30 protein-coding genes and 1 pseudogene (1 of these 31 cut by a window edge) are annotated in these 43697 nt (G+C 59.5%); 19 read left to right on the top strand and 12 right to left on the bottom strand.

All coding sequences use genetic code 11. The features are described from left to right. Positions 1–550: 550 nt before the first annotated feature. Complete coding sequence (glnE, locus tag ACQ4MY_RS09565) at positions 551–3490, bottom strand: bifunctional [glutamate--ammonia ligase]-adenylyl-L-tyrosine phosphorylase/[glutamate--ammonia-ligase] adenylyltransferase (protein WP_440094876.1); 2940 nt, start codon at positions 3488–3490, stop codon at positions 551–553. 384 nt (positions 3491–3874) lie between these two features. Here glnE and aceE point away from each other — a divergent pair, with 384 nt between their 5' ends. The 5 genes from aceE (at position 3875) to msrA (ending at position 13969) form a co-directional block, all read left to right on the top strand. Then, on the top strand, positions 3875–6520 hold the full coding sequence (aceE, locus tag ACQ4MY_RS09560; RefSeq protein ID WP_008081364.1) for a pyruvate dehydrogenase (acetyl-transferring), homodimeric type: 2646 nt from the start codon (positions 3875–3877) through the stop codon (positions 6518–6520). Between the two features lie 11 nt (positions 6521–6531). Then, complete coding sequence (gene aceF, locus ACQ4MY_RS09555; RefSeq protein WP_440094875.1) at positions 6532–8493, top strand: dihydrolipoyllysine-residue acetyltransferase; 1962 nt, start codon at positions 6532–6534, stop codon at positions 8491–8493. 280 nt (positions 8494–8773) lie between these two features. Continuing rightward, positions 8774–10171 carry an alkaline phosphatase D family protein gene (locus tag ACQ4MY_RS09550; RefSeq protein ID WP_440094874.1) on the top strand — a complete coding sequence of 466 codons (1398 nt, stop codon included), beginning with the start codon at positions 8774–8776 and terminating at the stop codon, positions 10169–10171. Positions 10172–10423: 252 nt separating this feature from the next. Next, positions 10424–13120 (top strand): putative bifunctional diguanylate cyclase/phosphodiesterase, encoded by a 2697-nt coding sequence (locus ACQ4MY_RS09545; RefSeq protein WP_008081374.1) that lies wholly within the window; start codon positions 10424–10426, stop codon positions 13118–13120. Positions 13121–13303: 183 nt separating this feature from the next. Beyond that, complete coding sequence (msrA, locus tag ACQ4MY_RS09540; protein ID WP_008081377.1) at positions 13304–13969, top strand: peptide-methionine (S)-S-oxide reductase MsrA; 666 nt, start codon at positions 13304–13306, stop codon at positions 13967–13969. A gap of 130 nt (positions 13970–14099) precedes the next feature. Here msrA and ACQ4MY_RS09535 read toward each other — a convergent pair whose 3' ends face one another. Continuing rightward, the gene (locus tag ACQ4MY_RS09535; protein ID WP_008081379.1) at positions 14100–14939 is read right to left on the bottom strand and encodes a 23S rRNA (adenine(2030)-N(6))-methyltransferase RlmJ; all 840 of its coding nucleotides are present in this window, start codon (positions 14937–14939) and stop codon (positions 14100–14102) included. Here ACQ4MY_RS09535 and ACQ4MY_RS09530 point away from each other — a divergent pair. Continuing rightward, a complete protein-coding gene (locus tag ACQ4MY_RS09530) occupies positions 14916–15512 on the top strand; it encodes a hypothetical protein (RefSeq protein ID WP_440094873.1) in 597 nt (198 codons plus the stop codon). The genes ACQ4MY_RS09535 and ACQ4MY_RS09530 overlap by 24 nt on opposite strands. A 97-nt stretch (positions 15513–15609) precedes the next feature. On the opposite strand, the gene ACQ4MY_RS09525 is transcribed toward ACQ4MY_RS09530, so the two are convergent. The 4 genes from ACQ4MY_RS09525 to putP form a co-directional block, all read right to left on the bottom strand. Further along, positions 15610–15930, bottom strand: a complete 321-nt coding sequence (locus ACQ4MY_RS09525) for a hypothetical protein (protein ID WP_400752094.1) — start codon at positions 15928–15930, stop codon at positions 15610–15612. A 336-nt stretch (positions 15931–16266) separates the two neighbouring features. Continuing rightward, complete coding sequence (locus tag ACQ4MY_RS09520; protein WP_440094872.1) at positions 16267–16980, bottom strand: DUF4123 domain-containing protein; 714 nt, start codon at positions 16978–16980, stop codon at positions 16267–16269. Continuing rightward, the gene (locus ACQ4MY_RS09515; protein ID WP_440094871.1) at positions 16970–18985 is read right to left on the bottom strand and encodes a type VI secretion system Vgr family protein; all 2016 of its coding nucleotides are present in this window, start codon (positions 18983–18985) and stop codon (positions 16970–16972) included. Before ACQ4MY_RS09515 ends, ACQ4MY_RS09520 begins: the two co-directional genes overlap by 11 nt. A gap of 352 nt (positions 18986–19337) precedes the next feature. Further along, entirely contained in the window at positions 19338–20822 is a 1485-nt protein-coding gene (putP, locus tag ACQ4MY_RS09510; RefSeq protein WP_008077579.1) for a sodium/proline symporter PutP, read from the bottom strand. A 456-nt stretch (positions 20823–21278) separates the two neighbouring features. Between putP and putA the strand changes: the two genes are divergently transcribed. Together putA and ACQ4MY_RS09500 are read left to right on the top strand one after the other, a co-directional pair. Beyond that, entirely contained in the window at positions 21279–25232 is a 3954-nt protein-coding gene (gene putA / locus ACQ4MY_RS09505; RefSeq protein WP_440094870.1) for a trifunctional transcriptional regulator/proline dehydrogenase/L-glutamate gamma-semialdehyde dehydrogenase, read from the top strand. A 258-nt stretch (positions 25233–25490) separates the two neighbouring features. Next, positions 25491–27293, top strand: a complete 1803-nt coding sequence (locus ACQ4MY_RS09500) for an acyl-CoA dehydrogenase (RefSeq protein WP_440094869.1) — start codon at positions 25491–25493, stop codon at positions 27291–27293. A gap of 119 nt (positions 27294–27412) precedes the next feature. Here ACQ4MY_RS09500 and ACQ4MY_RS09495 read toward each other — a convergent pair whose 3' ends face one another. Beyond that, positions 27413–29350: a methyl-accepting chemotaxis protein gene (locus ACQ4MY_RS09495; RefSeq protein ID WP_008077583.1), complete on the bottom strand. Its 1938-nt coding sequence runs from the start codon at positions 29348–29350 to the stop codon at positions 27413–27415. Positions 29351–29570: 220 nt separating this feature from the next. Between ACQ4MY_RS09495 and ACQ4MY_RS09490 the strand changes: the two genes are divergently transcribed. Then, a complete protein-coding gene (locus tag ACQ4MY_RS09490; protein ID WP_440094868.1) occupies positions 29571–29915 on the top strand; it encodes a hypothetical protein in 345 nt (114 codons plus the stop codon). 59 nt (positions 29916–29974) lie between these two features. Here ACQ4MY_RS09490 and ACQ4MY_RS09485 read toward each other — a convergent pair whose 3' ends face one another. Further along, positions 29975–30280, bottom strand: a complete 306-nt coding sequence (locus ACQ4MY_RS09485) for a cell division protein ZapA (protein ID WP_008077585.1) — start codon at positions 30278–30280, stop codon at positions 29975–29977. Continuing rightward, positions 30277–30507, bottom strand: coding sequence for a hypothetical protein (locus tag ACQ4MY_RS09480; protein ID WP_008077586.1), 231 nt, complete (start codon positions 30505–30507; stop codon positions 30277–30279). The genes ACQ4MY_RS09485 and ACQ4MY_RS09480 overlap by 4 nt, the downstream gene beginning before the upstream one ends. Before the next feature lie 276 nt (positions 30508–30783). On the opposite strand from ACQ4MY_RS09480, the pseudogene ACQ4MY_RS09475 reads away from it, so the two are divergent. The 5 genes and pseudogenes from ACQ4MY_RS09475 to selO all read left to right on the top strand — a co-directional run. Further along, positions 30784–31506, top strand: a pseudogene (locus ACQ4MY_RS09475) (MCP four helix bundle domain-containing protein); the annotation flags it as partial. A 30-nt stretch (positions 31507–31536) separates the two neighbouring features. Further along, positions 31537–32409 (top strand): methyl-accepting chemotaxis protein, encoded by an 873-nt coding sequence (locus ACQ4MY_RS09470; RefSeq protein ID WP_371042268.1) that lies wholly within the window; start codon positions 31537–31539, stop codon positions 32407–32409. Between the two features lie 290 nt (positions 32410–32699). Continuing rightward, on the top strand, positions 32700–34442 hold the full coding sequence (locus tag ACQ4MY_RS09465; protein WP_158829947.1) for a potassium/proton antiporter: 1743 nt from the start codon (positions 32700–32702) through the stop codon (positions 34440–34442). A gap of 34 nt (positions 34443–34476) precedes the next feature. Continuing rightward, the gene (gene mscK / locus ACQ4MY_RS09460; RefSeq protein ID WP_440094867.1) at positions 34477–37830 is read left to right on the top strand and encodes a mechanosensitive channel MscK; all 3354 of its coding nucleotides are present in this window, start codon (positions 34477–34479) and stop codon (positions 37828–37830) included. Positions 37831–37878: 48 nt separating this feature from the next. After that, the gene (selO, locus tag ACQ4MY_RS09455) at positions 37879–39342 is read left to right on the top strand and encodes a protein adenylyltransferase SelO (RefSeq protein ID WP_440094866.1); all 1464 of its coding nucleotides are present in this window, start codon (positions 37879–37881) and stop codon (positions 39340–39342) included. 5 nt (positions 39343–39347) lie between these two features. On the opposite strand, the gene ACQ4MY_RS09450 is transcribed toward selO, so the two are convergent. Further along, on the bottom strand, positions 39348–39710 hold the full coding sequence (locus ACQ4MY_RS09450) for a type II toxin-antitoxin system PemK/MazF family toxin (protein WP_041477600.1): 363 nt from the start codon (positions 39708–39710) through the stop codon (positions 39348–39350). Next, positions 39710–39979: an AbrB/MazE/SpoVT family DNA-binding domain-containing protein gene (locus ACQ4MY_RS09445; protein ID WP_008077592.1), complete on the bottom strand. Its 270-nt coding sequence runs from the start codon at positions 39977–39979 to the stop codon at positions 39710–39712. The genes ACQ4MY_RS09450 and ACQ4MY_RS09445 overlap by 1 nt, the downstream gene beginning before the upstream one ends. 236 nt (positions 39980–40215) lie before the next feature. On the opposite strand from ACQ4MY_RS09445, the gene trxC reads away from it, so the two are divergent. Next, positions 40216–40650: a thioredoxin TrxC gene (gene trxC / locus ACQ4MY_RS09440; protein ID WP_440094865.1), complete on the top strand. Its 435-nt coding sequence runs from the start codon at positions 40216–40218 to the stop codon at positions 40648–40650. A gap of 129 nt (positions 40651–40779) precedes the next feature. Here the strand turns inward: trxC and ACQ4MY_RS09435 are convergent, their stop codons facing one another. Continuing rightward, positions 40780–41550, bottom strand: coding sequence for a ParA family protein (locus tag ACQ4MY_RS09435; RefSeq protein WP_008077595.1), 771 nt, complete (start codon positions 41548–41550; stop codon positions 40780–40782). Positions 41551–41906: 356 nt separating this feature from the next. On the opposite strand from ACQ4MY_RS09435, the gene ACQ4MY_RS09430 reads away from it, so the two are divergent. The 4 genes in view from ACQ4MY_RS09430 to ACQ4MY_RS09415 are tightly spaced (at most 9 nt apart) and all read left to right on the top strand, a layout consistent with a single transcriptional unit that may run on beyond the window. Beyond that, positions 41907–42632, top strand: a complete 726-nt coding sequence (locus ACQ4MY_RS09430) for a beta-ketoacyl synthase chain length factor (protein WP_008077597.1) — start codon at positions 41907–41909, stop codon at positions 42630–42632. After that, a complete protein-coding gene (locus ACQ4MY_RS09425; protein WP_008077599.1) occupies positions 42608–43417 on the top strand; it encodes a lysophospholipid acyltransferase family protein in 810 nt (269 codons plus the stop codon). The genes ACQ4MY_RS09430 and ACQ4MY_RS09425 overlap by 25 nt, the downstream gene beginning before the upstream one ends. Then, a complete protein-coding gene (locus ACQ4MY_RS09420; protein ID WP_008077600.1) occupies positions 43398–43658 on the top strand; it encodes a phosphopantetheine-binding protein in 261 nt (86 codons plus the stop codon). Before ACQ4MY_RS09425 ends, ACQ4MY_RS09420 begins: the two co-directional genes overlap by 20 nt. Before the next feature lie 9 nt (positions 43659–43667). After that, positions 43668–43697, top strand: partial view of an acyl carrier protein gene (locus ACQ4MY_RS09415; protein ID WP_007909503.1) — the 5' portion only. The gene runs 225 nt beyond the window's last position; only the first 30 of its 255 coding nucleotides appear in the window; the start codon lies at positions 43668–43670; its stop codon lies off the right edge, out of view.

The following is a 43697-nucleotide window of genomic DNA, read 5'->3' as shown; positions in this document are numbered from 1 at the left end:
CAACATCTACGTTTCAACGCAGATCACTGTGGGAGCGGGCTTGCCCGCGATGGGGCCGGCACATCCAAAATCAATGTCGCCTGACACTCCGCTATCGCTGGCAAGCCAGCTCCCACAGGGTTTTGCGTCCAGTCACACATCTGCATTTCAGCGCAGATCTATTGTAGGAGCGAGCCTGCTCGCGATGGGGTCGTTCACTCAACATTGATGTTGTCTGACACTCCGCTATCGCGAGCAGGCTCACTCCTACAGGGTTTTGCATACGTTCCAACATCTACGTTTCAACGCAGATCACTGTGGGAGCGGGCTTGCCCGCGATGGGGCCGGCACATCCAAAATCAATGTTGCCTGACACGCCGCTATCGCCGGCAAGCCAGCTCCCACAGGGTTTTGCGTCCAGTCACACATCTGCGTTTCAGCGCAGATCTATTGTAGGAGTGAGCCTGCTCGCGATGGGGTCGTTACATTCAACATTGATGTTGTCTGACACTCCGCTATCGCGAGCAGGCTCGCTCCTACAGGGTTTTGCATTCGTCCACACATCCGTGTTTCAGCTTAGCCCCATCTCTTTCCAGATCCGCAACACCTGTCGCCGTTCTTCGACAAACTGGTCGCCTGCAATCACCCCCGGGTCCTTCTGCAAGGCCTGCCGGTGGGCGGCGGAGCGATAGGCTTTGTAGGCCTCGCGCAACAGGCTGGCGTCTTCGGCAGGCATCAGCCCTTCGTGCTCCAGCTCTTCCGAGATGCGGATGTTATCCGTCCAGCGCAGCAACGGGGGATGGCTGTGCGACCACGCCAGGGCCGCGTATTGCACCATAAATTCAATATCGACGATACCTCCGGCGTCCTGCTTGAGGTCGAACGGCGCCGTGGCGTCGAAGGCATTCGCCGCGGTGCCGGCCGCGGTGCTCTTGGTGCCGAGGTTGTCGCGCATCTTCGCGCGCATCTCGCTGACTTCCTGTTGCAACTTGGCCAGATCCCGCGCTTTGCCCAAAACTTGCGCGCGAACCTTCTCGAACGCCTGACCGACATCCTGACTGCCGACCAGCACCCGCGCCCGCACCAAGGCCTGATGCTCCCACGTCCACGCTTCATTTTCCTGATAGCGGGCAAACGCGCCGAGCGAACTCACCAGCAGCCCCGAAGCACCGGACGGCCGCAGACGCATGTCCACTTCATAGAGCTGCCCCGAGTTGGTCTGCGCCGTCAGCAAGTGAATGATCCGCTGCCCCAGTCGGGTAAAGAATTGCGCGCCATCAATCGGCTTGGCGCCGTCGGTTTCCGCCTGTGGATCGCCGTCGTGGATAAACACCAGATCCAGATCGGAACCATGCCCCAGTTCCAGACCGCCGACTTTCCCATAACCGACAATGATGAAACCGGGATCGCACAAGGTGCCGTCGGTGCGCAGCGGCGTACCGTGTTTGGCCACGGTCTGGCGCCAGGCCAACGCCAGCACTTGCTCAAGAATTGCCTCAGCGAGCCAGGTCAGGTAATCGCTGACTTTCATCAACGGCAGGCTGCCGGCGATTTCCGAGGCGGCAACGCGCAAGCGGTGCGCCAGTTTGAAATGGCGCAGGGCTTCCATTTGTTGTTCGAGGTCGTCTTCGGGGATTCGTGTCAGACGCTCACGCAACTCGGCGGCCAATTCCGGCGCCAACGGCGGTTTGAACAAACGCCCTTCGTTGAGCAATTCATCCATCAGCAGCGGGAAGCGAGTGATCTGCTCAGCGATCCACGGGCTCGCCGCACACAGCGTCAGCAAGCGTCGCAGCGCTCCGGGGTTTTCCGTCAGCAAGACTAAATAAGCCGAACGCCGAGCGACCGCTTCCACCAGCGGCAACACCCGTTCAAGCACCAGATCGGGGTTGGCATGCTCAACCGCTTGCGCCAGCAAACGCGGAATAAATGCATCGAGGCGCTCACGGCCCAAACGCTGCATCGCGCGCAATTGCGGGCTGCCACGCAAACCGGCCAGTGCCTTCAGGGCTTTGCTGGCATCAGCGAAACCGCCCTCTTCCAACTGTCGGCAAGCGGCCTCTTCGTCCTGCTCTTCTTCCCACAATGGCAACCATTCACCGCCGACCACCACTTCGCTTTCGGTGCCTTCTTCCTCATCGGGATCGGCAATCACCTGCGCAAAGTGCCAAGCGACGCGGCCGCGCCAGAACATCAGTTTTTCGTGGAAAGCCTCCCAATCGGCAAACCCGAGCATAAAGGCAATGCGCGCCTGATCCTGCGCGCCATCCGGCAGCATTTGCGTTTGACGGTCAGCGATTGCCTGAATCGCATGCTCGGTGTAACGCAGAAATTCGTAGGCTTCACGCAATTCGCTGATCACCGCTGGAGGCAAATAGCCCTGCCCCTCCAGCGTACTCAACACCTTTAATAGAGGACGCTGTTGCAGGCTCAAGTCGCGGCCACCGTGGATCAACTGAAAGGCCTGAGCAATAAACTCGACCTCACGAATCCCGCCGGAGCCGAGCTTGATATTGTCGGCCATGCCCTTGCGCCGCACTTCCTGCTGGATCAGCTGTTTCATGGTGCGCAGCGCTTCGATCGCCGAGAAGTCGAGGTAACGTCGATAAACGAACGGGCGCAGCATGTCGAGCAACTGCGCACCGGCGACCTGATCACCAGCCACTACCCGCGCCTTGATCATCGCGTAGCGTTCCCAGTCGCGGCCCTGATCCTGGTAATACTGCTCCAGCGCGTTGAAGCTCAATACCAGCGCGCCGGACGAACCGTACGGGCGCAGGCGCATGTCGACGCGGAACACAAAGCCGTCGACGGTCATCGGGTCCAGTGCCTTGATCAAGCGCTGGCCGAGACGAATAAAGAACTCCTGATTATCCAGCGAGCGCTTCACACCCACCGTTTCGCCGCCCTCGGGGTAGGCAAAAATCAAATCGATGTCGGAAGACAGGTTCAACTCGACGGCGCCGAGCTTGCCCATGCCGAGGATGACCATCGGCTGCGGCTCACCGCTGCGGCGGCCGGTCGGCGTGCCGAATTGTTCGCAATGGCGGCTGTACAACCATTGATAGGCTTGATCGATGGTGGCGTCGGCCATGTCCGAGAGGTCGCGGCAGGTCTGCACCAGATCGGCCTGACGGTTGAGATCACGCCAGATGATCCGCACTTGATGGCGCGCACGCTGGCGACGCAGGGCACGACCGAGTTCGTCTTCGGTCTGTGCCGCGTTCACCGCAGCGGAAATCTGCGCGCACAATTCACCCGGTGCATACGGCCGGTCGAGTTCGCCGGACTGCACCAGCGCAAGCAACATCAAAGGGTCACGAACGCTCTGTTCAATGACAAACTCACTGGCGGCGGTGACGCGGGCGAACTGTGCCCAGCGCTCTGGCGTCCAGTTGGCGAAGCCGTGATCGTCTTCCAGCTCGGCGACGGCCGTACGGAACGACTGCTCGGATCGAGTGACCAACGGCAGGAGAATGGCAGGCAGTTCGGCAAGCACGGGCAGGGTCATGGTCTATCCTTGATCGGCGTGTAAATGGCCGCTTGTAGTGAATGTTGAAAACCCGCTACGTGAAGGACTGTCGAACAAAAGTTAGAAATAGCTGAAATTTCTTCTTCTTTAGCATCCAGCATCAAAGTTTCACCTTTTACGGATGGTAATCGACCAACCTTAACGATTATTCTCACAACGCAGTCGGAGGCCACAAGCCTTTCATCTGTAGTTTTACTACTCGTCTATACATCCGAAAGGCTGAAATGCCGGAAGATTTGTAGTAAAACTACACGCCGCCGGAACAACCTGTCGGCAATCCAAGAATTTTAAATCGTCTGCCCACAAGGCCAGTCGCAAACTCAGGCAACCGATTCTGGAAGCCTTTCCGCCCTGGAGCAAGCCATGCAAGACCTCGATCCCGTCGAAACCCAGGAATGGCTGGACGCCCTGGAATCGGTTCTCGACAAAGAAGGCGAAGACCGTGCTCACTATCTGATGACCCGTATGGGTGAACTCGCAACCCGTAGCGGTTCGCAGCTCCCTTACGCCATCACCACGCCTTACCGCAACACCATCCCGGTAACCCACGAAGCACGCATGCCTGGCGACCTGTTCATGGAACGCCGCATTCGCTCGCTGGTGCGCTGGAACGCGATGGCCATGGTAATGCGTACGAACCTGAAAGATTCCGACCTCGGTGGTCACATCTCCAGCTTCGCTTCCAGTGCGACCCTGTATGACATCGGCTTCAACTACTTCTTCCAGGCCCCGACCGACGAACACGGCGGCGACCTGATCTACTTCCAGGGCCACACCTCGCCAGGCGTTTACGCCCGTGCGTTCATGGAAGGCCGCATCACCGAAGACCAGATGAACAACTTCCGCCAGGAAGTCGACGGTCAGGGCCTGTCGTCCTACCCGCACCCTTGGCTGATGCCTGACTTCTGGCAGTTCCCGACCGTATCGATGGGTCTGGGTCCAATCCAGGCGATCTACCAGGCACGCTTCATGAAGTACCTGGAACACCGCGGTTTCATCCAGCCGGGCAAACAGAAAGTCTGGTGCTTCCTGGGCGACGGCGAGTGCGACGAGCCGGAATCCCTGGGCGCGATCTCCCTGGCCGGCCGCGAGAAGCTGGACAACCTGATCTTCGTCATCAACTGTAACCTGCAGCGCCTCGACGGCCCGGTTCGCGGCAACGGCAAGATCATCCAGGAACTCGAAGGCGTGTTCCGCGGTGCTCAGTGGAACGTGACCAAAGTCATCTGGGGCCGTTTCTGGGACCCACTGCTGGCCAAAGACGTCGACGGCATCCTGCAACGTCGCATGGACGAAGTCATCGACGGCGAGTACCAGAACTACAAAGCCAAAGACGGCGCGTTCGTCCGTGAGCACTTCTTCAACACGCCAGAACTCAAGGCGATGGTTGCTGATCTGTCCGACGACGAGATCTGGAAACTCAACCGTGGCGGCCACGACCCGTACAAGGTCTATGCGGCGTACCACGAAGCGGTCAACCACAAAGAACAACCAACCGTCATCCTCGCCAAGACCATCAAAGGTTATGGCACCGGTGCCGGCGAAGCGAAAAACACTGCGCACAACACCAAGAAAGTCGACGTCGACAGCCTGAAGTTGTTCCGCGATCGTTTCGACATCCCGGTCAAGGACGAAGAGCTGGAGAACCTGCCGTTCTTCAAGCCAGAGCCAAACAGCGCCGAAGCCCGCTACCTCAGCGAGCGTCGCACTGCACTGGGCGGTTTCGTGCCTCAGCGCCGCGCACAAAGCTTCAGCGTACCGACCCCGGACCTGGACACCCTCAAGGCCATCCTTGACGGTTCCGGCGACCGTGAAATTTCCACCACCATGGCCTTCGTGCGAATCCTCGCGCAACTGGTCAAGGACAAGGAAATCGGCCCGCGCATCGTTCCGATCATCCCGGACGAAGCCCGTACCTTCGGTATGGAAGGCATGTTCCGTCAGCTCGGCATCTACTCGTCCGTCGGCCAGCTCTACGAGCCAGTCGATAAAGACCAGGTGATGTTCTACAAGGAAGACCAGAAAGGTCAGATCCTTGAAGAAGGCATCAACGAAGCAGGCGCCATGAGCTCGTTCATCGCTGCCGGTACTTCGTACTCCAGCCACAACCAGCCGATGCTGCCGTTCTACATCTTCTACTCGATGTTCGGCTTCCAGCGTATCGGTGACCTGGCCTGGGCTGCCGGCGACAGCCGTACCCGTGGCTTCCTGATCGGCGGCACCGCCGGCCGGACCACCCTGAACGGTGAAGGTCTGCAACACGAAGACGGTCACAGCCACCTGCTGGCCGCGACCATCCCGAACTGCCGCACCTACGATCCAACCTACGGCTACGAGCTGGCGGTGATCATTCAGGACGGCATGAAGAAGATGACCGAAGAGCAACAGGACATCTTCTATTACATCACCGTGATGAACGAGTCGTACCAGCAGCCAGCCATGCCGGCCGGTGCCGAAGAAGGCATCAAGAAAGGCATGTATCTGCTCGAAGAAGACACCCGCGATGCGGCGCACCACGTACAGCTGATGGGCTCCGGCACCATCCTGCGTGAAGTCCGTGAAGCGGCGAAGATCCTGCGTGAAGAGTTCAACGTTGGCGCTGACGTCTGGAGCGTTACCAGCTTCAACGAACTGCGTCGCGACGGCCTCGCTGTAGAGCGCAGCAACCGTCTGAAGCCGGGCCAGAAGCCTAAGCTGAGCTACGTCGAAGAGTGCCTGAACGGCCGCAAAGGTCCGGTCATCGCCTCTACCGACTACATGAAGCTGTTCGCCGAGCAGATCCGTCAGTGGGTACCGTCGAAGGAATTCAAAGTCCTCGGCACCGACGGTTTCGGCCGCAGCGACAGCCGCAAGAAACTGCGTCATTTCTTCGAAGTTGACCGTCATTTCGTGGTGTTGGCAGCCCTGGAAGCACTGGCTGACCGTGGTGATATCGAACCTAAGGTTGTGGCTGAAGCCATCACCAAGTTCGGCATCGACCCGGAAAAACGCAACCCACTGGACTGCTGAGGAGACATTTTGTGAGCGAACTCATTCGCGTACCTGACATCGGCAGCGGTGAAGGTGAAGTAATTGAACTGTTTGTGAAGGTCGGCGACCGTATCGAAGCCGACCAGAGCATCCTGACCCTGGAGTCGGACAAGGCCAGCATGGAAGTGCCGGCCCCGAAAGCCGGCGTCATCAAGAGCCTGAAAGTGAAGCTGGGCGACCGTCTGAAAGAAGGCGACGAACTGCTTGAGCTGGAAGTCGAGGGCGCCGCTGAAGCGGCCCCTGCTCCTGCCGCTGCGCCGGCTGCAAAAGCTGAAGCCAAACCGGCTGCCGCTCCTGCTGCTGCCGCGCCTGCCGCTGCCCCTGCTGCCGCTTCGGTTCAGCAAGTGCACGTGCCGGACATCGGCTCGTCGGGCAAAGCGCAGATCATCGAGATCCAGGTCAAGGTCGGCGACACCGTCGAAGCTGATCAATCGCTGATCACTCTGGAGTCCGACAAGGCGAGCATGGAAATCCCGTCGCCTGCCGCTGGCGTGGTCAAGGCCATCAGCGTCAAGCTCAACGACGAAGTTGGCACCGGCGACCTGATTCTGGATCTGGAAGTGGCGGGTGCTGCGGCCCCTGCTGCGGCCGCTCCGGCTCAGGCTACTGCACCGGCCGCTGCCGCTGCGCCTGCTCCGGCAGCCGCGCCAGCAGCACCGGTGGCTGACAGCGTTCAGGACATCCACGTTCCGGACATCGGTTCGGCCGGCAAAGCCAAGATCATCGAAGTGTTGGTCAAGGCTGGCGATACCGTTGAAGCCGACCAGTCGCTGATCACCCTGGAATCCGACAAGGCGAGCATGGAAATTCCATCGCCTGCCGCTGGCGTGGTGGAAAGCGTTTCCATCAAGCTGGATGACGAAGTCGGTACCGGCGACCTGATTCTGAAGCTGAAAGTCAAAGGCGCGGCCCCTGCTGCTGCCCCGGCTCCGGCTGCCGCCGCCGCTCCAAGTGCTCCTGCCGCTGCTGCTCAGGCTGCCGCTGCGCCTGCACCTGCTGCCGCTCCAGCCGCCGCCCCGGCCAAGCCGGGCGCCAAAGTTCACGCCGGCCCTGCCGTGCGTCAACTGGCCCGTGAGTTCGGCGTCGAGCTGAACGCTGTCGGCGCCAGCGGCCCGCACGGTCGTATCCTGAAAGAAGACGTGCAGGTTTACGTCAAAGCGATGATGCAGAAGGCCAAGGAAGCACCGGCCGCTGCTGCTGGCGCAACCGGTGGCGCGGGCATCCCGCCGATTCCGGTCGTCGACTTCAGCCGTTTCGGCGAAATCGAAGAAGTGCCAATGACTCGCCTGATGCAAATCGGCGCGTCGAGCCTGCACCGCAGCTGGCTGAACATCCCGCACGTGACTCAGTTCGATTCGGCTGATATCACCGAGCTGGAAGCGTTCCGCGTGGCGCAGAAAGCCGTTGCAGAGAAGGCTGGCGTCAAGCTGACCATCCTGCCGCTGCTGCTCAAGTCGTGCGCGCACATGCTCAAGGAGCTGCCGGACTTCAACAGTTCGCTGGCACCAAGCGGCAAAGCGATCATCCGCAAGAAGTACATCAACATCGGCTTCGCCGTCGACACTCCGGATGGCCTGCTGGTACCGGTCATCAAGAACGTCGACCAGAAGAGCCTGCTGCAACTGGCAGCCGAAGCCGCTGCGCTGGCCGCCAAAGCCCGCGACAAGAAGCTCACCGCTGACGACATGCAAGGCGCCTGCTTCACCATTTCCAGCCTCGGCCACATTGGCGGCACCGGCTTCACGCCGATCGTCAACGCGCCGGAAGTGGCGATCCTCGGTGTTTCCAAGGCAACCATCCAGCCAGTCTGGGACGGCAAAGCCTTCCAGCCGAAACTGATGCTGCCGCTGTCGTTGTCCTACGATCACCGTGTGATCAACGGCGCCGCTGCCGCACGCTTCACCCAGCGTCTGGGCAGCCTGCTGGCGGACATCCGCACCATCCTGCTGTAATCCCAGGCGGCCCTCCGGTAACGGCGGGCCGCTTGCGTTTCACGTTTTCGAGCGCCACACGCTCGTACCTCAACCCCGTCAGTTTGGCGGGGCTTTTTTTTGCCTGAAGTTTACTGACGGGGGCTTTTCCCACATAAAGCGCTGACATCGGCTACAGCTCCAGTCAACTTCGCGCCATTCTTTTTATCCCGCCGACAACTAGTCTTGCCAGCACCAGAACAACTTACTTACTTTTCTGCCACTTATATATTATTTGTCACTCATTCGAATGGATTCGAACATGTTAAAACCCACTGTCGGCCCGATAATCGGCCACACGACAACTAACCACGCGCGCATATTTATCCGTGGCGAACTGCAAAAAAACTTGCAAGTCTTTGCCGGCCTGCGTTATCGGGCCAGTAATACAGCGCAATGGTCAAACGCCCTGTTTATCAAACTTGATGAATCACGCGATCTATCCGACGTGTTCATCTTGAATGATTTGCAGGAGGACACCGAGTATGAGTTTCAAACCGGCTGGTTCTGCCCGATGAGCCCGGTACACACCGTCGACAGCGTTGCAGAACTGCCGCTGCAATGGCCACGGGAGCTCTATCGCTTGCGCACCCGATGCAGCAAGCCCTTGCAGGCACGGGCTTATATTCTCGGCTCGTGCCGCTATCTGCGACTGACGGCAGGCGTACCAATCCTGCCATTGCTGGGAGACCGGATCTTCACCTCGATCAATCAATTGATCGAGGGTGCCCAACCACCGATCAGCGCAACGGTCATGAGCGGTGACCAGATTTATGCCGATGACTTGAACCTGATCGCCCCCGACCGAAGTTATAAAGACATTCTGTGCAAGTACCGTGCAGCGTTTTCGCAACCAGGCATACAACGACTGATGTCCGGCACATCAACTTACATGATCCTCGACGATCACGAAATCGAAGACAACTGGCCGGCGAATGCAGACGCTGCAGACGATGAGTTATATCGCAACGCCATGACCGCTTATGAGTTATATCAAGTCAGCCACAGCCCGGCGTACGCACTGACAACTAACGGGCAACTTGATCATGCTTCGCTTGAGCACTACTGGTATCAATTCAGCGAGGGCGATATCGAATGGTTTGTGACCGACACGCGCACCCGACGCGACCTGTCGAGCGATGAACCCCGCATCCTCGATGAAGCCCAGGAACAGGCCTTGTGCGATTGGCTGATCAATAGCACGGCGCGGGTCAAATTCGTCGTGACCAGCGTGATGTTCTTCCCGGATCGCCAACTGAATGGCGACGATGCCTGGCAAGGCTTTGCCCAGCAGCGCCTGCGCCTGCTGGAAACGGTGCGCACGCACAGCATCAAAAATGTCGTGGTGGTTTCTGGTGATGTGCACGGTTCGCTGACGTCGCGGCTGAGTCATAGCGAAGATGCTGATTTCGAAATTCACACCGTGGTGTCTTCGCCGCTGTGCAACAGCAAACTGTTGCCGTACGCCAAGGCGTCGACGTTTGTCCTCGATCAACCGCTGGTACGCACGGCTGCAGGCAACTATTCACATGAATTGACCAGCGAAGTGATCAGTGAGGATAACTTTGCACACATGGTGGTTGAGGCTGATCATATTTTGATCAATTACCATGATCGTGATGGCAAACAATTGCAGTCAATTGCCATAAAGCTTCGCTAAGCCATAAAAATCGCAGCCTTCGGCAGCTCCCATATGGGGTCCGTTGCCCTGGAGGAGCTGCCGCAGGCTGCGATCTTTTGCTCTTTTCACCCCCACGCTGGAGAAATGTTCAGCGCAGCCGACACATTCTTATAGCACTTGGCCTTCATGTCTCTTGTCAGTCAGTGCCGCAATGATGCAACCTTGCCGCAGGCAACGTTTAAGAGGGCGAGAGCCCGGCGCGTTCAGCATATTTCCAAGCGAGTTCCCTTCATGAAGAGCCAACCCGATGCCGCCAGCCGTATGGCGGCCGAGGTAGTGACGCAGTTGCCTGTGCCCTCGCGGCTCGGCATGCTGCGTTTCGAGCGCTTGAATGAAGCCAGTTGGGCAATGCTGTTCCTCGACCCCAACTGCGAACGCCAATTCGGGCAACCGGCTGTCGAGCTGTGCGCTCTGGTCGGTGCCCCCTACGCCAGCCTGATGGAGCCGGAAGCGCGCTATCAGCTGCACGACACCATCCAGCAACAACTCGGCGCCAGCCCGCATTATCTGGTGCGCTACACCCTGCACACCCCGGCCGGCGCACTGAGCATCCTTGAACTCGGCGAAGCCTATAAACAACACAACCGCCATTTGCTGCGCGGCTACTTGTTGGCCGTCGGTGAAGCGCTGGATGAAGCATCGCCACTGCCTTCCGTCGACCTTGAAACCCAGAATTCACGTCTGCAAATCGCCCTGGAGCTGAACCAGCGCGCCCAGCAAGAGCAACTGCAACATCTGGAACGCGTGCGCGCCCAGCAGGACTTGATTCTGCTGCTCGCCCGTCAGCGCTACAGCACTCACAATTCTCTGCAAGAAGCCGCCGAACTGATCACCCGCTGCGCCTGCGATATCTATGAAATCGACTGCGCCAGCCTGTGGAATCTCGAAGGCCAGCAACTGGTGCCGATCTCGGCGTACCACCGCGCGACGCAGGAATACCTGCTGCCGGACGTGATCGACATCAGCAGTTTCCCCGACTACATGGAAGCGTTGCACAGCAGCCGTGCGATCGACGCGCACAACGCGATGCGCGACCCGCGCACTCGCGAGATGGCCGAGGCGCTGCGCCCGCGCGACGTCAACGCGATGCTCGACGCCAGTATCCGTGTCGACGGCCAAGTGGTCGGCGTGTTGTGCCTGGAGCAGACTGGCGTCACCCGCGCCTGGCAGTCCGATGAAATCGCCTTTGCCGGCGAGCTGGCCGACCAGTTCGCGCAAGTCATCAACAATCACAACCGCCGCACCGCCACCAGCGCCCTGCACCTGTTCCAGCGTGCGGTCGAGCAAAGCGCCAACGCGTTTTTGCTGGTCAATTGCGACGGCGTGGTCGAGTACGTCAACCCGAGCTTCACCGCGATCACCCAGTACACCACCGAGGAAGTCCACGGTCAGCGCCTGTCCGAGCTGCCGGCCCTGGAGAACCTCAGCGAACTGTTGTTCGACGCGCCCTCGGCGCTGGCCAAGAGCAACAGTTGGCAGGGCGAATTCAAGAGCCGCCGGAAGAACCTCGAACCGTACTGGGGCCAGTTGTCGATCTCCAAGGTGTATGGCGATAACCGTGAACTGACGCATTACATCGGCATCTACGAAGACATCACCCAGACCAAGCTCGCGCAACAGCGCATCGAGCGCCTGGCCTACACCGACAACCTGACCAACCTCGGTAACCGCCCGGCGTTTATCCGCAATCTGGACGAACGCTTCGCCCGCGATAGCGATACCCCGATCAGCCTGCTGTTGGTCGACATCGACAACTTCAAGCGGATCAACGACAGCCTCGGCCACCAGACCGGCGACAAGCTGCTGATCAGCCTGGCCCGACGTCTGCGCAACAGCCTTAGCCCGAGCGGCAGCCTCGCGCGTTTCGCCAGTAACGAATTTGCCGTGCTGCTCGACGACACCGATCTGGCGACCGGTCAGCAGATCGCCAACCAACTGTTGGCGACGCTGGATAAACCGATGTTCGTCGACAACCAGTTGATCAGCGTCACCGGCTCGGTCGGTCTGGCTTGCGCGCCGCTGCACGGCCGCGACCCGCAAACCCTGATGCGCAACGCCGGTCTGGCGCTGCACAAGGCCAAGGCCAACGGCAAACATCAGGTGCAAGTCTTCACCGAGGCGCTGAATGCCGAGGCCAGTTACAAACTGTTCGTCGAGAACAACCTGCGCCGCGCCCTGACCCAGAATGAGCTGGACGTGTTCTACCAGCCCAAACTGTGCCTGCGCAGCGGTCGTCTGCTGGGCATGGAAGCGCTGTTGCGCTGGAACCACCCGGAACGCGGCATGATTCGCCCGGATCAGTTCATCAGCGTCGCCGAAGAGACCGGCCTGATCATTCCGATCGGCAAGTGGATTGCGCGTCAGGCTTGCCGCATGAGCAAAGCGCTGACCGCTGCCGGCATGGGCAATCTGCAAGTGGCGATCAACCTCTCGCCGAAGCAGTTCTCCGACCCGGACCTGGTCGCCTCCATCGCCAACATCCTCAAGGAAGAAGCGCTGCCGGCCAATCTGCTCGAACTGGAACTGACCGAAGGCCTGCTGCTGGAAGCCACCGAAGACACGCACTTGCAGCTCGATCAGCTCAAGCGCCTGGGCCTGACCCTGGCCATGGATGACTTCGGCACCGGTTATTCGTCGCTGAGCTATTTGAAGAAATTCCCGATCGACATTATCAAGATCGATCGCAGCTTCATCCACGAAATCCCCGACAACCAGGACGACATGGAAATCACCTCTGCGGTGATCGCCATGGCACACAACCTGAAGCTCAAGGTCGTGGCCGAAGGCATCGAGACCGCCGAGCAATTGGCGTTCCTGCGCCGGCACCGCTGCGACGTCGGCCAAGGCTACCTGTTCGACCGCCCAATCCCCGGCGCCGAACTGATCCAGGCCCTCAAGCGCTACCCACGCGGCCCACTCTGCCTCTAACCCCCGCCACCCCCTCATGTAGGAGCTGCCGAAGGCTGCGATCTTTTGATCCTGTTTTTTAAAGACAAGATCAACAGATCGCAGCCTTCGGCCGCTCCTACATTGGGTAGTGCGAAGTCGGGCATCATTGGGCACACTGGCGGTCTGACTTTTTACATCCCATCCTGACTGAGAGGAACGATCATGGTTCTGCGCTCGGAAATTCTGGTGAACAAAAACGTGCTCCCGACTAAAGAACAAGCTCTGCCTGGCCGCGAAACCGCGATGACCCTGCCTGAAAAGCACTTCGTCTTCGAAGAAACCCCGCTGCTTGGCCCGTTTTTCCAGGACGTCGACTTTGCGATTTTCGGTCTGGGTTGCTTCTGGGGCGCCGAGCGCCGCTTCTGGCAGCGTGAAGGCGTGGTCAGCACGGTGGTCGGTTATGCCGGTGGTTTCACGCCGAACCCGACGTATGAAGAAGTCTGCTCGGGCCTGACTGGCCACGCCGAAGTGGTGCTGGTGGTGTATGACAAGGATAAAGTCAGCTACGAAGAGTTGCTGGCGATGTTCTGGGAACTGCACAACCCGACGCAGGGCATGCGTCAGGGCAACGACATCGGCACGCAGTACCGCTCGGTGATCTATGCGACTTCGCCTGCGCATCTGGATGCGGCGCTGAAGAGCAAGGCGACCTATCAGGCTGAACTGTCGAAGGCCGGTCTGGGTGAAATCAGCACCGAAATCGAACAGGCGCCGACCGTGTACTTCGCCGAGGCGTATCACCAGCAGTATCTGGCGAAGAATCCTGAGGGTTACTGCGGGATTGGCGGCACCGGCGTGTGCATGCCAGCGAGTCTGTCGGGCAATTAAGTAAGGCCTGAAAGCAAAAGATCGCAGCCTGCGGCAGCTCCTACATGTCCGTGATCGTCCGCACATTGGTGGACGACACTAACCACTGTAGGAGCTGCCGCAGGCTGCGATCTTTTGATCTTGCCGTTAATCAGCTCTCGGCAATCAACCAGTCCATCTGCCACCCGCCCTGGGTCTGCCCCAACTTCTTGGACAACCACGGCAGCAGCTCGCGCAATTCTTCCTCAAGCCCCCACGGCGGATTGGCAATTGCCATGCCCGAGCCGTTCAGGCTGTTCGGCGTGTCCAGCGGATGCACCAGCAACTCAACCCGCAGCAACTTCGGCGCACCGGTCCCGGCCAGATCCTGATAGAAACGACGCAGCGCGCGCTGGTCCTTGACCGGGTACCAGATTGCCGCCACGGTTTGGCGCATCCGGCCAATCGCCTCTTTCAACGACGCCGCGCAACGTTGCATCTCGTCGAGTTGCTCGAACGGCGGATCAATCAACATCACCGCCCGCTTTTCCTGCACCGGCAACATCGCCCGCGGCACGTGCCAGCCCTCCCCCAGATGCACCTTGACCCGACGATCACCGGCCATGTTGTCCTTGAGCAGCACGCCGTCTTCCGGGTGCTTCTCGTTGAGCATCACCCGATCCTGCGGCCGCGTCAGGCGTCGCGCCAGCTCCGGCGAACCCGGGTAATAGCGCAACTGGCCATCCGGGTTCATCTCGTGCAGCACCTTCATGTAGTCGGCGGTCAGCGCCGGCAGATCCGGCTGCTCCCACAAACGCGCGATGCCTTCCAGGTACTCGCCGGTGCGATTGGCCTGATCGCCCTGCAAGTCATACAGACCGATGCCGGCGTGTGTGTCGAGATAGGCAAACGGCTGCTCCTTGCGCGACATCAGGGCGATGAGGCGGGTCAAGGTCAGGTGTTTGAACACATCGGCGTGATTGCCGGCATGGAAGGCGTGACGATAATTCATGGCTGCTCCTGCGAAGGGCGCAAAGTTTACCTTTTACCGGGCGGCAAGTCAGGGCCTCACAGCCGAGCGGGCAATCACAGACAACAAGATCCTCTCGCCAAAGGGTCAGTTACTCGCTTAACTGACGCGTATTTCCCGACAGGACGTCAGAACTTCATGCGGCATCCGATCATTTTCTCTCTGTGCCTACTGTGCTCATCCCAAGCCCTGGCGGACGAGAACCACACCGATCAAGCCCGGCAAACCCTCAAGAATTACGGCTTGAGCCACTGCCTCCTGGCGCCATTCAATGAGCAATCCGCCTTGAGAAAAGACATCGCATTGGCCGCCGGTGCCTACTCGTTCATGGGCAAGGGCATGCACACCGTCCTGCAAAATGAAGACACGCTGCAGGTACTGCACGATCCCTATGAAGAGACGAGGAACCATGTGTCTGCGGCGTATGACCTGACCTCCGCCAACAGCAAATACTCCGATGAAAAAATGGTCTTCCATGCTTGCCTGCAGGTTTACAACTCAGAGGCGTTCGAGCGTTTCATTCGGGCTCAGGATGCTTACATCGTTGTTGATTGAGCCTTTTTGAGAGTCAAAAGATCGCAGCCTTCGGCAGCTCCTACACGGCGATTCATGTAGGAGCTGCCGCAGGCTGCGATCTTTTGATCTTGAGCCGTCAGGACGGCATGCCGCCCAACCTGCGCCCAATAACATCCAGCACATCACAGCCATCGCGCAGCGGGATCGCACAGAGCATGGCGAAGTCGCTGAGGATGATCGAGTCGCACTCGACCGAGCCGCGCATGCACAGGTTCTCCAGCACTTGAACCACGGCGCGGAGGCGGTAGTTGGCGGCGTCCAGGAGGATGTCGAGGGGCGCGTGGGTGTCGACGAACAGGGTGGGCATATCGCTGCAATTGCTGGTCAGGGCCATGAAGCGGTTGGCGGGATGGGGAGTGATCTTTTCGTAGGGTGGATCGGGTTTAAGCCTAGCCATATCAGTTGCACCTCAATAGGTTAAATGAGCCTGCCAATGACCTTCCTACAGGTTTGGGTGGCAGCCGTACGCGAGAGTAGGAAACTGAGAAACCCACCAAACTCAGCTACGCCGAAGCGTTCCCGCGCACAGCCGCCGTGAAAGATATTACGGGCACGAATTTAAGTGCCGTAATGAAACGTCGACGCTGATGCACGGTGAATTTGTCAGGGCTCCTACACCCTGCCACCACTCTCGCAGTGACAACGAAAAGACTATCCCTGCAACCCACCGCCCACCAGTTCATGAAAACCGCCGCAACTCGAAGGAAACGTCCGAAGCCTTCGCCCGGAAAACTCACACCGACTCTGCCAGCAAAAACGCCAATAACGCCGATTGCGACGAATCTTCCGACGCCGAAACCTGAAAAAACTGCCTGACCTTGCAGCGCAAAACCGCGTCGGGAAACGCCTCGAACAGCGCCGGATGCTCTTCACTGAGCCACTGCACAGCATTACCGACCTGAACATTAGCTCCGCCCGCCGCCAATACCGAATCAGGCACTGTCCACCATGGAAACACCCGCCCGCCAACCGGCGCCGCTCCTCCAATATCAATGGCCTGACCGTTAATCAGCCCACGCGAAATCACCGGCAACAACTGCGCCGCGCTGACCGCCTCGGACTGCAGGATCGGCGACAAAAACCGCCCATCCCAAAACCGGAAAAACACTGCTTTGCCGTCCGGCATCAGCACCTGAGTCAGACTGCGAAAATGCTCAACCACCGCTTCAAGGCTCGCCGAGGAAACCGCCAGCCACCCCCAATCAACAGACTCGGTAGCCGCCACCCAATCGAGAAACTCACTGTCCACAGCGACAATTCCCACGAAGGGCATCACCGCATCCCACTCGGCGTAAATAGTGTCCGCCCAGATTGGGCTCGACGCCCCTTGCCAAGCCCTGGATGGATTGGCGTCGCTGGTTTTGCTGAAAATCGCGAACAATTGCTCCGACGGTTTCAGCGGTACGTTCGCCAGCCACGCCGACGGCGCTAGACATTCAGACGGCACAAACACCCTCCTTACACCGCGCGCACTCTTCGCAGAACGGTGCATCGCCTTTCAGGCTCATGATCTGTGCCGGCGTGAGCATGGCGGCGGGCGCTGCCGCCAGTTTCTCCGGCAACCCCGGCATAACGGGCGCGGCACTCATGGGCACCATCGGTGCGCCACCGACCATGATCGGCACGCTGCTGAAAATCCCCCCAGGGCCGATGTTGATCCACTGCCCACCGGCCTGAATGGTTGCGCTCGCACCACCATCGATGACCACTTGCTGGCCAGCGCTGACATGAAATTGCCCGCTGGCACTGAGCGCCTGACTGCTGACGCGAATATGCCGGTCGCCGGTCACGGTCAGGTGATCGTCCTGCCGCACTTCGGTTTGCCGCTGGCCGTGGGTGATGCGTTGTTCATCGGCCTTCAATTCATGCCGCGCGGTGCCGGTGACGACAATGCTGCGCTGGTTATCGACCTGCACCTGTTGATCGTGCAACACGTGCTGCGTCCAGTTGCGCTGGGCGCGCAGGTAGATTTCTTCGGCGCCTTTGCGATCCTCGATGCGCAGTTCGTTGTAGCCACCGCCGCCGGGGCTGCTTTGGCTGCGGAAGATGCTGCGGGTCTTGTCGGCCGGAAGATCGAGCGGCACCGGCGTCGCGGCGTTGGGCAGACAGCCCATCACCAGCGGTTTGTCGGCATCGGCGTCGATGAAGCCGACCAGCACTTCCATGCCGACCCGTGGAATCAGCACGCTGCCATAACGATCATGGGCCCAGCCGGTGGCAACGCGCAGCCAGCAACTGGAATGCTCGTTCAGCTCGCCATCACGATCCCAGGTCAATTGCACTTTGACCCGGCCGTACTCATCACAGTGGATCTCGGTGTCTTTCGGGCCGGTGACAACCGCCGGTTGATAACCGAGCATTCGCGGTTTTTCCGGGCCCAGCGGCGGGCGAAAGAACACTGCCCACGGCGTGGCGAGAAAGGTATTACGGTAACCCTGGAATTCTTCCCCATCACTGGTGACCGATTCCTCCAGCACTTGCGGCTGACGGCCATGGTGCTCGACGGCGGTGAGTAGCCACAGATCATTCCAGTCGTGGCGCGGATGGTCAGTGAGCTGTAGGAAATGTCCGCACACCAGTGAGGATTCGTCGCTGATGCCTTCGGCCTGACGGTAATCGGCGACATGCCTTTCGAGTGCGCGCTGGGCGAGGTGCTTGCCGGTTTCACGGTCGTTGAATTGGCCGGGAAAGTGGTAATCCTCCAGTACCGGGCGTTGCTCGCCGTCAACGCGACTTTCCAGTTGCAGGCGCGGCTTGATGAAGTTGTAGTCGCGCCGCGTGACCACGCTGCTGCGGGTTTCCACGCGCACGTTGAAACGCTTGATCGCCGGGGCGCCACCGGCCATGCCGCTGCCGGGCAGATACAGCGTCGGCTCGGCGAGTCGCGGAAACACGGTCTGGTCATCGCCGAACACCAACAAGTGGCCTTCCGGGCTGTGCTGAAAGTGGTAATGAATGCCCACTTCGGCGCACAAGCGCTGGATGAACGCCAGATCACTCTCGGCGTACTGCACACAATAATCACGCGGCGGGTAGTCGCTGCCGAGTTGGAACTGGAAGGCATCGCGCAGGATCGCGTGATCCTTGAGGATCCGCTCAATGATTTGCGGAACGCTGAGGTGCTGAAAAATACGCTGATTGATCCGATGCCCAAGGTACGTCAGACGCGGTACCAGGCTCACGTGATAACGCGTCAGACGTTTCCCGGAATCGCCCTGCCCGACCTGATAAATCTGACCGTGGACGCCGGAACCGTCGGCATCAAAACTCAGAAACGCCTGACAGTGCAGCAGGCTTTCAAGGTCCAGATCGGGTCGCTCACTGACCAGCTCCAGCTCGAAACGAAAGGGTTGGCTGATGGCTTCCTTACCCGTGAACTCAAGGACCTTGAGGTCATGTTGGGCGCCTTCGAGGGTCAACGTGAAGCGCGGTTGATTGGCAGGCGCGAACATCCGATGTTTCTCTGCAGAGTGAGGGCGGGCGATTCTGCATGAGGGGCAAGGGGTATTGAGTGGGTGACGGGGAAATCAGATTTGCCCTACTTCCATTTACGAAAGCCCCTGCAAAAACCGGCGCCTTCGACTACAGACAAATCCCCCAACTTCACCACCAAACCCTGTGGGAGCTGGCTTGCCAGCGATGGCGGTGTGTAAGTCACCCAATGTGTTGGATGTGTCGACCTCATCGCTGGCAAGCCAGCTCCCACAGGTTTCTCCAGTGTCCGCAAGAAATTGCAGGCAATAAAAAACGGCCCGTCTCCTGTAGGAAACGGGCCGTTTTCAGGTGAGCGTCAGCTCAGAACAATTACTTGTTCAGGTGGAAATCTTTTTCCGCCGCTTCGAAGCGCTGCACCATGCCAGTGGTCGGCGAGCCGAGCTTGCTGACGATGAAGATGGCCAGGCTGGCGAAGATGAAGCCCGGGATGATTTCGTACAGACCCATCACCTCGAAATGCTTCCACACCACAACAGTGATTGCGCCGACCAGGATACCGGCCAGTGCACCGTCGCGGGTCATGCCTTTCCAGATTACCGAGATCAGCACCACCGGACCGAACGCGGCACCGAAACCAGCCCAGGCGTAGGACACCAGGCCCAGTACGCGGTTTTCCGGGTTGGCCGCCAAGGCGATCGCGATCAGTGCAACCAACAGCACCATGGCGCGGCCGACCCAGACCAGCTCCAGTTGCGAAGCGGATTTACGCAGGAAGGTTTTGTAGAAGTCTTCGGTCAGGGCGCTCGAGCACACCAGCAACTGGCAGCTCAGGGTGCTCATCACAGCGGCCAGAATCGCCGACAGCAACACACCGGCAATCCATGGGTTGAAGAGGATTTTCGCCAGTTCGATGAACACACGCTCGTGGTTCTCGGTGACGGGACCGGCCACTTCCGGGTGCGCCGAAAAGTACGCGATACCGAAGAAGCCCACCGCCACGGTGCCGCCCAGGCACAGGATCATCCAGGTCATGGAGATGCGACGCGCCTTGGCGATCGATTTCACCGAATCCGCCGCCATGAAACGCGCGAGGATGTGCGGCTGACCGAAGTAGCCCAGACCCCAGCCCATCAGCGAGATGATGCCGATGAAGGTGGTGCCTTTAAGCATGTCGAAGTTGCTTGGGTCCTGTGCTTCGATCGCCAGGAACGTGGTGTCGACGCCACCGGTGGCCAGCAGCACGATGATCGGCGTGAGGATCAGCGCGAAAATCATCAGCGTGGCTTGTACGGTGTCAGTCCAGCTTACCGCGAGGAAACCGCCGACGAAGGTGTAGGCAATTGTCGCTGCAGCACCGGCCCACAGCGCGGTCTCGTAGGACATGCCGAAGGTGCTTTCGAACAGACGGGCGCCAGCGACGATGCCGGATGCGCAGTAAATGGTGAAGAACACCAGAATCACGATCGCTGAAATAATGCGCAGCAGGCCGCTTTTATCTTCGAAACGGCTGGAAAAGTAGTCCGGCAGGGTCAGGGCATCACCGTTGTGCTCGGTCTGCACGCGCAGACGGCCGGCGACGAACAACCAGTTCAGGTAGGCACCGACGATCAGGCCGATGGCGATCCAGCTTTCGGACAGACCGGACATGTAGATGGCGCCCGGCAGGCCCATCAGCAACCAGCCGCTCATGTCGGAAGCACCGGCAGACAGTGCAGTAACAACGCTGCCCAGGCTACGGCCGCCAAGAATATAGTCAGAAAGGTTGTTGGTGGAGCGATAGGCCATGAAGCCGATCAGCACCATTGCTGCGATGTAGATCACGAACGTGATCAGTGTTGGATTGCTTACGCTCATTAGTTACGCCCTGGCTTTGTTTTTATGTAGCAGCGGTGATCAACCGCACGCAAACGACGACGTTTGGCAGACGATTTCAGATCCCGCGCATTTAGGACTGATGTTTCCCCAGGAAAGCCACCAGCCGATGCACCGGTTTATACCGGTTGCACCTTGGGCGCGAATGCTATGCAACAAAGTAAAAAAGGTGCAACCAGTTTCGTGAGAATTAGTTGCACCTAGTCGGATATACCGAGAAATAAGCGGTTTTTGCTCCCTTTTAGCGCAGTCCGAGCGCTTTGCTAGAAGCAAAAGCACCAAGCAAGTGCGGCACTTCAGTACCAGAAAATAATTCCTGACGAAGCGTTTATTTTTCCGACAAAAAAAGGGTTGCACCCGGTTGCACCTCTTTCAGCGCGCGGCTAATCTTGCGGCCAGCTGATGCCACGCAACTGTGGCAACCATGAGGATAAAAATATGGCTACCACCACCCTTGGGGTCAAACTCGATGACCCAACCCGCGAGCGCCTGAAGGCGGCCGCGACCTCGATTGATCGCACACCGCACTGGCTGATCAAGCAGGCAATTTTCAATTACCTGGAGAAACTCGAGGGTGGTGCAACCCTGACCGAGCTGAACGGTTTGACCGCCAAGGACGCCGATGAGGCAGGCGAAGTCCACACCGATCACGCCCACCAATGCTTCCTCGAATTTGCCGAGAGCATCCTGCCGCAGTCCGTTCTGCGCGCTTCGATCACCGCTGCTTACCGTCGCCCTGAACCGGAAGTGGTGCCGATGCTGATCGAACAGGCTCGCCTGCCGGTCGCCATGGCTGAAGCCACCAACAAGCTCGCCGCTTCCATCGCGGAAAAACTGCGTAACCAGAAAAGTGCCGGCGGTCGTGCAGGCATTGTTCAGGGTCTGCTGCAGGAATTTTCCCTGTCGTCCCAGGAAGGCGTGGCGCTGATGTGCCTCGCCGAAGCGCTGTTGCGTATCCCGGACAAGGGCACTCGCGACGCACTGATCCGCGACAAGATCAGCACTGGCAACTGGCACCCGCACTTGGGCAACAGCCCGTCGCTGTTCGTCAACGCCGCCACCTGGGGCCTGCTGCTGACCGGCAAACTGGTCTCGACGCACAACGAAGCCGGCCTGACCTCGTCGCTGAGCCGCATCATCGGCAAGAGCGGCGAGCCGATGATCCGCAAGGGCGTCGACATGGCCATGCGCCTGATGGGCGAGCAGTTCGTCACCGGCGAAACCATCGCCGAAGCGCTGGCCAATGCGAGCAAGTTCGAAGCCAAGGGCTTCCGTTATTCCTACGACATGCTCGGTGAAGCGGCGCTGACCGAACACGACGCGCAGAAGTACCTGGCGTCGTACGAACAAGCCATTCACTCGATCGGCAAAGCCTCCCACGGTCGTGGGATTTATGAAGGCCCGGGTATTTCCATCAAGCTGTCGGCACTGCACCCGCGTTACAGCCGTGCGCAGTACGAGCGCGTGATGGACGAGTTGTACCCGCGCCTGCTGTCGCTGACCCTGCTGGCCAAGCAATACGATATCGGCCTGAACATCGACGCCGAAGAAGCCGACCGTCTCGAACTGTCGCTGGATCTGCTTGAGCGCCTGTGCTTCGAGCCGCAACTGACCGGCTGGAACGGCATCGGTTTCGTCATCCAGGCTTACCAGAAGCGTTGCCCGTACGTGATCGACTACGTGATCGATCTGGCCCGTCGCAGCCGTCATCGCCTGATGATCCGTCTGGTGAAAGGCGCGTACTGGGACAGCGAAATCAAACGCGCCCAGGTCGAAGGCCTGGAAGGCTATCCGGTGTACACCCGCAAGGTGTACACCGACGTTTCCTACATCGCGTGCGCACGCAAACTGCTGTCGGTACCGGAAGTCATTTACCCGCAGTTCGCCACGCACAACGCCCACACCCTGTCGGCCATTTACCACATTGCCGGTCAGAACTATTACCCCGGCCAGTACGAATTCCAGTGCCTGCACGGCATGGGCGAACCGCTTTACGAACAAGTTGTAGGCAAAGTTTCCGAAGGCAAGCTGAACCGTCCGTGCCGCGTGTACGCGCCGGTCGGTACTCACGAGACCCTGCTCGCCTACCTCGTACGTCGCTTGCTGGAAAACGGCGCGAACACTTCGTTCGTCAACCGTATTGCCGATCAGTCGATTTCGATTCAGGAGCTGGTGGCCGATCCAGTGGCGCAGATCGAGCAGATGGCGACCGTGGAAGGTGGTTTCGGCCTGCCGCACCCGCGCATTCCGCTGCCGCGTGATCTGTACGGTGCTGAGCGCGCCAACTCCAGCGGCATCGACATGGCCAATGAACATCGTCTGGCTTCGCTGTCCTGCGCCCTGCTCGCCACTGCCCACACCGACTGGAAAGCTGCGCCGATGCTCGGTTGCGCTTCCAGCACTGAAACCCCTGCGCCAGTGCTGAACCCGGCCGATCACCGTGATGTGGTCGGTCATGTTCAGGAAGCCACTGTCGAAGACGTCGACAACGCCATTCAATGCGCGCTGAACGCAGCACCGATCTGGCAGGCCACCCCGCCCGCCGAGCGTGCAGCGATTCTGGAACGTGCCGCTGACTTGATGGAAGGCGAGATCCAGCCACTGATGGGCCTGCTGGCTCGCGAAGCCGGCAAGACCTTCGCCAACGCCATCGCCGAAGTCCGCGAAGCCGTCGATTTCCTGCGTTACTACGCGGTGCAGGCGCGCAACGATTTCAGCAACGACGCCCACCGTCCATTGGGCCCAGTCGTATGCATCAGCCCGTGGAACTTCCCACTGGCAATCTTCAGCGGCCAAGTCGCTGCGGCACTGGCTGCCGGCAATCCGGTATTGGCCAAACCGGCTGAGCAAACCCCATTGGTCGCGGCTCAAGCCGTGCGCTTGCTGCTTGAAGCCGGCATTCCGGAAGGCGTGCTGCAATTGCTGCCGGGGCGCGGTGAAACTGTCGGCGCCGGCCTGGTCGGTGATGAACGCGTCAAAGGCGTGATGTTCACCGGTTCCACCGAAGTCGCGCGTCTGCTGCAACGCAACATCGCTGGCCGTCTCGACAGCCAGGGCCGCCCGATTCCGCTGATCGCCGAAACCGGTGGCCAGAACGCGATGATCGTCGACTCCTCGGCACTGACCGAGCAAGTCGTGATCGACGTGGTGTCCTCGGCCTTCGACAGCGCCGGTCAGCGTTGCTCGGCGCTGCGGGTACTGTGCTTGCAGGAAGATTCTGCGGATCGTGTCATCGAAATGCTCAAAGGTGCCATGGCAGAAAGCCGTCTCGGCAACCCGGAGCGCCTGTCCGTGGACATCGGCCCGGTGATCGACGCCGAAGCCAAGGCTGGCATCGACAAGCACATCCAGGGCATGCGCGACAAAGGTCGCAACGTCTACCAAGTGGCGATTGCCGACACCGAAGAGGTCCGACGCGGCACCTTCGTCATGCCGACCCTGATCGAACTGGAAAGCTTCGACGAGCTGCAACGCGAGATCTTCGGTCCGGTGCTGCACGTGGTGCGCTACAAGCGCAAAGAGATCGATCAACTGATCGGCCAGATCAACGCGTCCGGTTATGGCCTGACCTTGGGCGTACACACGCGCATCGACGAGACCATCGCCAAGGTGATCGACAACGTCAATGCCGGTAACGTCTACGTCAACCGCAACATCGTTGGCGCTGTGGTCGGCGTGCAGCCATTCGGCGGCGAAGGTTTGTCCGGTACTGGCCCGAAAGCCGGTGGCCCGCTGTACCTGTACCGTTTGCTGGCGACACGTCCTACCGACGCCATCGAACAATCCTTCGCTCGCGGTGATGCTGTTGTCGCCCCGGACGTTCGTTTGCGCGACGCCATGAGTAAACCGCTGAACGCCCTGAAAGCCTGGGCTGAAAGCAACAAGTACGCCGACTTGAGCACGCTGTGCGTGCAGTACGCGGCGCAATCGCAGAGCGGCATCACCCGCGTACTGGCCGGCCCGACCGGTGAGAAAAACAGCTACGCCATCCTGCCGCGCGAGCACGTGCTGTGCCTGGCCGAGGTTGAAGGCGATCTGCTGACGCAACTGGCAGCAGTGCTGGCGGTAGGAGGTTCGGCGGTATGGCCGGAGTCCGACATCAGCAAGGCATTGTTCGCACGCCTGCCGAAGGACATTCAGGAGCGGATCAAGCTGGTTGCTGACTGGAACAAGGATGAGGTGGTGTTCGACGCGGTTCTGCATCACGGCCATTCCGACCAGTTGCGCGGCGTTTGCCAGCAGATTGCCAAGCGTGCCGGCGCGATCGTTGGGGTTCAGGGCTTGTCCCAGGGCGAGACCAACATTGCGCTGGAGCGTCTGGTGATCGAGCGGGCGTTGAGCGTTAACACTGCGGCAGCGGGTGGTAATGCGAGCTTGATGACGATCGGCTAATACCGAAAAGCCGGGCACCTGCATTGGTGCCCGGCATAGCAATAATCCCTGTGGGAGCTGGCTTGCCAGCGATAGCGATGTGTCAGTCACCGTTAATGTTGACTGAACTGCCGCCATCGCTGGCAAGCCAGCTCCCACAGTGTTTTGGGGTGTTTGTTAAGTCGGCGCGCGGCTCCAACATCACGCCCATCAATCATCCTGTTCAGCCTTTATCAGCGCGCCTAGACTCGGCCCAACCCCAATTTCAGGTAGGCCGCCATGTCCGAGACGCTGCTCAGTTCCCGCAATCTGGCTTTCGAGCTGTATGAAGTCCTTGATGCCGAGGGCCTGACCCGGCGTGAGCGCTTTGCCGAGCACAACCGCGAGACCTTTGACGCCGCCATCGGCACCGCGCGCAACATCGCCGAGAAGTACTTCGCGCCGCACAACCGCAAGGGTGACGAGAACGAGCCGCGCTATGAAGACGGCAAGGCGATTCTGATTCCTGAAGTGAAACCGGCGGTGGATGCCTTCCTTGAGGCTGGATTCCTCAACGCCGCGAGAAGTTTCGACGCCGGCGGCATGCAACTTCCTACATTGCTGTCGCAAGCCTGCTTCGCGCATTTCCAGTCGGCCAACGCCGCTTCGACGTCTTACCCGTTCCTGACCATGGGCGCGGCAAATCTGATTGAAAGCTTTGGCACCGACGAGCAGAAACAACGCTTCCTGCAACCGATGATCGACGGGCGCTTCTTCGGCACCATGGCCCTGACCGAACCCCACGCCGGTTCGTCGCTGTCGGATATTCGTACACGCGCCGAGCCGGCGTCTGACGGCAGCTATCGCCTCAAGGGCAACAAGATCTTCATTTCCGGCGGCGATCACCCGCTCTCGGAAAACATCGTGCACATGGTCCTGGCCAAACTGCCGGACGCGCCTGCGGGCGTTAAAGGCATTTCGTTGTTCATCGTGCCGAAGTTTCTGGTCAACGATGACGGCAGCCTCGGCCAACGCAATGACGTGCTGCTGGCCGGGTTGTTCCACAAGATGGGTTGGCGCGGCACCACTTCCACAGCGCTGAACTTCGGCGATAACGGTGAGTGTGTCGGTTATCTGGTCGGCGAGCCGCATCGTGGTTTGAGCTACATGTTCCAGATGATGAACGAGGCTCGGATTGGCGTCGGCATGGGTGCGGTGATGCTCGGTTACGCCGGTTACCTGTACTCGCTGGAGTACGCCCGCGAGCGTCCGCAGGGTCGCGTGCCGGATAGCAAGGACCCGACCACTGCGCCGGTAGCGATCATTCAGCACGCGGACGTCAGACGCATGCTGCTAACGCAAAAATCCTACGTCGAAGGTGCCTTTGACCTCGGTTTGTATGCCGCCCGTTTGTTCGATGACACCACCACGCTGGAGACCGAAGCCGAGCGCAAACAGGCGCATGAGTTGCTGGATTTGCTGACACCGATCGTCAAATCCTGGCCATCGGAGTTCTGCCTGAAAGCCAACGAACTGGCGATCCAGATTCTTGGTGGCCACGGTTATACCCGTGAATACCCGGTGGAGCAGTACTACCGCGATAACCGCTTGAACCCGATCCATGAAGGCACCCACGGTATTCAGTCGCTGGACTTGCTTGGGCGTAAATTGGCGCAGAACGGTGGTGCGGGACTTAAACAACTGATTCGCCTGATTGCCAACACTGCTGAGCGCGCGAAAGCGTATGAATCGCTGACCGCACTGCGTGAACCACTGGAAAAACTAGTGGCGCGCCTGCAAACGGTGACCATTGGTTTGCTGACCGATCTGGCGCAGGGCAAGGTCAACAGCAGTCTGGCGAATTCGGCGTTGTACCTGAAAGTGTTCGGGCACACGGTGATTGGCTGGCGCTGGCTGGAACAGGCGATTCGTGCCGAGGAAGGGTTGGCCAAGGGCAATGCGGCGGATGCCGACTTTTATAAGGGCAAGTTGCAGGCGGCGCGGTATTTCCTGACCTGGGAAGTACCGGGTTGCCATCATGAGCTGGCGCTGCTGGAGACGCGGGATGATACGTGCCTGGCGATGCAGGATGCGTGGTTCTGATCCGGGATATTTGTAGTGGCTGAAATCCAATCGCGAGCAGGCTCACTCCTACATTTGGAACGCTTTCCCCTGTAGGAGTGAGCCTGCTCGCGATGGCGTCAGCTCAAACAATGCACCTCTCAGCTCAATTTGAACCCACCCATCTGCCGCGCCAGATCATCCGCCAGTTTCTGCAACATCTGGCAGTCTTCACGACAAGCCCGAACCTCACCCGCCGTCGCCCGCGCCAGATCGGAAATCCCCTGCACATTGCGGTTGATCTCTTCGGTCACCGCCGACTGCTCTTCCGTCGCCGTCGCCACCTGATGGTTCATGTCGCTGATGCGCTCGACCTGCCCGGTAATCGCAGTCAATGAAGCCCCGGTTCGCTGGCTCGACTCAACCCCGGTGCCCGTCGCGGCCTGGCCGGTGCGCATCGACGACACGGCATTTTCCGCGCCCTGTTTAAGGCTGCCGATCATCTGCTGAATCTCGTCGGTTGACGCCTGCGTGCGCCGCGCCAAGGTGCGCACTTCATCGGCGACGACGGCAAAACCCCGGCCCATATCGCCAGCACGCGCCGCTTCGATCGCCGCGTTGAGCGCCAGCAAATTCGTTTGCTCGGACACCCCGCGAATCACCGCCAGCACCGAGTCGATCGATGCCACTTGATGCGCCAGCTCACCCACCGCGCCTGCCGCCAAGCCAATCTCGTCCGACATGCTTTCAATATGCCGAATCGAGCCACCGACCACTTCACGCGCCTGCATCGCTTCATCGCGCGCGGTTTGCGAGGCAAGCGCCGCGTTGCCAGCGTTCTGCGCGATTTCCTGCACGGTCAGGCCCATCTCATGAACCGCCGTCGCGACCATGTCAGTCATTTCCTGCTGACGACCGGAACGCTCTGCGGTGTTCTCGACGACTTTCGCCACCTGCCCGACAGCGGTGCGCAAACGCTCGCTGGTGGCCAGCACTTCGCCGATCATCCCGCGCTGACTGTCGAGGAAACTGTTGAAACCCCGGGCGAGGTCGCCCAGTTCGTCAGCGCGACTGGAATCTAACCGGTGGGTCAAATCTCCCCCACCGCTACCGATTGCTACCAGCGCGGCTGTTACCTGACGAATCGGCCGCACCAGACCTTGCGCCAGCCACACCACCAGGGCGAGGCAAACCAACGCCACCGCCAGACCGATTCCGCCGCTCATCCACATCGCTTTGCGGGCCTCGGCGTAGATCTGTGATTGCGGCACTTCGGCCACGAGGGTCCAGCCTAAATCACGCAAGGGCAGGCTGAAGGCGAGGAAGTCTTCGCCATCCCTCTGGAAGCTGCTGCTGATCGCCGTTTTTTGGCCCATGACGGCCTGCGCTGCATTGGCGCCGATCTGCTCGGTCAAGGTGCGTTTACCACTGAACTGCGCTTCGGGATGCACCTGAATCAAACCGTCGGAACGCACGAGATAGACCTTGCCGCGCTCACCGAAGCTGAAGTTGTGGATCAGCTCCGAGAGCTCTTTCATGCTCAGCCCAAGCCCCGCCACCCCCACCACTTTGCCGGCCTGCTCGACCTTCAAATCGATGAACAGCGCCAACTCTCCAGTGGCCCCGTCGTTGTCGATATTCAAGGTGCGCGGCTGATTGCTGTCGAGGAAAGAATAGAACCAGGCATCGGCCGGTTTGGAGCGACTGAGGGTGCGATCCAGGCCTTTTTCGGTGATGTAATGATTGGAATCGGTGCCGATGATCAAAGCGGTAAACGCTTTGTGTTCGGCGCGGATGCCTTCCAGATACTGCGCAAAGGCTGCTGTTTTGCCGCTGTCTTCACCCGATGCGAGCCAGTCGCGAACCATGGTGTTGCTGGCAATATCTTTGGCCGCCGTCAGCGGCTGAACAAGGATACGTTCGATGTCGTTGCGCGTCGCTTCGATGCTCGACGGCAGGGCTTGCTCGACCAGATAGCTCTGGGCGAGGCGATTGACTACCAGGGTATAAATGCCAACCACGATCAGGATACTGACCAGCAGGGCGGTGCCCATGCTGAGAATCAGCTGCCATTGAATACTGCGTCGCCACAACTGCATGGAGCACCCCCAGGAGATAAGAGGCGGAAACACTGCAACTGTCGTGCCGATTGTATACAAAGACACAGAAAATCAATCTCAATCAGCAGCTTGTTTCGCATGCAAACAAGAAAAAACTGTCATATCTAACAGGTTACAAGCATCGAATAGCTGGGTATGTTTTGAGAAGTGCCAATTTAGGCACGCACATCTCGATTGCATCAAGCAGAGAGGGGCCGTCATGCACGAAGAACCATTGGAATTCTCACAGCCACTGACCACCCAGGAAACCGACGCCGTTCTAAAATTTGTGAATGTTGGAGACGAGGTCAGGATCGCCGGAGAAAAACACAGTGTCGTCAAAAAAGAATTTCAGGTGAGCGGCAGCCATTATCTCGTCCAAATTACCTTGGACACTGGCGAAACCTCCACTACCACACATTCAATTACCCACGAGGAGTTCAGTAATCTTATACGCGAGGGTGACTACAGGAACTCGAACGGAAACATCAGCGTGGCAGACTCAGTGTGGTACCAAAAAGACGGCCACCTATGGGTCAAATACGCCACTTGGGACAAGGTATGATCATTTGTCTGCTTCGAAGATAGTGACGCCTCCTGACCAAGAGGCGCCCTTTACCTTCATCAGCCTTGCTGGCCGATAGTCTTGGCGATGGTGTCGACCGTGGCGCTGACTTGCTCTTGGTAACGGTCGAGTTCTTCCTGGTGCAGCTTCTTCATTTCGATCTGCTGCGAACACAGATTCATCGCTGCCAGCACCAGCAAGCGGTCGCCGATCAGCGTCGGGTATTTGCGTTTGGTGTCGGCCAAAGCGGCCTTGAGCATCAGTGCCGCGTCCAGCAGGGTCTGTTCTTCCCCGGCCGGTGCCTTGATCGAATAGTCCTCCCCGAGAATGGAGATGACTTTTACCCCTGCTGTGTGGTGGTTCATGCGCTGACAGGACCGGCGTTGACGCGATCAACCAGGGCTTGAATACGTGCTGCGGTGGCGCCGTGCTTTTCTTCCTGTTCCATCAGGTTCAGTTGCAGGCTTTCGTTTTCATCCTTGGCCTGAGCCAGTTCCGTGGACAGATTCTGGTTGGTTTGCGCCAGGGTCTGGTTCTGTTGCACCAGGTCGCTGACGAGCTGTTCCAATTGACTGAGGGATGCTTCCAACATTTTGATCTTCCAGGCATTTTCAAAGGGCGCGTACGATAAAGAAAAGTCACCACGGATGCCAGGGTTAAACCGGCGCAAGGCCTTGATTTTCCTGGCGGGCGAGCGTTCCCGCGAGCTTTAAAGACTGTGATTTGCCGATCTTGTTCCTGCACTTCGTCGATCAAGGCTGTCTGCGACAAATACGCACATGGACTAAAGAGTTCATTGGGCTGACCGATAAGTCACCCATACAGCAGTTTCAGCCCGCATGGACGCGGCCCTTCCTGGTATCCGCACATGTCCCTTCGCAATATGAATATCGCCCCTCGGGCGTTCACCGGCTTTGCCCTGATCGGCGGCCTGATGTTGATTCTTGGCGTGTTCGCCCTGAACCAGATGAGCAAAATCCGCGCGGCCGCCGAGGACATCTCGTCGAGCAGCGTGCCGAGCATCAAAAACCTCGACGAGTTCACCCAACTGACCTTGCGCCTGCGGGTGTTGTCGTACCGCTTGCTGGTCAACCGCGAACCGGACGTGCAGCAGAAGACCGTTGAGTTGCTGGACATGCGCAACCAGCAGATCCGCGCCGCTCAAACGGCCTACGAGCCACTGATCGGCAGCCCCGAGGAACGTTCGGCCTACGACCAGTACGTGCAATTGCTCGGTCAATACCGCCAGATCGAAGACCGCATGAAGAGCCTGTCGCGCAACAATCAGGTGGACGAACTGCGCAACCTGCTCAACACCGAGTTGCTCAACAACTCCGAAGCGATGAACACCGTGCTCAACCGCCTGATGCAGATCAACGGCGAGCAGATCAGCGAGACCAATCAGCAAGCAGCCGATCAGTATTCGTCGGCGTTCGATCTGGTGGTGACGTTGCTGGTGATCGCGACCGGCCTGACCTTCCTCTTCGCCTGGCTGCTGACCGTCAGCATCACCAAGCCAATTTCCAAAGCACTGGACGCTGCGGAAACCATCGCCGAAGGCAATCTGACCCAGCCGATTCACGTCGATGGCAGCGACGAAGCCGGTCGCCTGCTGGCGGCGATGGCCAAGATGCAATCGAAACTGCGTGACACCTTGCAGCGGATTTCCGGTTCGGCCACGCAACTGGCGTCGGCAGCGGAAGAGCTGAACAGCGTCACCGATGAAAGCGCACGCGGCCTGACGCAGCAGAACAACGAAATCGAACAAGCGGCCACCGCGGTCAATGAAATGACCAGCGCCGTGGAAGAAGTCGCACGCAACGCCGTGAGCACGTCGGAAGCCTCGAAGAACGCCACAACGTCGGCCGGTGACGGTCGTGATCTGGTTCAGGAAACGGTCAGCGCCATCGAACGCATGAGCGCCGATGTGCAGAGCACGGCCTCGTTGATCGGTGATCTGGCCAATGAATCCCGTGACATCGGCAAGGTGCTCGACGTGATCCGTGGCCTGGCTGACCAGACCAACCTGCTGGCCCTGAACGCGGCGATCGAAGCGGCGCGTGCCGGTGAAGCCGGTCGTGGTTTTGCCGTGGTAGCGGATGAAGTGCGTGCCCTGGCGCACCGCACCCAGCAGTCGACCAGCGAAATCGAACGGATGATCGGCAGCATTCAGAGCGGCACCGAGCACGCCGTGGATTCGATGCGCAACAGCACCGAGCGCGCCGAATCGACGCTGAACATCGCCCGTGGCGCCGGCATGTCGCTGGACACCATCAACACGGCGATCGTCGAGATCAACGAACGCAACCTGGTGATCGCCAGCGCGGCCGAAGAGCAGGCGCAAGTGGCGCGCGAAGTGGATCGCAACCTGGTGAACATTCGTGATTTGTCGGTGCAATCGGCGACCGGCGCGAATCAGACGAGCGCGGCGAGTAACGAGCTGTCGCGGCTGGCGCTGGATCTGAACAACATGGTTGGGCGTTTCAGCCTCTAACTGCTGAAGAAACTCCTTTGTGGCGAGGGAATTTATCCCCGATCGGCTGCGCAGCAGTCGTAAATCCCTCGCGCGAGGTGTATCTGATACACCTCGCACTCAGCGTTTGGGGCGGCTTCGCCACCCAACGGGGATAAATCCCCTCGCCACAGTCATCACTCGGCAAGCGTTCAATGTGATGCCAACGCAAAAAGCTTTTTGACAGCATCACATTTCAACAGGTTAGAATCGCTGGCACGCAGACTGCATGGTCAGTTTGCGCCCGTCTTTATGTCTCTGGAGTAGTGCCTTTGAATGCGACGACCATCAACAGCCTGTTCTTGATCGGCGCGTTGCTGGTAGGTGCAAGCATTCTCGTCAGCTCTCTTTCCTCCCGTCTCGGCATTCCGATTCTGGTCATTATTCTTGCGGTCGGCATGACCGCCGGGGTCGATGGCGGCGGGATCATTTTCGATAACTACCCGACGGCCTATCTGGTCGGCAACCTCGCACTGGCGGTGATCCTCCTCGACGGCGGCTTGCGCACGCGGGTGTCGAGTTTCCGCGTGGCGTTATGGCCGGCGCTATCGCTGGCCACGGTCGGGGTGTTGATCACCACCGGGCTGACTGGCATGGCGGCCGCATGGCTGTTCGACTTGAACCTGATTCAAGGCCTGCTGATCGGCGCCATCGTCGGCTCCACGGACGCCGCCGCGGTGTTCTCGCTGCTCGGCGGCAAAGGCCTGAACGAACGGGTTACGGCCAGCCTGGAAATCGAATCCGGCAGCAACGACCCGATGGCGGTGTTTCTCACCGTGACCCTGATCGACATGCTCGCCAGCGGCCAGACCGGCCTGCACTGGAGCCTGCTAACGCACCTGATCCGCGAGTTCGGCATCGGCGGCGTGATCGGTCTCGGCGGCGGCTGGGTCATGCTGCAATTGGTCAACCGGATCAATCTGGCCAACGGTCTCTATCCGATTCTGGTCATTGCCGGCGGTCTGGTGGTGTTCGCCCTGACCAACGCCTTGCACGGCAGCGGCTTCCTCGCGGTGTATCTGTGCGGTCTGGTCATCGGCAACCGCCCGGTGCGCAGCCGTCACGGCATTCTGCACATGCTCGACGGCATGGCGTGGCTGGCGCAGATCGGCATGTTCCTTGTACTGGGGCTGCTGGTGACGCCGCATGATTTGTTGCCGATCGCCCTGCCCGCCCTCGGTCTGGCGCTGTGGATGATTCTGTTTGCGCGGCCACTGTCGGTGATGGTCGGCCTGCTGCCGTTCAAGGCCTTCCACGGTCGCGAAAAAGCCTTTATTTCCTGGGTCGGCCTGCGCGGCGCGGTGCCGATCATTTTGGCGGTGTTCCCGCTGATGGCCGGGCTGCCGAATGCGCAGCTGTACTTCAACCTCGCATTCTTCATCGTGCTGGTGTCGCTGCTGGTGCAGGGCACGAGCCTGCCGTGGGTCGCCAAGCTGTTGAAAGTGACGGTACCGCCGGAGCCGGCGCCGATTTCCCGGGCGGCGCTGGAAGTTCACGTCACCAGCGAGTGGGAGTTGTTCGTGTATAAGCTCGGCGCGGAGAAATGGTGCATCGGTTCGCCCCTGCGCGAGCTGAAAATGCCCGAAGGCACGCGCATCGCGGCCCTGTTTCGTGGCCAGCAATTGCTCCATCCGTCGGGTAGTACGGTGCTGGAAGTCGATGATTTGCTGTGTGTTATCGGCCATGAACACAACTTGCCAGCGCTCGGAAAACTCTTCAGCCAAGCGCCGCAACGCGGTCTCGATCTGCGTTTCTTCGGCGACTTCGTGCTCGAAGGAGACGCCCAGCTTAAAGCGGTTGCAGCGCTTTACGGGTTGCCGGCTGAAGGCATTGATCCGGACATGACCCTGGGCACCTTCATCGCCCATAAAGTCGGTGGTGCACCGATCGTCGGTGACCAGGTGGAGTGGAACAACACCCACTGGACGGTCGCGGTCATGGACGGGAACAAGATTGGCAAAGTGGGCGTCAGATTCCCCGAAGGAAGTCGCCCGGGCCCCGGACTCTTCCTCTAAACTGCGTCCACTCTCACTTGCTTGACCGGTCTCTATGCCTACCCTGCGCTCCTTTTTCGCCGCGGCCCTGCTGGGCCTGAGTCTTACTGTCGGCCCGCTGTACGCCGCCGAACCGCCGTCCAGCGAAGCCGTACAGGCCAGCCTCGACAAGCTTGCCGACAGCAAACTGCCGGATGCCGACAAAAAGACCCTGCAATCCGTCCTGCAGAACACCCTCAATCAGCTGAACAACCAGCGTGATTACGAACAGAAGCTGATCGATCTCAAACAGCAACTGGCAACGGCGCCCAAGCAGACCATCGAAAACGCCCGCGAGCTGACGCGTCTCAAGGCCACCGCCGTGGTGCCGGTGGCGCAGCGTTTCCCGCGCGAATCGATTCCGCAGCTGGAGCAGATCCTCACCGATCGCTCGACCCAGCAAAGTGACCTGCAAAAAGCCCTGGCCGACGCCAACAGCCTGATCATCACCGCGCAGACCCGCCCGGAGCGTGCGCAGGCGGAAATTTCCGCCAGCCAGACGCGCATTCAGCAGATCAACAACATCCTCAAGTCCGGCAAGGATGCGGGCAAGACCGTCAGCGCCGAGCAGCGCGACCAGTTGAACGCCGAGCTTGCCGCGCTGAATGCGCTGATCCCGCTGCGCCGCCAGGAACTGGCGGGCAACAGCCAGTTGCAGGATCTGGGCAATGCCCAGCATGACTTGCTCTCGGAGAAGTCCGACCGCCTCGACCGCGAGATTCAGGAACTGCAGACCCTGATCAACCAGAAGCGTCTGGCGCAATCGCAGGAAACCGTGACCCAGCAATCGATCGAAGCGCAGAAGGCCGGCGGCAGCAGCCTGCTTGCCAGCGAAAGCACGGCCAACCTCAAGCTCTCCGACTACCTGCTGAAAAGCACCGACCGCCTCAACGAAGTCACCCAGCAGAATCTGCAGACCAAGCAGCAACTCGATACCTTGACCCAGAGCGATTCGGCCCTCGACGAGCAAATCAACGTGCTCAAGGGCAGCCTGCTGCTGTCGAAGATCCTCTATAAACAGAAACAAGCCCTGCCGCGCCTCAAGGTCGACCGCGACCTGGCGGACCAGATCGCCGACATTCGTCTGTATCAATTCGAAGTCAGCCAGCAACGCGAATTGCTCAGCAACCCGGCGACTTACGTCGACAACCTGCTGGCGACCCAGCCGCCGGAACAGATCACCCCGCAACTGCGTAAGAGCCTGCTCGATCTGGCCAATACCCGCGCCGACTTGCTGGAGCGCCTGAACCGCGAACTGAGCGCGGTGCTCAACGAATCGATCACCCTGCAACTCAATCAGAAACAACTGCTGAGCACCGCGCAAAGCCTGCGCGCGACCCTCGATGAGCAGATGTTCTGGATCCCCAGCAACAAACCGCTGGACGTGGAATGGATGCGCGGTGTGCCGGAGCGTCTGAAGCGGCAGGTCGACACACTGCCGTGGGCATCCAGCCTGAGTGAGCTGACCGACGGCCTGACCCAGCGCCCGCTATTGTTCCTGCCCCTGGCATTGCTGATCGGCGCGCTGCTGTGGCGTCGCAAAAGTCTCTACGGGAAACTCAACAAGGTTCACCAGGACATCGGTCACTTCAAACGTGACAGCCAATGGCACACGCCGCAGGCGATCCTGATCAATATTCTGCTGGCGATGCCAGTGGCCTTGGGGCTGGCGCTGTGTGGTCTGGCCCTGCAGATCGACGCCCGGGGACAAAACGCCAACATGGGCGCGGCACTCCTGCAAATGGGTCAGGCGTGGCTGGTGTTCTACACCGCTTACCGGATCCTGGCGCCGGGCGGCGTGGCGGAACTGCACTTTCGCTGGGAAAAACCCCAGGTCGAATTCCTCCAGGGCTGGGTCCGTCGTCTGGGCCTCGTGGTTCTGGCCTTGGTGGCGGTGGTCGCCGTGGCCGAATTGCAACCGGCGGCATTGGCCGACGACGTGCTGGGAATGCCGGTGGTGCTGATTTGCTACGCCCTGATGGCATGGCTGCTCAGTCGTCTGCTGATCAGCAGCCCGGCCCACGAAAACGCCTCGCTGTTCCGTAAAGTGGTAGGCGTGATGTTCACCTTGCTGCCGATCGCCCTGTTTGTGGCGGTGTGCTTCGGCTACTACTACACCGCGCTGAAACTCAGTGACCGCTTGATCAACACCCTGTACCTGCTGATGTTCTGGCTGGTGATCGAAGCGACTTTCGTCCGAGGCCTGAGTGTCGCCGCGCGTCGCCTGGCCTATCAGCGCGCCCTGGCCAAACGTCAGGCGGCGAAAGAAGCCGGCGACGGCGAAGCGGTGATCGAAGAGCCGACCCTGGACATCGAAAAGGTCAACGAACAGTCCCTGCGCCTGATTCGTCTGGCCCTGCTCGGCGGTTTCATCGCGGCGCTGTACTGGGTCTGGTCGGACCTGATTTCGGTGTTCTCGTACCTCGACAACATCACGCTCTACGAATACACCAGCGGCACCGGCGCTAACATGAGCATGGTGCCGATCAGCATCGGCGACATGCTCGGCGCGCTGATCATCATCGGTATTACCTTCGCCCTCGCGCGCAACTTGCCGGGTCTGCTTGAAGTGTTCGTGTTGTCGAAGCTGAATCTGGCGCAGGGCAGTGCCTACGCGACCACGACGCTGCTGTCGTATGTGATCGCCGGTGTCGGTTTCGTCTCGACCCTGTCGACGCTTGGCGTCAGCTGGGACAAGTTGCAATGGCTGGTGGCGGCACTGTCGGTCGGCCTCGGTTTCGGTATGCAGGAGATCTTCGCCAACTTCATCTCCGGCATCATGATCCTCTTCGAACGCCCGGTACGGATCGGTGACACCATCACCATCGGCAACCTCTCGGGCACGGTGAGCAAGATCCGCATCCGCGCCACGACCATCACCGACTTCGACCGCAAGGACATCATTGTCCCGAACAAGACGTTCATTACCGGGCAACTGATCAACTGGTCGCTGACCGACACCATCACCCGCGTCACGCTGAAACTCGGCGTCGACTACGGTTCCGATCTCGATCTGGTCAAGGAACTGCTGCTCAAGGCTGCCCGCGAGAACCCGCGCGTGCTCAAAGAACCCGAGCCGCACGTGTACTTCCTCAACTTCGGCGAAAGCACCCTCGACCACGAATTGCGCATGCACGTGCGCGACCTTGGCGACCGTAACCCGGTGCTCGATGAGGTCAACCGCTTCATCAATCGCGAGTTCAAGAAGCAGCACATCAACATCTCGTTCCGCCAGATGGAGGTTTACCTGAAGAACCTGCACGGCCAGGAATACAAGTTGGTGCCGATCGAGGCGGACACGAAAACCATCGTGGCGGTGCCTGACGAGCAAAAACCGCTGCAAGAGCCGCCGTCGAGCAAACTCGACTAACCGGTCTATTCCCAGCAGAATGCTCGGACATTCTGCTGGAGCCGGCCCTTGAAAGCCCTCGACGAACTGACCTTCGACAATCGCTTCGCCCGCCTCGGCGACGCGTTCTCCGCCCACGTGCTGCCCGAGCCGATCGACAATCCGCGCCTGGTCGTCGCCAGCCCGGCAGCCCTGGCCTTGCTGGATCTCGATCCGGCGACCGCTGAAACACAGGAATTTGCCGAACTGTTTGGCGGCCACAAACTGTGGGCCGATGCCGAGCCGCGCGCGATGGTCTATTCCGGGCATCAATTCGGCGGCTACACGCCGCAATTGGGTGATGGTCGCGGTTTGCTGCTGGGCGAGGTCTACAACGCAGCCGGCGAGCACTGGGACTTGCACCTCAAGGGCGCCGGGCAGACACCGTTTTCGCGCATGGGCGACGGTCGTGCGGTGCTGCGCTCATCGATCCGCGAGTTCCTCGCTTCCGAAGCCTTGTACGCGCTGAACATTCCGTCCTCGCGGGCAGCCTGCGTGATCGGCTCCGACACCCCGGTCTGGCGCGAAAAGCAGGAACGCGCGGCGATGGTGCTGCGTCTGGCGCCGAGCCACATCCGCTTCGGCCACTTCGAATATTTCTACTACACCAAGCGCCCCGAACAACAGAAAGAATTCGGCGAGCACGTGCTGGCCATGCATTTCCCTGAATGCCTTGAGCAGCCGGAACCGTATCTGGCGATGTTCCGCGAGATCGTTGAGCGCAACGCCGAACTGATCGCCAAGTGGCAGGCCTACGGCTTCTGCCACGGCGTGATGAACACCGACAACATGTCGATCCTCGGCATCACCTTCGACTTCGGCCCGTTCGCCTTCCTCGATGATTTCGACGCCAACTTCATCTGCAACCATTCCGATGATCAGGGCCGTTATTCGTTCAGCAATCAGGTGCCGGTCGGCCAATGGAACCTCAGCGCGCTCGCGCAGGCATTGACGCCGTTTATCAGTGTCGAAGCCCTGCGCGAGACGCTGGGTTTGTATCTGCCGCTGTTTCAGGCGCACTACCTGGACCTGATGCGCCGACGCTTTGGTTTCATCACGGCTGAAGACGATGACCAGAAGCTACTGGAAGACTTGCTGCAACTGATGCAAAACAGCGGCGTCGACTACACGCTGTTTTTCCGCCGACTTGGCGAAGACTCACCTCAGCAGGCAGTCGCCCGCTTGCGTGACGATTTCGTCGACATCAAGGGTTTTGATGCTTGGGGCGAGCGCTACATCGTCCGTGCTGCCCGCGATGGCGACGCCGATCAAGAGCAGCGCCGAACGCGGATGCACGCGGTGAATCCGCTGTACATCCTGCGCAATTATCTGGCGCAAAAGGCTATTGATGCGGCGGAACAAGGGGATTACGCCGAGGTACGCCGACTGCATGCGGTGCTGAGCAACCCGTTTGAGGAGCAGCCGGGCATGGAGAGTTATGCGGAGCGGCCGCCGGAATGGGGCAAGCATTTGGAGATCAGTTGTTCTTCGTAGGCGCTTCAGCTTAGCGGGTCGATTGCGCTGATTACACGGTCGACGATGTCAGACATTGTCACGTCATCCAGTCGCTCGATGAATTTGGCCGTGCCGTCTCGCACCCGCTGTTCTATGTCAAAACTGCGAACCTGATTACACACCGCTACACCATTGGTTTCGTGGCCAGTAATGGCCACCGCCAAACCCATATTCCGGCTGAAATTCCCACCGCTAGTAACAGGCACCGTCATGCTCACGCCCAATGCGTTGATCTCTCTGGGCGTAATCACCACAAAGCGATGTCTGTTCATCATCTCCCGCCCCGCCACTGGGTTTGGATCAATCCAGTAAACGTCACCCCGCTGAGGGGGCTGTCGGCGCACCATCAACCCAGCTCCCGGCCGACAGAATCACCTTCAAGAGTCTCGCTAGTCTGGGCGTTAAGTTTCTGCAATTCTTCCGCGCCTTCGAGTAGCTCGGACAAACTATAACGCTTACGCGTAGCGGCTACGGCTGGACGAGCAATCAGTTCGCCATCGACCACATTCAGCTCTAGCTGTGCGCCAACCTCCAGATGCAACAACTTTAAAAGCGTGGGCGGAATCGTAATGACGGCAGCGCCGCCTTGGCGGCGTATCTTGGAAGTTACGGACATTATGGCGCTCCGATTTGATGCATGGGAATCATCGATTCCTGGATTAATGCAACAAAAGTAGCACGCAGATAAAGACAAAGCGATCTCCTCACGACAAGCGTAAAACGCCGAATTGGTCTTCAGACTAGCCATCGATCCCGGAACGGTTTTGAGAAAAATGTGAGCAGTTGCGACATTGATAAGTTGGCAGATCGACTCCAAATCAGTTCTATAGACTGCCTATCAGAGAACCAATCATGACCACCCCACTCCTCATCCCCTGCCCCTCCTGCAACGGCCTCAACCGCATCCCCGCCGAGCGCCTCGCCGATCAACCCAAGTGCGGACGCTGCAAATCCGCAGTCCTGCTGAGCAAGCCTTTCGAACTCAAGCAAGGCGATTACGCCAGTCAGATCGAGGGCGATCTGCCGTTGTTGGTGGATGTCTGGGCGGATTGGTGCGGGCCGTGCAAGTCGTTTGCGCCGGTGTTCGAGCAGGCGGCGGCACAGTTGGCAGGCAAGTGTCGGTTGGCCAAGCTCGACAGCGAGGCGAATCAGCAGTTGTCGGCGCAGTTGGGGATTCGCTCGATTCCGAGTCTGATTCTGTTCAAGAACGGCCGCGAGGTGGCGCGGCAGAGTGGTGCATTCCCGCTGCCGCAATTGATGGCGTGGCTGCGTAGCCAGGGCATCTGACCCACCACAAATCCAATTGTAGGAGTGAGCCTGCTCGCGATGGCGTTCGTCCAGCCAACATCTATGTGACTGACACACCGCTATCGCGAGCAGGCTCACTCCTACAGGGGATCTGCGTTGCTCAGGGAATCAATGGTCTTCGAGCAGGTTGTGCAATTCGACGAATTGCTGGGTCAGCTTGTGGCGCGGATCGAGGTGGATCAGCGGCGTGCTGGCTTGGTGCGACTCGCGCATGCGCACCGAACTGGTCAGGTACACCGGCAGCACCGGCAATCCTTCGGCAATCAGCTCGTCGAGAATCTGTTGCGGCAGGCTGGCGCGGGCCTGGAACTGGTTGACCACGATGCCTTCGACTTCCAGGCCTTCGTTGTGGTCATCTTTCAGTTCCTCGATTTCAGCCATCAAACCGTATAGCGCCTGACGCGAAAAGCTGTCGCAATCGAAGGGAATCAGCACTCGATCAGCAGCAATCAGCGCTGATACCGCGTAAAAATTCAGCGCCGGCGGCGTATCCAGGTAAATCCGGTCGTAATCTTCGGCCAACTCATCGAGCAACTTACGCAGCTTGTTGATCTTGTGCTTGGCCTCAAGCTTGGGCTGCAAGTCGGCCAGTTCGGCGGTGGCGGTGATGATATGGAGGTTGTCGAACGGGGTTTCGTAGATATCCGCCTGGTTCTTCTTCGAGAACGGCCCCGAGGACAGCGTCTGCTTGAAGAAGTCGGCAATGCCCATCGGGATGTCGTCGCCGGTGAGCCCGGTCAGATACTGAGTGGAGTTGGCCTGGGCATCGAGATCCACCAACAGCGTGCGATACCCCTCGCTCGCGCTGACCGCCGCCAGATTGCAGGCAATGCTGGATTTGCCTACACCACCTTTCTGATTGAACACCACGCGCCGCATGACAAAACCTCCGTGTATCAAAGAATGACCGAGTGTAGATGCGCGCGACCTCGCTTCGCTACCTTCACGGACATGGACTACAGGGTCAGGTGCAAATATCCACAGACTGACGGCGTAAAAACTGCCTTTGATCGCCGAGATGGCCGACAGACAGGCCGCTGATAATCTGGATAATGGCCAAGTGACAGTTTTTTCGCGAACCAATCGGTACATTTCGTTGGGCAATATGTAACCAGCATTTGCTACACACTGCCCGCACCGGGATAATGCGCGCCACCCGGCGCCCAGCGCCACGTCAAGCCTGCTGCGGCTCCGGCGATTCAACGCGTCAACAAATGCCCGCAGGGGCGGGATGAATGTCCGTGATCAACTTCAACATCGCCCAATGGCGCGCGTGGGCTCCCGGGCTCGACAGCGTGGACGCCTGGCAGGCCTGGAGCCGACAGCCGGTGGTGCTCCAGCGCAGTGATGCCGCGCCCGATGTGTCGTTTTTGCCGGCCATGCAACGCCGCCGTCTCAGTCGCCTGGCACGCATGGCTTTCAGCGTGGGCTGGCCGCTCGCCGACGGACGGGACAACCTGCCGCTGGTATTCGTCTCCCGTCATGGAGAAACCCCGCGCACCTACGAGATCCTCAGCGATCTGGCGACCCATCAGCCACTGTCTCCAACTCAGTTCAGCCTGTCGGTGCATAACGCGATCATTGGCCTGTGGTCGATCATGCGCGGCGAAACCAGCGAAATGACCGCCCTCGCCGCCGCGGGCGACGGCCTTGAACACGGCATGCTCGAAGCGGCGGCGCTGCTCAATGAAGGCGCGCCGGCGGTGCTGCTGGTGATCACCGAAGAACAACCGCCCGAGGCCTATTCGCAGTGGATCGATGACGTGCCGTTTCCCTACGCGCTCGGTCTGTTGCTCACCCCCGGTACCGACTGGCGGCTGACCCTGAACAGCACTACTGAAGCACTGTCCAAAACGCACTGGCCCCACGCACTCAATCTGCTGCGAACCCTGCTCGGTCAGCAAACCCTTTGCCAACATGCCTGGAAAAATCGTCTATGGACCTGGCAACGCAGCCCGTGACCGAGAAAAACCGCGACGCCTATTACTGGCGGTTGCTGGCCACCGCCGCAAGCTTCGCCCTGTTCGGGCTCGGCGGGCTGTGCCTGCGCCTCGTGGTGTTCCCGATCCTCGGCTGCCTGCCCGGCGATGCCTTGGCTCACCGCCGGCGCGCGCGGCAGATGGTCAGTCGGCTGTTCTGGTTTTTTGTCCGGTTCATGGCCCGAACAGGCGTGCTGACTTACGACATTCAAGGCGCCGAACGCCTTGGCCGTCCGGGACAGATGATCATTGCCAACCACCCGTCGCTGATCGACGTGGTGTTTCTCATCGGCCTGGTGCGCCAGGCCAATTGCGTGGTTAAGAAAAGCCTGTGGGAAAACCCCTTCACCCGCGGCCCGCTGCGCAGCACCGAATACATCAGTAACGACGGCAGCATGGACATGCTCGACGCTGCCGCCGAGTCCCTGCAAAACGGCCAGACCCTGATCATTTTTCCCGAGGGCACGCGTACTCAGCCGGGACAGGCACCGGCCTTTCATCGGGGCGCCGCGGCGATTGCCTTGCGCGGTGCGAAAATCCTCACGCCGGTGATCATCAAGGTCAGCCCGACCACCCTGACCAAAGCCGAACCCTGGTATCGGATCCCTCATCGCCGCGTGCACTTCAGTTTTCGTGTCGGGGCCGATATAGACCCACAGACTTTCGCTGCGCAGGGGCCTGCACCGCAGGCATCGCGCAAGCTCAATGACTATTTGCATACCTACTTCATCAAGGAGCTCGCCGAAGATGAGCGAACTACACCGTGAAATCAAACTGCTGATCATCGACGCCCTCGGCCTTGAAGACATCAGCGCCGACGACATCGGCGACGACCAGACGCTGTTCGGCGAAGGCCTGGGCCTGGATTCCGTCGACGCGCTGGAACTGGGTCTGGCGATCCAGAAAAAGTACGGCATCAAGATCGACGCCGACGCCAAAGACACCCGCAACCATTTCACCAACGTGGCCAGCCTTGCGGCGTTCGTCACGGCCAAACAGGCAGCTTGAGACCGGACCATGCAAACTCGTGACGACATTTTCAACACC

This window comes from Pseudomonas sp. SM4 (genome assembly GCF_051913165.1).
In the GTDB taxonomy this organism is placed as follows: Bacteria; Pseudomonadota; Gammaproteobacteria; order Pseudomonadales; family Pseudomonadaceae; genus Aquipseudomonas.
This window is presented reverse-complemented; position numbering and strand designations above follow the sequence as displayed.

Bases quoted from the DNA above. Each gene is read 5' to 3' on its own strand.
- ACQ4MY_RS09550 (WP_440094874.1), top strand. From the start codon at position 8,774: ATGTTAAAACCCACTGTCGGCCCGATAATCGGCCACACGACAACTAAC.
- ACQ4MY_RS09445 (WP_008077592.1), bottom strand. From the start codon at position 39,979: ATGTCCGTAACTTCCAAGATACGCCGCCAAGGCGGCGCTGCCGTCATT.
- msrA (WP_008081377.1), top strand. From the start codon at position 13,304: ATGGTTCTGCGCTCGGAAATTCTGGTGAACAAAAACGTGCTCCCGACT.
- ACQ4MY_RS09530 (WP_440094873.1), top strand. From the start codon at position 14,916: ATGGAAGGCGTGACGATAATTCATGGCTGCTCCTGCGAAGGGCGCAAA.
- putP (WP_008077579.1), bottom strand. From the start codon at position 20,822: ATGAGCGTAAGCAATCCAACACTGATCACGTTCGTGATCTACATCGCA.
- ACQ4MY_RS09500 (WP_440094869.1), top strand. From the start codon at position 25,491: ATGTCCGAGACGCTGCTCAGTTCCCGCAATCTGGCTTTCGAGCTGTAT.
- ACQ4MY_RS09480 (WP_008077586.1), bottom strand. From the start codon at position 30,507: ATGTTGGAAGCATCCCTCAGTCAATTGGAACAGCTCGTCAGCGACCTG.
- ACQ4MY_RS09490 (WP_440094868.1), top strand. From the start codon at position 29,571: ATGCACGAAGAACCATTGGAATTCTCACAGCCACTGACCACCCAGGAA.
- ACQ4MY_RS09535 (WP_008081379.1), bottom strand. From the start codon at position 14,939: ATGAATTATCGTCACGCCTTCCATGCCGGCAATCACGCCGATGTGTTC.
- glnE (WP_440094876.1), bottom strand. From the start codon at position 3,490: ATGACCCTGCCCGTGCTTGCCGAACTGCCTGCCATTCTCCTGCCGTTG.
- ACQ4MY_RS09495 (WP_008077583.1), bottom strand. From the start codon at position 29,350: ATGCAGTTGTGGCGACGCAGTATTCAATGGCAGCTGATTCTCAGCATG.
- ACQ4MY_RS09545 (WP_008081374.1), top strand. From the start codon at position 10,424: ATGAAGAGCCAACCCGATGCCGCCAGCCGTATGGCGGCCGAGGTAGTG.
- ACQ4MY_RS09425 (WP_008077599.1), top strand. From the start codon at position 42,608: ATGGACCTGGCAACGCAGCCCGTGACCGAGAAAAACCGCGACGCCTAT.
- ACQ4MY_RS09515 (WP_440094871.1), bottom strand. From the start codon at position 18,985: ATGTTCGCGCCTGCCAATCAACCGCGCTTCACGTTGACCCTCGAAGGC.
- ACQ4MY_RS09435 (WP_008077595.1), bottom strand. From the start codon at position 41,550: ATGCGGCGCGTGGTGTTCAATCAGAAAGGTGGTGTAGGCAAATCCAGC.
- mscK (WP_440094867.1), top strand. From the start codon at position 34,477: ATGCCTACCCTGCGCTCCTTTTTCGCCGCGGCCCTGCTGGGCCTGAGT.
- ACQ4MY_RS09430 (WP_008077597.1), top strand. From the start codon at position 41,907: ATGTCCGTGATCAACTTCAACATCGCCCAATGGCGCGCGTGGGCTCCC.
- trxC (WP_440094865.1), top strand. From the start codon at position 40,216: ATGACCACCCCACTCCTCATCCCCTGCCCCTCCTGCAACGGCCTCAAC.
- putA (WP_440094870.1), top strand. From the start codon at position 21,279: ATGGCTACCACCACCCTTGGGGTCAAACTCGATGACCCAACCCGCGAG.
- aceE (WP_008081364.1), top strand. From the start codon at position 3,875: ATGCAAGACCTCGATCCCGTCGAAACCCAGGAATGGCTGGACGCCCTG.
- ACQ4MY_RS09470 (WP_371042268.1), top strand. From the start codon at position 31,537: ATGGCCAAGATGCAATCGAAACTGCGTGACACCTTGCAGCGGATTTCC.
- ACQ4MY_RS09525 (WP_400752094.1), bottom strand. From the start codon at position 15,930: ATGGCTAGGCTTAAACCCGATCCACCCTACGAAAAGATCACTCCCCAT.
- ACQ4MY_RS09450 (WP_041477600.1), bottom strand. From the start codon at position 39,710: ATGGTGCGCCGACAGCCCCCTCAGCGGGGTGACGTTTACTGGATTGAT.
- ACQ4MY_RS09420 (WP_008077600.1), top strand. From the start codon at position 43,398: ATGAGCGAACTACACCGTGAAATCAAACTGCTGATCATCGACGCCCTC.
- ACQ4MY_RS09485 (WP_008077585.1), bottom strand. From the start codon at position 30,280: ATGAACCACCACACAGCAGGGGTAAAAGTCATCTCCATTCTCGGGGAG.